At 41.7% G+C, this 57,671-nt stretch carries 61 protein-coding genes, 2 pseudogenes and 1 riboswitch (1 of these 64 running past the window's edge); of the genes and pseudogenes, 51 read left to right on the top strand and 12 right to left on the bottom strand.

What is annotated here, in order from left to right:
- The 19 genes from MKX52_RS14850 to sufB all read left to right on the top strand — a co-directional run.
- Positions 1-4 carry the 3' end of a 3-hydroxyacyl-CoA dehydrogenase NAD-binding domain-containing protein gene (locus MKX52_RS14850; RefSeq protein ID WP_342490942.1) on the top strand. Its footprint begins 2,384 nt before the window's first position, so the window shows 4 of its 2,388 coding nt (coding positions 2,385-2,388); its start codon lies off the left edge, out of view; it ends in the stop codon at positions 2-4.
- Positions 5-16: 12 nt separating this feature from the next.
- Positions 17-1,192, top strand: a complete 1,176-nt coding sequence (locus MKX52_RS14845; protein ID WP_342490941.1) for an acetyl-CoA C-acetyltransferase — start codon at positions 17-19, stop codon at positions 1,190-1,192.
- A gap of 14 nt (positions 1,193-1,206) precedes the next feature.
- On the top strand, positions 1,207-2,988 hold the full coding sequence (locus tag MKX52_RS14840; protein WP_342490940.1) for an acyl-CoA dehydrogenase family protein: 1,782 nt from the start codon (positions 1,207-1,209) through the stop codon (positions 2,986-2,988).
- A 171-nt stretch (positions 2,989-3,159) separates the two neighbouring features.
- Positions 3,160-3,516, top strand: a complete 357-nt coding sequence (locus MKX52_RS14835) for an arsenate reductase family protein (RefSeq protein ID WP_144457141.1) — start codon at positions 3,160-3,162, stop codon at positions 3,514-3,516.
- 66 nt (positions 3,517-3,582) lie between these two features.
- Complete coding sequence (gene gcvH, locus MKX52_RS14830; RefSeq protein ID WP_012011193.1) at positions 3,583-3,966, top strand: glycine cleavage system protein GcvH; 384 nt, start codon at positions 3,583-3,585, stop codon at positions 3,964-3,966.
- A gap of 44 nt (positions 3,967-4,010) precedes the next feature.
- Positions 4,011-4,247: a YusG family protein gene (locus MKX52_RS14825; RefSeq protein WP_034659913.1), complete on the top strand. Its 237-nt coding sequence runs from the start codon at positions 4,011-4,013 to the stop codon at positions 4,245-4,247.
- Positions 4,248-4,375: 128 nt separating this feature from the next.
- On the top strand, positions 4,376-4,720 hold the full coding sequence (locus MKX52_RS14820; protein WP_034660691.1) for a toprim domain-containing protein: 345 nt from the start codon (positions 4,376-4,378) through the stop codon (positions 4,718-4,720).
- A gap of 12 nt (positions 4,721-4,732) precedes the next feature.
- Positions 4,733-5,035: a thioredoxin family protein gene (locus tag MKX52_RS14815; RefSeq protein ID WP_012011190.1), complete on the top strand. Its 303-nt coding sequence runs from the start codon at positions 4,733-4,735 to the stop codon at positions 5,033-5,035.
- A gap of 120 nt (positions 5,036-5,155) precedes the next feature.
- On the top strand, positions 5,156-5,497 hold the full coding sequence (locus MKX52_RS14810) for an SCP2 sterol-binding domain-containing protein (RefSeq protein ID WP_012011189.1): 342 nt from the start codon (positions 5,156-5,158) through the stop codon (positions 5,495-5,497).
- A gap of 102 nt (positions 5,498-5,599) precedes the next feature.
- Positions 5,600-5,708, top strand: a riboswitch (SAM riboswitch).
- 154 nt (positions 5,709-5,862) lie between these two features.
- The gene (locus MKX52_RS14805; protein WP_342491896.1) at positions 5,863-6,888 is read left to right on the top strand and encodes a methionine ABC transporter ATP-binding protein; all 1,026 of its coding nucleotides are present in this window, start codon (positions 5,863-5,865) and stop codon (positions 6,886-6,888) included.
- A complete protein-coding gene (locus MKX52_RS14800) occupies positions 6,881-7,549 on the top strand; it encodes a methionine ABC transporter permease (protein WP_342490939.1) in 669 nt (222 codons plus the stop codon). The genes MKX52_RS14805 and MKX52_RS14800 overlap by 8 nt, the downstream gene beginning before the upstream one ends.
- Positions 7,550-7,563: 14 nt before the next feature.
- Positions 7,564-8,385, top strand: coding sequence for a methionine ABC transporter substrate-binding lipoprotein MetQ (gene metQ, locus MKX52_RS14795; RefSeq protein ID WP_012011185.1), 822 nt, complete (start codon positions 7,564-7,566; stop codon positions 8,383-8,385).
- Positions 8,386-8,692: 307 nt separating this feature from the next.
- The gene (locus MKX52_RS14790) at positions 8,693-9,061 is read left to right on the top strand and encodes a carboxymuconolactone decarboxylase family protein (RefSeq protein ID WP_342490938.1); all 369 of its coding nucleotides are present in this window, start codon (positions 8,693-8,695) and stop codon (positions 9,059-9,061) included.
- 215 nt (positions 9,062-9,276) lie between these two features.
- Positions 9,277-9,414, top strand: a complete 138-nt coding sequence (locus tag MKX52_RS14785) for a hypothetical protein (protein ID WP_162835676.1) — start codon at positions 9,277-9,279, stop codon at positions 9,412-9,414.
- Positions 9,415-9,625: 211 nt separating this feature from the next.
- Positions 9,626-10,411 carry a Fe-S cluster assembly ATPase SufC gene (gene sufC, locus MKX52_RS14780; RefSeq protein ID WP_003213654.1) on the top strand — a complete coding sequence of 262 codons (786 nt, stop codon included), beginning with the start codon at positions 9,626-9,628 and terminating at the stop codon, positions 10,409-10,411.
- Between the two features lie 18 nt (positions 10,412-10,429).
- Positions 10,430-11,743, top strand: coding sequence for a Fe-S cluster assembly protein SufD (gene sufD / locus MKX52_RS14775; protein ID WP_342490937.1), 1,314 nt, complete (start codon positions 10,430-10,432; stop codon positions 11,741-11,743).
- Positions 11,743-12,963, top strand: coding sequence for a cysteine desulfurase (locus MKX52_RS14770; protein WP_342490936.1), 1,221 nt, complete (start codon positions 11,743-11,745; stop codon positions 12,961-12,963). The genes sufD and MKX52_RS14770 overlap by 1 nt, the downstream gene beginning before the upstream one ends.
- On the top strand, positions 12,953-13,399 hold the full coding sequence (gene sufU / locus MKX52_RS14765) for a Fe-S cluster assembly sulfur transfer protein SufU (RefSeq protein WP_012011181.1): 447 nt from the start codon (positions 12,953-12,955) through the stop codon (positions 13,397-13,399). The genes MKX52_RS14770 and sufU overlap by 11 nt, the downstream gene beginning before the upstream one ends.
- 17 nt (positions 13,400-13,416) lie before the next feature.
- The gene (gene sufB, locus MKX52_RS14760) at positions 13,417-14,814 is read left to right on the top strand and encodes a Fe-S cluster assembly protein SufB (protein WP_007500362.1); all 1,398 of its coding nucleotides are present in this window, start codon (positions 13,417-13,419) and stop codon (positions 14,812-14,814) included.
- A gap of 65 nt (positions 14,815-14,879) precedes the next feature.
- Here the strand turns inward: sufB and MKX52_RS14755 are convergent, their stop codons facing one another.
- Positions 14,880-15,530 (bottom strand): NAD(P)H-dependent oxidoreductase, encoded by a 651-nt coding sequence (locus MKX52_RS14755; protein ID WP_342490935.1) that lies wholly within the window; start codon positions 15,528-15,530, stop codon positions 14,880-14,882.
- Between the two features lie 84 nt (positions 15,531-15,614).
- On the opposite strand from MKX52_RS14755, the gene MKX52_RS14750 reads away from it, so the two are divergent.
- Positions 15,615-16,547, top strand: coding sequence for a WYL domain-containing protein (locus MKX52_RS14750; RefSeq protein WP_342490934.1), 933 nt, complete (start codon positions 15,615-15,617; stop codon positions 16,545-16,547).
- A 78-nt stretch (positions 16,548-16,625) separates the two neighbouring features.
- Here the strand turns inward: MKX52_RS14750 and MKX52_RS14745 are convergent.
- A pseudogene (locus MKX52_RS14745) lies at positions 16,626-17,252 on the bottom strand (DUF418 domain-containing protein); the annotation flags it as partial.
- Positions 17,253-17,599: 347 nt separating this feature from the next.
- Here MKX52_RS14745 and MKX52_RS14740 point away from each other — a divergent pair.
- Positions 17,600-19,603 carry a DUF6270 domain-containing protein gene (locus MKX52_RS14740; protein WP_342490933.1) on the top strand — a complete coding sequence of 668 codons (2,004 nt, stop codon included), beginning with the start codon at positions 17,600-17,602 and terminating at the stop codon, positions 19,601-19,603.
- Positions 19,604-19,712: 109 nt separating this feature from the next.
- Here the strand turns inward: MKX52_RS14740 and MKX52_RS14735 are convergent, their stop codons facing one another.
- Positions 19,713-20,921, bottom strand: a complete 1,209-nt coding sequence (locus MKX52_RS14735) for a DUF418 domain-containing protein (RefSeq protein WP_342490932.1) — start codon at positions 20,919-20,921, stop codon at positions 19,713-19,715.
- Positions 20,922-21,173: 252 nt separating this feature from the next.
- Between MKX52_RS14735 and MKX52_RS14730 the strand changes: the two genes are divergently transcribed.
- From MKX52_RS14730 to MKX52_RS14690, 9 genes are all read left to right on the top strand, one after another.
- Entirely contained in the window at positions 21,174-21,869 is a 696-nt protein-coding gene (locus MKX52_RS14730; protein ID WP_144470533.1) for a response regulator transcription factor, read from the top strand.
- Positions 21,856-23,163 carry a HAMP domain-containing sensor histidine kinase gene (locus MKX52_RS14725; RefSeq protein ID WP_342490931.1) on the top strand — a complete coding sequence of 436 codons (1,308 nt, stop codon included), beginning with the start codon at positions 21,856-21,858 and terminating at the stop codon, positions 23,161-23,163. The genes MKX52_RS14730 and MKX52_RS14725 overlap by 14 nt, the downstream gene beginning before the upstream one ends.
- Before the next feature lie 37 nt (positions 23,164-23,200).
- A complete protein-coding gene (gene psiE / locus MKX52_RS14720) occupies positions 23,201-23,629 on the top strand; it encodes a phosphate-starvation-inducible protein PsiE (RefSeq protein WP_012011173.1) in 429 nt (142 codons plus the stop codon).
- A gap of 312 nt (positions 23,630-23,941) precedes the next feature.
- Positions 23,942-24,853, top strand: a complete 912-nt coding sequence (locus MKX52_RS14715) for an alpha/beta hydrolase (RefSeq protein WP_342490930.1) — start codon at positions 23,942-23,944, stop codon at positions 24,851-24,853.
- Between the two features lie 66 nt (positions 24,854-24,919).
- Complete coding sequence (locus MKX52_RS14710) at positions 24,920-25,828, top strand: alpha/beta fold hydrolase (protein ID WP_342490929.1); 909 nt, start codon at positions 24,920-24,922, stop codon at positions 25,826-25,828.
- 138 nt (positions 25,829-25,966) lie between these two features.
- Complete coding sequence (locus MKX52_RS14705) at positions 25,967-26,920, top strand: iron-siderophore ABC transporter substrate-binding protein (RefSeq protein WP_342490928.1); 954 nt, start codon at positions 25,967-25,969, stop codon at positions 26,918-26,920.
- 70 nt (positions 26,921-26,990) lie between these two features.
- Positions 26,991-28,007: an iron ABC transporter permease gene (locus tag MKX52_RS14700; protein ID WP_060597251.1), complete on the top strand. Its 1,017-nt coding sequence runs from the start codon at positions 26,991-26,993 to the stop codon at positions 28,005-28,007.
- Entirely contained in the window at positions 28,000-29,037 is a 1,038-nt protein-coding gene (locus tag MKX52_RS14695) for an iron ABC transporter permease (protein WP_119125324.1), read from the top strand. The genes MKX52_RS14700 and MKX52_RS14695 overlap by 8 nt, the downstream gene beginning before the upstream one ends.
- Before the next feature lie 21 nt (positions 29,038-29,058).
- Positions 29,059-29,802, top strand: coding sequence for an IucA/IucC family C-terminal-domain containing protein (locus tag MKX52_RS14690; RefSeq protein ID WP_342490927.1), 744 nt, complete (start codon positions 29,059-29,061; stop codon positions 29,800-29,802).
- A gap of 14 nt (positions 29,803-29,816) precedes the next feature.
- Here MKX52_RS14690 and MKX52_RS14685 read toward each other — a convergent pair whose 3' ends face one another.
- A complete protein-coding gene (locus tag MKX52_RS14685) occupies positions 29,817-30,695 on the bottom strand; it encodes an endonuclease (protein WP_342490926.1) in 879 nt (292 codons plus the stop codon).
- Positions 30,696-30,864: 169 nt separating this feature from the next.
- Between MKX52_RS14685 and MKX52_RS14680 the strand changes: the two genes are divergently transcribed.
- Both MKX52_RS14680 and MKX52_RS14675 read left to right on the top strand, forming a co-directional pair.
- The gene (locus tag MKX52_RS14680) at positions 30,865-32,100 is read left to right on the top strand and encodes an alanine--glyoxylate aminotransferase family protein (RefSeq protein WP_041816324.1); all 1,236 of its coding nucleotides are present in this window, start codon (positions 30,865-30,867) and stop codon (positions 32,098-32,100) included.
- Positions 32,101-32,260: 160 nt separating this feature from the next.
- The gene (locus tag MKX52_RS14675) at positions 32,261-33,451 is read left to right on the top strand and encodes an MFS transporter (protein ID WP_342490925.1); all 1,191 of its coding nucleotides are present in this window, start codon (positions 32,261-32,263) and stop codon (positions 33,449-33,451) included.
- Positions 33,452-33,502: 51 nt separating this feature from the next.
- Here MKX52_RS14675 and MKX52_RS14670 read toward each other — a convergent pair whose 3' ends face one another.
- Entirely contained in the window at positions 33,503-34,663 is a 1,161-nt protein-coding gene (locus MKX52_RS14670) for an oxalate decarboxylase family bicupin (RefSeq protein WP_144468380.1), read from the bottom strand.
- A gap of 64 nt (positions 34,664-34,727) precedes the next feature.
- The gene (locus MKX52_RS14665; RefSeq protein WP_342490924.1) at positions 34,728-35,888 is read right to left on the bottom strand and encodes a helix-turn-helix domain-containing protein; all 1,161 of its coding nucleotides are present in this window, start codon (positions 35,886-35,888) and stop codon (positions 34,728-34,730) included.
- 318 nt (positions 35,889-36,206) lie between these two features.
- Between MKX52_RS14665 and MKX52_RS14660 the strand changes: the two genes are divergently transcribed.
- From MKX52_RS14660 to yunB, 4 genes are all read left to right on the top strand, one after another.
- Positions 36,207-37,058, top strand: a complete 852-nt coding sequence (locus MKX52_RS14660; RefSeq protein ID WP_342490923.1) for a DUF72 domain-containing protein — start codon at positions 36,207-36,209, stop codon at positions 37,056-37,058.
- A 63-nt stretch (positions 37,059-37,121) separates the two neighbouring features.
- Positions 37,122-38,495, top strand: a complete 1,374-nt coding sequence (locus MKX52_RS14655) for a bifunctional UDP-sugar hydrolase/5'-nucleotidase (protein WP_342490922.1) — start codon at positions 37,122-37,124, stop codon at positions 38,493-38,495.
- A 67-nt stretch (positions 38,496-38,562) separates the two neighbouring features.
- The gene (locus MKX52_RS14650; protein ID WP_012011159.1) at positions 38,563-38,868 is read left to right on the top strand and encodes a DUF1805 domain-containing protein; all 306 of its coding nucleotides are present in this window, start codon (positions 38,563-38,565) and stop codon (positions 38,866-38,868) included.
- Positions 38,869-38,937: 69 nt separating this feature from the next.
- Entirely contained in the window at positions 38,938-39,708 is a 771-nt protein-coding gene (gene yunB / locus MKX52_RS14645) for a sporulation protein YunB (RefSeq protein ID WP_088001745.1), read from the top strand.
- Between the two features lie 27 nt (positions 39,709-39,735).
- On the opposite strand, the gene MKX52_RS14640 is transcribed toward yunB, so the two are convergent.
- On the bottom strand, positions 39,736-40,680 hold the full coding sequence (locus tag MKX52_RS14640) for a M23 family metallopeptidase (protein WP_240389071.1): 945 nt from the start codon (positions 40,678-40,680) through the stop codon (positions 39,736-39,738).
- 327 nt (positions 40,681-41,007) lie between these two features.
- On the opposite strand from MKX52_RS14640, the gene lipA reads away from it, so the two are divergent.
- Positions 41,008-41,904, top strand: a complete 897-nt coding sequence (gene lipA / locus MKX52_RS14635) for a lipoyl synthase (RefSeq protein WP_012011155.1) — start codon at positions 41,008-41,010, stop codon at positions 41,902-41,904.
- A 39-nt stretch (positions 41,905-41,943) separates the two neighbouring features.
- Here the strand turns inward: lipA and MKX52_RS14630 are convergent, their stop codons facing one another.
- Positions 41,944-42,579, bottom strand: coding sequence for a YhcN/YlaJ family sporulation lipoprotein (locus MKX52_RS14630; RefSeq protein WP_034659879.1), 636 nt, complete (start codon positions 42,577-42,579; stop codon positions 41,944-41,946).
- A 120-nt stretch (positions 42,580-42,699) separates the two neighbouring features.
- Here MKX52_RS14630 and MKX52_RS14625 point away from each other — a divergent pair, with 120 nt between their 5' ends.
- Genes MKX52_RS14625 through MKX52_RS14615 form a run of 3 tightly spaced genes read left to right on the top strand, consistent with a single transcriptional unit; the run spans position 42,700 to position 44,221 of the window.
- Complete coding sequence (locus MKX52_RS14625) at positions 42,700-42,975, top strand: YutD family protein (RefSeq protein WP_003213192.1); 276 nt, start codon at positions 42,700-42,702, stop codon at positions 42,973-42,975.
- Between the two features lie 19 nt (positions 42,976-42,994).
- Complete coding sequence (locus tag MKX52_RS14620) at positions 42,995-43,429, top strand: DUF86 domain-containing protein (RefSeq protein ID WP_012011153.1); 435 nt, start codon at positions 42,995-42,997, stop codon at positions 43,427-43,429.
- Positions 43,430-43,447: 18 nt separating this feature from the next.
- On the top strand, positions 43,448-44,221 hold the full coding sequence (locus MKX52_RS14615; protein WP_088001779.1) for a TIGR01457 family HAD-type hydrolase: 774 nt from the start codon (positions 43,448-43,450) through the stop codon (positions 44,219-44,221).
- Between the two features lie 41 nt (positions 44,222-44,262).
- Here the strand turns inward: MKX52_RS14615 and MKX52_RS14610 are convergent, their stop codons facing one another.
- Entirely contained in the window at positions 44,263-44,763 is a 501-nt protein-coding gene (locus tag MKX52_RS14610) for a phosphatidylglycerophosphatase A (RefSeq protein WP_088001737.1), read from the bottom strand.
- Positions 44,764-44,877: 114 nt separating this feature from the next.
- Between MKX52_RS14610 and yutH the strand changes: the two genes are divergently transcribed.
- From yutH to MKX52_RS14580, 6 genes are all read left to right on the top strand, one after another.
- Positions 44,878-45,906: a spore coat putative kinase YutH gene (gene yutH, locus MKX52_RS14605; protein WP_342490921.1), complete on the top strand. Its 1,029-nt coding sequence runs from the start codon at positions 44,878-44,880 to the stop codon at positions 45,904-45,906.
- An 85-nt stretch (positions 45,907-45,991) separates the two neighbouring features.
- Positions 45,992-46,975: a D-glycerate dehydrogenase gene (locus MKX52_RS14600; protein WP_342490920.1), complete on the top strand. Its 984-nt coding sequence runs from the start codon at positions 45,992-45,994 to the stop codon at positions 46,973-46,975.
- A 208-nt stretch (positions 46,976-47,183) separates the two neighbouring features.
- A complete protein-coding gene (locus MKX52_RS14595; RefSeq protein ID WP_342490919.1) occupies positions 47,184-48,485 on the top strand; it encodes a homoserine dehydrogenase in 1,302 nt (433 codons plus the stop codon).
- On the top strand, positions 48,485-49,546 hold the full coding sequence (gene thrC / locus MKX52_RS14590) for a threonine synthase (RefSeq protein WP_144468376.1): 1,062 nt from the start codon (positions 48,485-48,487) through the stop codon (positions 49,544-49,546). Before MKX52_RS14595 ends, thrC begins: the two co-directional genes overlap by 1 nt.
- Entirely contained in the window at positions 49,543-50,475 is a 933-nt protein-coding gene (gene thrB / locus MKX52_RS14585) for a homoserine kinase (RefSeq protein WP_342490918.1), read from the top strand. The genes thrC and thrB overlap by 4 nt, the downstream gene beginning before the upstream one ends.
- Before the next feature lie 303 nt (positions 50,476-50,778).
- A complete protein-coding gene (locus MKX52_RS14580) occupies positions 50,779-52,749 on the top strand; it encodes a S9 family peptidase (protein WP_342490917.1) in 1,971 nt (656 codons plus the stop codon).
- Between the two features lie 43 nt (positions 52,750-52,792).
- Here the strand turns inward: MKX52_RS14580 and MKX52_RS14575 are convergent.
- A pseudogene (locus MKX52_RS14575) lies at positions 52,793-53,092 on the bottom strand (NifU family protein).
- A 121-nt stretch (positions 53,093-53,213) separates the two neighbouring features.
- Here MKX52_RS14575 and MKX52_RS14570 point away from each other — a divergent pair.
- Positions 53,214-53,543, top strand: coding sequence for a YuzD family protein (locus MKX52_RS14570; protein ID WP_012011144.1), 330 nt, complete (start codon positions 53,214-53,216; stop codon positions 53,541-53,543).
- Between the two features lie 100 nt (positions 53,544-53,643).
- A complete protein-coding gene (locus MKX52_RS14565) occupies positions 53,644-53,874 on the top strand; it encodes a hypothetical protein (RefSeq protein ID WP_012011143.1) in 231 nt (76 codons plus the stop codon).
- Positions 53,875-53,924: 50 nt separating this feature from the next.
- Here MKX52_RS14565 and MKX52_RS14560 read toward each other — a convergent pair whose 3' ends face one another.
- Positions 53,925-54,992, bottom strand: a complete 1,068-nt coding sequence (locus MKX52_RS14560) for an NAD(P)/FAD-dependent oxidoreductase (RefSeq protein WP_012011142.1) — start codon at positions 54,990-54,992, stop codon at positions 53,925-53,927.
- 255 nt (positions 54,993-55,247) lie between these two features.
- Between MKX52_RS14560 and MKX52_RS14555 the strand changes: the two genes are divergently transcribed.
- From MKX52_RS14555 to erpA, 3 genes are all read left to right on the top strand, one after another.
- Positions 55,248-55,484, top strand: coding sequence for a YuzB family protein (locus tag MKX52_RS14555; protein WP_003213414.1), 237 nt, complete (start codon positions 55,248-55,250; stop codon positions 55,482-55,484).
- A 270-nt stretch (positions 55,485-55,754) separates the two neighbouring features.
- Positions 55,755-56,609 (top strand): diaminopimelate epimerase, encoded by an 855-nt coding sequence (gene dapF / locus MKX52_RS14550; protein WP_342490916.1) that lies wholly within the window; start codon positions 55,755-55,757, stop codon positions 56,607-56,609.
- Between the two features lie 73 nt (positions 56,610-56,682).
- Entirely contained in the window at positions 56,683-57,045 is a 363-nt protein-coding gene (gene erpA, locus MKX52_RS14545; protein ID WP_012011138.1) for an iron-sulfur cluster insertion protein ErpA, read from the top strand.
- A gap of 120 nt (positions 57,046-57,165) precedes the next feature.
- Here the strand turns inward: erpA and MKX52_RS14540 are convergent, their stop codons facing one another.
- Positions 57,166-57,582: a hypothetical protein gene (locus MKX52_RS14540; RefSeq protein ID WP_342490915.1), complete on the bottom strand. Its 417-nt coding sequence runs from the start codon at positions 57,580-57,582 to the stop codon at positions 57,166-57,168.
- Positions 57,583-57,671: the final 89 nt, after the last annotated feature.

Raw genomic sequence — 57,671 nt, 5'->3', positions numbered from 1 at the left:
CTAAGGGGGAGTCAAAATGAGAGAAGCAGTCATTGTCGCTGGCGCAAGAACACCAGTAGGGAAGGCGAAAAAAGGATCGTTAAAACATTTTCGGCCTGATGATATGGGCGCATTGTGTGTAAAAGAAACATTAAAGCGTGCTGGTGATTACGACGGACAGATAGATGATTTGATCATCGGATGTGCGACACCAGAAGCGGAGCAGGGGTTAAATGTGGCTCGGAATATTGGAGCGTTAGCAGGACTTCCGTATACAGTCCCTGCCATCACCATTAACCGCTACTGTTCATCTGGTCTTCAGTCCATCGCTTATGCGGGTGAACGAATCATGCTCGGTCAGGCAGAAACAATCTTAGCCGGTGGAGTCGAATCAATGTCACAAGTACCAATGATGGGTCATTCCATTCGTCCGAATGCTCATTTGGCAGAGCAAGCACCTGAATACTATATGAGCATGGGCCACACGGCAGAGCAGGTGGCGCAAAAGTATCAGGTCACTCGTCAAGATCAGGACGCCTTTGCGGTAAGAAGTCATCAAAAGGCAGCCAAAGCATTACAGGAAGGAAAGTTTTCAGATGAAATTGTATCCGTTGATGTAACAGAGCGGCGGGTAGGGGAGCAATTTCAATTAGAAGAACATCAATTCACGTTCTCACAGGATGAAGGCGTAAGAGCGGGGACAACGGAAGAGATTCTTTCCACTTTGCGTCCGGCTTTTTCAACAAAAGGCACGGTGACCGCAGGGAACTCTTCACAAACAAGTGACGGAGCTGCGTGTGTGATGATGATGGATCGTGAGAAAGCATCCTCACTTTCCCTTCAGCCGCTCGCCAAGTTCAGAGCGTTTGCTGTTGGTGGTGTACCGCCTGAAGTGATGGGGATCGGTCCAATTGAAGCCATTCCACGTGCGCTGAAAATCGCTGGACTTGAGCTGAAGGATATCGGACTGTTTGAATTAAACGAAGCGTTTGCCTCTCAGGCCATTCAAGTCATTCGTCATTTAGGAATTGATGAAGAGAAAGTGAATGTCAATGGCGGGGCAATCGCACTAGGACATCCGCTCGGCTGTACAGGAACGAAATTGACACTGTCACTCATTCATGAAATGAAACGGCGAAACGAGCAATTTGGCATCGTCACAATGTGTATCGGCGGGGGCATGGGAGCAGCAGGAATTTTTGAATTGATCTAAAGGGGGAAAACAGAATGAAAGCAATGGAAGAGGTAAAAAAGGGTGGAAGCTTCTTAATTGATGAGACGAATTATGAGCATATCTTTACACCAGAGGATTTCTCTGATGAGCATCAAATGATTGGAAAGACAACAGAGGATTATATTTTACAAGACGTTGTTCCATATATAGATCAAATTGAAAAGCATGAATTTGAGCATTCCGTCAGGCTTCTTAAAAAGGCTGGAGAGCTTGGGCTGCTAGGAGCCGACGTGCCTGAAGAATTCGGAGGGCTTGGATTAGATAAAATCAGTTCAGCTATTATTACCGAGAAATTCTCCAGAGCAGGGAGCTTCTCGCTTTCCTATGGCGCCCATGTCGGCATTGGATCTCTGCCAATCGTACTGTTCGGAAACCAAGCGCAAAAGGAAACGTATCTGCCAGGACTTGCTTCTGGAGAAACGATAGCGGCGTATGCCCTAACTGAACCAGGATCAGGCTCTGACGCTCTTGGAGCAAAGACAACTGCGGTGTTAAATGAAGCCGGAACCCATTATGTGTTGAATGGGGAAAAACAGTGGATCACAAACTCCGCATTTGCCGACGTCTTTGTCGTATATGCGAAAATTGATGGTGAACACTTCTCTGCTTTTATCGTAGAAAAGGATTTCCCTGGTGTCAAAACGGGACCTGAAGAGAAAAAGATGGGCATTAAAGGGTCCTCAACGAGAACGTTAATCCTTGAGGATGCTCAAGTGCCAAAAGAGAATTTACTAGGTGAGGCTGGCAGAGGTCATGTCATTGCCTTTAACATTTTAAATATCGGACGCTACAAGCTGGCTGTCGGGACAGTTGGCGCGTCAAAACGTGTCATTCAATTATCGGCAGAATACGCAAACCAGCGTAAGCAATTCCAAACGCCCATTTCTCGATTTAGCTTAATTGGTGAAAAAGTAGCCAACATGTCGGCAAAGCTCTATGCGATGGAAAGTGCTGTTTACCGCACAGTCGGATTATTTGAACAGCGTATGGGTCTATTAAGTGAAGAAGACCAAAAGGACGGCAAACAAATTGCCCAGTCCATTGCAGAATATGCCATTGAATGCTCTCTTTGTAAAGTGCTTGGCTCTGAAACTTTAGACTATATTGCGGATGAGGGTGTGCAGATTCACGGCGGATATGGATTCATGCAAGAATACGAGGTCGAAAGAGCCTATCGTGACTCCCGGATTAACCGTATTTTTGAAGGGACAAACGAAATCAACCGTCTGCTAGTCCCAGGCACATTCCTGAAGAAAGCGATGAAGGGAGAGCTTCCGCTTCTTCAAAAGGCGCAAACCTTACAGGAAGAGCTCATGATGATGATGCCGGAAGAGCCGGGTGATCAGCCGCTCGATCAAGAAAAATATTTGCTTGCCCATGCGAAAAAGATCGCCTTAATGGTATCTGGAATGGCGGCGATGAAGTATGGAAAAGCGTTAGACAAAGAGCAAGAGATTCTTGTGAACATAGCGGATATCGTCAATGAAATTTTTGCTGCTGAATCGGCGATTCTGCGTACTGAAAAGGCAATCGCTGCATCAGGGCTAGATAAGAATAATCAAAAGCTTGCTTACACACAAATATTCACGCAGGAGGCCTTCTTAAAAATTGAAGCCCATGCAAAAGAATCCTTAATCGCGATGGAAGAAGGAGATGCACTCCGCATGAGTCTTTCAGCTCTTCGCAAACTGACAAGATTCACCCCGATCAATGTCATCGCCAAAAAGCGCGAAGTGGCGAAACGAATCTTTGAAGTAGAGAAATATATCGTATAAGACGGCTGAAATTTGCGGATATCATTCCGCACCTCAGATTGTTGACAAAGGGCTAAAATGATCTTTATTTTAGCCCTTTGTCTTCTTTCTGCACCTTTTTGTAAGCATACATTTAGGTTTTTAAAATATTTTGTGATAAAATGTTGTCACTATTTGCAGGAGGTGAAAATGGTGGCTTTAGATTTTTATGAATACCCATCTTGCGGTACATGCCGAAAAGCAAAAAAATGGCTGGAAGAACACAATAAAGACATCAACAGCATACATATCGTCGAAGAGACGCCTAATAAAGAAACATTAAAAGCCCTTTACGAAAAAAGCGGCTTAGAGTTGAAGAAGTTCTTTAATACAAGTGGACAGAAATACCGAGAGCTACAGCTGAAAGATCAACTTCCTGCAATGTCAGAGGACGAGCAGCTAGAATTACTCGCATCTAATGGAATGCTGATCAAGCGTCCGATTACAACAGACGGTAAACGAGTCACGATTGGATTTAATGAAGATACATTTAAAAGCGTCTGGAAATGATGTAACTTTCATTCAGATTGTGGTATCTTCAATATAGATTGAAAGAAAAGACTGGAGGGGTATTGAATGAGCACACCAAAAGATTTACGTTATTCAGAAGAACATGAATGGGTCAAAGTAGAAGGGGAAAAGGTGCGTATCGGTATTACGCATTTTGCTCAATCTGAGCTAGGCGATATCGTGTTCGTTGAGCTTCCTGAAGTAGGAGACAAAATTACAGCGGACGAGCCTTTCGGAAGTGTAGAATCAGTGAAAACAGTTTCTGAGCTTTACGCACCGATCAACGGTACAATTGTTGAAGTGAACGATGAGCTGGATGACAGCCCTGAATTCGTCAACGACTCTCCATACGAAAAAGCATGGATGATCGTGGTAGAGCCAGCTGATACATCTGAAATTGAGAACTTGATGACTGCTGAGCAATATGAAGAAATGACAAAAGAAGACTAATTCACGTGAAATTGGACACTCTACCTTTATGGGGGGTGTCCAATTTGTCTTTTCAAAAAGAACAGGTGGATATAACAGATCATGTCACAGGGCGATTCAAAGAAAGCGGCATGGTGCTGTATCATCAAAATGAAGAGATTGGCACGATGATTAGTGAAAACCAATATGAGTTAAAATCAGGTTATTCCTATGATCAAAATCGTTTTTATCGTCTGACGGATACATTGACCCACGGGACAGAAAAATATGTAGACTGTGATGATGAAAATGGCTGGTGCTAATCACAGATGAGGCTGCAGTGAGCATAAGCTGCAGTCTTTTTAGTGCAAGTGCCCAATCTTTACAACCTCGATGAAAGATTGTAATCTAAGGGAGAACTGAACAATGTCAAAAGGGCCGGGTGATCGTGATGAATGTAGAGGTAGAAAAGGTCATCATAGTAGAAGGTAAAACAGACAAACAAAAGCTAAAAGAAGTCATAAGTGAACCTGTTACCATCATTTGCACCAATGGCACGATCAGTACATCGAAGCTGGATCAGCTCGTAGACGAATTATTGGGGAAAGACGTTTACATATTAGCAGACAGTGACGATGCAGGCGACAAACTGCGGAAGCAATTTCGAAAAGAATTCCCTGAAGCGCTTCATCTTTTTGTCGACAGAACGTACCGCGAAGTGGCCGCTTCACCGTCAGCCCACATTGCATCTATCCTATTAGCTGCAAACATTGATGTTCATTCGAAATATTTATGAGGGTGGACGTATATGAAAGAGATTGAAGAACATGATTTCAAGGAAATAAAGGACGATTTATTTCTTTTATACTTATATACACCGTTTTGCGGAACATGCCAGCTGGCAAAGAAAATGCTTGCGGTCGTAGACACCATGCAGCCGGATGTACCTTTTTACGAAAATAACTTAAACTACTCACCAGGCTTTGCGAAGGCTTTTGAGATCGAAAGCGTTCCTTGCTTTCTACTGTTTAAAAAAGGCGAACTGGTGCAAAAAGGCTATGCCTTTCACTCTGTTCCATATCTTCATGAAATGATTGAAACCGCTAAATAAAGCGGTTTTTTGTCATATTTCAAGCAATTCATCTGAAAATTTGTCGAGTTATTTATAAAGGACAAGGGAATGTTTGTAGAGAAATGTTATGTATAACCAAATGACAGGGAGGTTATACATGTGGAAAAAGTGAAAACCCATGGTAACAAAGGGCAGCGCTTATTGCTAAAACCGCTGCTCTCATCATCATCCTTGAAGATTACATTTGAGGCGGAAACTGACTCTTGTACATTGATTGTGGATGAGCGTGGTGAAGTGAAGAAACTACCTGCAATTGAGTTATCGGATCTCATCTTTTATGGTGAGAGAAAAGAAATACTACAATTATTAGATGGAGATATGTCCTTACAGCAGTTAATTAGCAGGGGACAAGTGAAAGTAAAAGGGTCATTCCGCGCGCTCCTAAGACTAGAGGCGGTGCTCTGGCTGACGAACGGTTTTTTTCGAAAAATGATAACGTAGTCGTTTACTAGGAAATTAGCGATTTACAGCGTTGACATATCTCGGGTAGCATGATATTCTACGTTAGTAAAAACATGAACATCACATAAAACAACATATTTTCTCTTATTAAGAGAGGTGGAGGGACGTGCCCTATGAAACCCGGCAACCGTCAGCATAGCTGAAATTGGTGCCAATTCACTCAAAGCCGCAATGCTTTGAAAGATGAGAGAAAGGCGTATTGAACATAAAAGGCCTTTCTGCTTGCATTGCAGTTGGGTCTTTTTTACTGACCTCAAGCCAGGCGCGGAGCATGGCATCAGGAAGAATAAATAATGTATGTGATGGCAACCTATAGATTCAGCAAGAAAGCAGGTGAACAGACTGTGATCCATTTACAGAATGTATCAAAAACGTATCATTCAAAAAGCGGAAATGTTGATGCTGTGAAAGACGTCAACTTGGATATTGGTAAAGGTGAAATATTCGGAATTATTGGGTATAGCGGTGCCGGAAAAAGCTCGCTGATTCGCCTATTAAACGGTCTGGAGCTGCCAACAGAAGGAATTGTCGAAGTGGCAGGCAACCGGATCAATGAAGTATCGAATGCGAAACTTCGGAAAGCAAGACAAGAAATCAGCATGATTTTCCAGCACTTTAACCTACTTTGGTCAAGAACAGTGAGACAAAATATTATGTTCCCACTTGAGATCGCAGGTGTACCGACATCGAAACGGAGAGAGCGTGCGAATGAACTGATTAAATTAGTCGGTTTAGAAGGAAAAGAAAATGCGTATCCGTCTCAGCTTAGCGGCGGACAAAAACAGCGTGTGGGGATTGCGAGAGCATTAGCAAATGATCCAAAGGTTCTTCTTTGTGACGAAGCAACGTCAGCACTTGATCCGCAAACAACGGATTCTATCCTTGATCTTTTGGCAAATATCAATAAACGACTTGGACTGACGATTGTGCTGATTACACACGAAATGCATGTCATTCGCAAAATTTGTCATCGCGTGGCGGTGATGGAGAATGGACGCATTGTCGAAGAAGGCGAGGTATTACGCGTTTTCAGACAGCCGAAGGAAGAAATGACGAAGCGATTCGTCCAGCAGCTTGCTGAACCAGAGGAAGCGAAAGAAACAATCGAACACGTCTTAGAGCGCGTAAAAGAAGGTCAGGTCGTACGGTTGTCCTTTATTGGCGATTCTGCCGAGCAACCGCTCATCACTGAAATCATTCGATCCTTCAAGGTCGATGTAAATATCCTTCAAGGAAAGATTTCTCAAACGCAGGAAGGCGCGTTTGGAACACTCTTTATCCATATTAATGGAGAAGAGACTGAGGTAGAAAAAGCCATCGCCTATATCCAAAGCAAACAGGTTGAAATTGAGGTGATGACACATGTTTGAGAAATGGTTTCCGAACGTTGATTTAGAAGTCATTTGGAATGCAACGGGCGAAACGGTCTATATGACACTCATTTCATTGGCGTTTGCCTTTGTGATCGGAATTATTCTTGGACTCCTGCTTTTCCTTACAGGAAAAGGTGGTCTTTGGGAAAATAAACCGATCAATGCTGTCATCGGTGGAGTCGTCAACATTTTCAGATCGATTCCTTTTATCATTTTAATTATTCTTTTATTAGGGTTCACGAAATTCTTAATGCATACAATTCTAGGTCCAAATGCAGCACTGCCTGCCCTTGTCATTGGGTCAGCTCCATTCTATGCACGTCTTGTCGAAATTGCACTGCGTGAGGTAGACAAAGGAGTCATTGAAGCAGCACGCTCAATGGGAGCGAAAACATCGACCATCATATTCAAAGTATTGCTGCCAGAATCATTGCCAGCCCTCATTTCAGGTATTACCGTAACAGCGATTGCTTTAATTGGCTCAACTGCGATTGCAGGTGCAATTGGAGCAGGCGGACTTGGTGACCTTGCTTATGTGGAAGGATACCAATCTGGTAATACAGATGTCACACTTTTTGCCACTGTGTTTATTCTCATCATCGTCTTTATTATTCAAATAATCGGTGATTTGATTACAAATAAAATTGATAAACGATAAGGGAGGATTTATTCATGAAGAAATTGATTTTAAGTGCACTATTTCTAGCATTTGCAGGCATTTTAGCTGCATGCGGTTCATCTAATAACGCAAGTGATAGCAAAACCATTACGGTTGCGGCTTCAAAAACACCACATGCCGAAATTCTTGAAGAAGCAAAACCACTTCTAAAAGAAAAAGGCTACGATCTCAAAGTGAAAGTACTTAGTGATTATAAAATGTACAACAAAGCGTTAGCTGAAAAAGAAGTGGATGCAAACTTTTTCCAACATATCCCTTACTTAAATGAAGAAAATAAATCAAACAAAGATTACGACCTAGTGAGTGCAGGTGCGGTTCACCTTGAGCCATTCGGCATCTACTCTAAGAAATACAAATCAGTAAAAGATATTCCAAACGGTGGCACGATCATCATGACAAACAACGTAGCTGAGCAAGGACGTATGCTTGCCCTGCTTCAACATGCTGGTGTCATCAAACTCGACCCAAAGGTTGATACAATCAACGCTACTGTAAAGAACATCAAAGAAAACCCAAAGAACCTAAAGTTCAAAAAAATCGCTCCTGAACTAACAGCGAAAGCTTATGAAAACAGTGAAGGCGATGCTGTGTTTATCAACGTCAACTATGCGATCCAAAATAAATTGAATCCGAAAAACGATTCAATCGAACTTGAGCAAACAAAGAACAACCCATATGCAAACATCGTGGCGGTTCGCAAAGGTGAAGAAAAATCAGATAAGATCAAGACTTTAATGGAAGTTCTTCACTCTGATAAAATCAAAGAATTCATCGACAAAAAATATGACGGTGCTGTACTACCGGTATCTGAATAACGATGTGTTAACCTCGCTTTCGTCAAAGCGAGGTTTCAGCGTGTAGACAAACCCTCGCATTCGGTGTCAGTCCTGCGTGCTGGTGCTCACGAATGTCGGATTCGCTCCGCTCCAGTACTCGTCCTTCCTACACTGCAAAGGTTTTCTATCACGCTGAAAGGAAGACAAAGGTCTAAAATTAAGTTCATTTTAGACCTTTGTCAACAATCTGTAACCTCGCTTTCGTCAAAGCGAGGTTTTTTTGTGTATTTTTTCAAATCTCGCTCATAATAAAAATGTACAAATGACCTGAAGGGATGGAATAAAGATGAATGAACAGCATATGAGCGGATTCATGCAGCAGTCGCTGACTGATTATAAAACCGCAATGGGTGAATTTCAGAAGAAAATGCCGGTGTTTGGGAAAAAATTCAATGAATTCACGGAGCAATGTTTTCAGAGCGATTCATTAACGCAAAAGGAAAAACAAATGATTGCCCTTGGCATCAGTATTCATGCACAGGACGAATACTGCATGATTTATCATACAAAGGGAGCGCTCGACCAAGGCGCCACAGAAGAAAATTTGCTAGAGGTTGTCAGCGTGGCAGCAGCATTTGGCGGCGGGGCAGCATTGAGCCAAGGGATTACTGTCGTTCAGCAATGTATTGACGAATTTGGAGGACAGACGCATTAAGGGAAGGAAAGGGCGGTATATTTCCATATCAGGGAGTTGAGTTCTTCTCAGCCGATTGTGTGAGAAAATATGCCAGCATAGCGCACTATATCCCTTTTGAGTGAAGCCGCATGACTTTGATACAATGAAGCTACACTCAAAGAAGGGAATGGTTTATTATTTGTTCGGACCATAGTACATTAGGATTGGATTATACCGCCGAGATGGAAAAGGCCATGCATAAGGCTCATGGCATGAGCTATGCAGAGTACGAAAGAGACCATGACTTACGGATGAAAGTGGAATATAAACGAGAGCAGTCCTATCGAGATGAGAAAAGGCAGCTCGCAAAAATGAATATACAAGGCTATTAAATAGCTAAGGGACGGGGAGAACAGTTTCCCGTCCTTTCTTTATGAAAACAGTCTTTTCGACATAAATCCTTTTATCTACCGGCTTTTTTTGTTAGAATTTTGAGAGCATCCTCTCACGCTTATCGTGAATGTGTTGTATTCACTTTTAATTTGTTATAAAATTAGAATGAGAATAAATTGAGAATAATGATTATTTTGGAGGTATCGATATATGACTGCTTCGACATTAACAATTAAGGACTTGCACGTTGAGATTGAAGGGAAAGAAATCTTAAAGGGTGTAAACCTCGAGATAAAAGGTGGAGAATTCCACGCAGTAATGGGACCAAACGGTACAGGTAAATCAACTTTATCTGCTGCAATTATGGGCCACCCTAAATATGAAGTAACAAAAGGCAGCATTTTGCTTGATGGCGAAGATGTACTTGAAATGGAAGTAGATGAGCGCGCTCAAGCAGGTCTTTTCCTTGCGATGCAATACCCATCTGAAATTAGTGGTGTGACAAATGCGGACTTCCTTCGTTCTGCTATTAACGCTCGCAGAGAAGAAGGCGATGAAATCTCTCTCATGAAATTCATCCGCAAAATGGACGAAAACATGGAGTTCCTTGAAATGGACCCAGACATGGCGCAACGCTACCTAAACGAAGGTTTCTCAGGCGGGGAGAAAAAACGCAATGAAATTCTTCAATTAATGATGATTGAACCAAAAATTGCGATCCTTGACGAAATCGATTCTGGTCTTGATATCGATGCGTTGAAAGTGGTTTCTAAAGGAATTAACAGAATGCGCGGCGAAAGCTTCGGCTGCTTAATGATCACTCACTATCAGCGTCTACTGAACTACATCACACCAGATCACGTTCATGTCATGATGCAAGGACGTATCGTGAAATCTGGCGGACCAGAACTTGCACAACGTCTAGAAGCAGAAGGCTATGACTGGATTAAAAAAGAGTTAGGAATTGAAGACGAAACTGTTGGTCAAGAAGCGTAAGCGTTAGGAGGATTATTGATGACATTAGAAACGAAATTATCAGTAGATCAAGATTATGTCAAAAGCTTCTCCGAGAAGCATCAGGAACCGGCATGGATGAGTTCCCTTCGCTTACAGGCTCTTGAAAAAGCAGAAGACCTTCCAATGCCAAAGCCTGACAAAACGAATATTTCTAAATGGAATTTAACCAATTTCAAACAGCATACAGTCGAAAGTGCACCATTTGGATCATTAGAAGAGCTTCCTGAAGAAGTGAAATCTCTTATTGATTTAGAGGACACGGATAAGACAGTTTACATTCAGCGTGATCAAACGCCAGCCTACTTGTCTCTTTCAACAGAAGCGAAAGACAAAGGCGTGATCTTCACTGATCTTCATACAGCGCTTCGTGAACATGGCAATCTAGTGAAGAAATACTTCATGACTGATGCAGTGAAAGTAGATGAGCATAAACTAACAGCTTTACATGCTGCTTTAGTGAATGGTGGAGCTTTCCTCTATGTACCGAAAAATGTAGAACTTGAAGCGCCAATTCAAGCCGTCTACCTACATGAAAACGACGACACGACTTTGTTCAACCATGTCATCGTTGTAGCAGATGATCATAGTTCAGTGACTTATGTAGAAAACTACATCAGTACAGCAAAACCTGAAGAAGCCATCTTCAATATCGTGTCCGAAGTGTTCACGGGTGCTAATGCTCGCGTCACTTACGGTGCAGTAGATAACCTTTCAGAAGGTGTCACAGTTTATGTGAATAGACGCGGTATGGCAAGTGGCCGTGACAGTAAAATCGAATGGGCGCTTGGCTTAATGAATGATGGAGACGTCGTGTCTGAAAACATCACAAAGCTTATGGGCGACGGGACATTCGGTGATACAAAATCAGTTGTTGTCGGCCGCGGGAATCAAACGGAAAACTTTACAACAAGCATCATCCACTTCGGTAAAAACTCTGAAGGGTATATCTTGAAGCATGGTGTCATGAAGGATCAAGCATCCTCTATCTTTAACGGAATCGGTAAAATCGAGCATGGCGCAACGAAGTCAAATGCTGAACAGGAATCACGTGTTCTCATGCTGAGTGAGAAAGCACGCGGTGACGCAAACCCAATTCTATTAATTGATGAGGATGATGTAACAGCAGGGCATGCTGCTTCTGTTGGACGTGTCGATCCAATTCAACTGTATTACCTCATGAGCCGCGGGATTTCCAAAGAAGATGCAGAAAGACTTGTGATTTATGGCTTCTTAAATCCAGTCGTCAAAGAACTGCCGATTGAAGGAGTTAAAAAGCAGCTCGTTTCTGTGATTGAAAGGAAAGTAAAATAATGAATATCAAAGACGTTCGTGAGCAATTTCCAATCCTTCATCAGCAAGTGAACGGACATGATTTGGTGTATTTGGACAGTGCAGCGACTTCTCAAAAACCAAGAGTGGTCATTGATGCAATGAATGAGTATTACCGGTCTTACAACTCGAACGTCCACAGGGGTGTTCATACCCTTGGCACAAGAGCAACGGACGCATACGAGGGTGCGAGAGAGAAAGTTCGTGCATTCATCCGTGCTTCATCTGTCCAGGAGATTATTTTTACTAGAGGTACAACAACTGCACTAAACACAGTGGCGATCAGCTATGCTAGAGCAAACCTCAAAGAAGGCGATGAGATTGTCATTACGCACATGGAGCACCATGCGAATATCATCCCTTGGCAGCAAGCAGCAAAAGCAACTGGCGCCACATTGAAATACATTCCGTTACAGGAAGACGGCACGCTATCGCTTGAAGATGTGAAGCAAACGATCACACATCAAACGAAAATCGTCGCTGTCACACATGTTTCAAACGTATTAGGAACCATCAACCCGATTAAAGACATCGCAAAAATTGCCCACGATCACGGTGCTATTATCGTTGTCGATGGTGCGCAGAGCATCCCGCACATGCAAATTGATGTTCAGGATCTAGATTGTGACTTTTTCGCATTCTCTGGGCATAAAATGTGTGGACCGACTGGCATCGGTGTACTTTACGGGAAGAAGGACCTTTTGAATAATATGGAGCCTGCTGAGTTTGGCGGTGAAATGATCGACTTTGTGGATCTGTATGATTCTACTTGGAAAGAGCTTCCGTGGAAATTTGAAGCTGGAACACCGATTATTGCCGGAGCAGTTGGACTCGGAAAAGCGATTGATTTCTTAAATGACATTGGTATGGAGGAAGTCAGCCGTTACGAGCATCAGCTTGCCACTTATGCGCTTGAACGCTTTAAGGAGCTTGATGGTGCGACTGTTTATGGACCGCAGCACCGAGCTGGGCTTGTGACGTTTAATTTAGATGACGTCCATCCGCATGATGCGTCTACTGTTCTGGATACGGAAGGTGTCGCCATTCGTGCTGGACACCATTGTGCACAGCCGCTCATGAAATGGCTTGGTGTATCAGCGACTGCAAGAGCAAGCTTCTATCTGTATAATACAGAAGAAGAGATTGACAAACTGATTGCAGCGCTCCGTAAGACAAAGGAGTATTTTACGAATGTCTTTTAATGTAAACTTAGACACACTGTACAGACAAGTGATTATGGATCATTATAAAAATCCGAGAAACAAAGGTGTGTTAAACGACAGCATTGTCGTCGATATGAACAACCCAACGTGTGGTGACCGCATTCGTCTCACGATGAAAATCGAAGACGAAAAAGTCACCGATGCGAAATTTGAAGGAGAAGGATGCTCGATTTCGATGGCATCTGCCTCTATGATGACGCAGGCGATTAAAGGGAAAGATATTGAAACAGCTTTGAAAATGTCTCAGATTTTCTCCGATATGATGCTAGGAAAAGAATACGACGATTCCATTGATCTTGGTGACATTGAGGCGCTGCAAGGAGTGGCAAAATTCCCTGCCCGCATTAAATGTGCAACATTATCATGGAAGGCGCTTGAAAAAGGCGCATCTGCCGAAGATAACGGCAAATCATAAGATTGGAGTGAAAATGGATGGCTAAAAAAATGCCAGATGTTGGTGAATATAAATACGGCTTTTCTGATAAAGACGTTTCCATTTTCCGTTCAGAGCGCGGACTAACAAAAGAGATCGTTGAAGAAATTTCTCGTATGAAAGAAGAGCCTCAGTGGATGCTCGATTTCCGTTTGAAATCTCTTGAGCACTTTTACAACATGCCGATGCCACAATGGGGCGGAGATTTAAATGCATTAAACTTTGATGAAATTACGTATTACGTAAAGCCATCAGAGCGTTCTGAGCGTTCTTGGGATGAAGTACCAGAAGAAATCAAACAAACCTTTGATAAGCTTGGGATCCCAGAAGCAGAGCAAAAGTACTTAGCAGGTGTATCTGCTCAGTATGAATCTGAAGTTGTGTATCATAACATGAAGCAAGACCTTGAAGATCTAGGCATTGTGTTTAAAGATACAGACAGCGCATTAAAAGAAAACGAAGACATCTTCCGTGAGCACTGGGCAAAAGTCATTCCTCCGACTGACAACAAATTTGCTGCGCTTAACTCGGCTGTATGGTCTGGTGGTTCATTTATCTACGTACCAAAAGGGGTAAAAGTAGATACTCCACTTCAAGCATACTTCCGTATCAACTCTGAGAACATGGGTCAGTTCGAGCGTACACTGATCATTGTTGATGAAGGCGCACATGTGCATTACGTAGAAGGATGTACAGCTCCAGTTTACACAACAAACTCACTTCACAGTGCGGTTGTTGAAATCATCGTGAAAAAAGGCGGCTACTGCCGTTATACAACGATTCAAAACTGGGCAAATAACGTCTTCAACCTTGTAACGAAACGTACAGTATGTGAAGAAAATGCAACGATGGAATGGATTGATGGAAACATCGGTTCTAAGCTGACAATGAAATACCCAGCGGTCATCCTAAAAGGTGAAGGCGCACGTGGTATGACATTAAGTATTGCCCTAGCAGGTAAAGGTCAGCACCAAGATGCAGGTGCAAAAATGATTCACCTTGCACCAAACACATCTTCAACGATCGTATCGAAATCGATTTCCAAACAAGGTGGTAAAGTCACATACCGCGGAATCGTTCACTTCGGACGCAAAGCAGAGGGTGCACGCTCAAACATCGAGTGTGACACACTCATCATGGATAACAAATCAACATCTGATACGATCCCTTACAATGAAATCTTAAACGACAACATTTCATTAGAGCACGAAGCGAAGGTATCAAAAGTATCAGAAGAGCAGCTATTCTACTTGATGAGCCGCGGAATTTCTGAAGAAGAAGCAACAGAAATGATCGTCATGGGTTTCATCGAGCCATTCACAAAAGAACTACCAATGGAATACGCCGTTGAAATGAACCGTTTGATTAAGTTCGAAATGGAAGGTTCAATCGGCTAATAATAAAAGACCCAAAAACGTGATATCAAACGTTTTTGGTCTTTTTATTTTTGAAAAAATACAACTTACATCCCGCTAGGTGAGTAAAACGCATCTAAGGCTTTAGACAAATCGTCAGCTGCAGTTGTCAAGATCGTTTCTTCTTCTAAAATCGCTGTTCCTTGTGCTCGGACAATATGAAATTGTTGAAAGCCCATCAAGTTTTGGAATATTTCTTTTAGGTAGTAATGTGAAAATTCCAGAGGTGTGTAGCGATCGTTATTTGTGAAAATTGAGCCACTTGCTTGAAGCAAAAGTACACGATAATCATCAGTCATCAGACCAACTGAACCATTTTCTGTATATTTGAATGTTTCTCTAGCAATTAAGATATTATCTATATAATCTTTCATACGTGACGTCACATTAAAATTATGAACAGGTGAAACAATCACGATTCGATGATGTGCTTTGAATTGAGCCAATAAAGCAGAGGAAGCAGCAGCGATTTTTTCTTCGGTAGCTGTTAATGTTTGTTCAGATGCTTGCTTATCCCAAATACGTAGCAGCTGGTCTTTTTCGATACGAGGAATTTCAGTTTCATGTAAATGTAAAATTGTCGGTTCTTCATGAGGGAATCTTTCTTTAAACTGTTCTAAAAACAATGTTTGCAGTTTGTTTGAATAACTTTCTCGATGTGTGAAATCAGGGTGCGCGTTAATGATTAATGTTTGCATATACATGCTCCTTTTCTTTTGATAAACTGAGTATAAAATATAAAGGTGACAAAACATGTCACCTATTTTAGAAGGAAAATCAAAATGAAAAAATCAGAACGTTTAAATCAAGAACTTATTTTTTTAAGCGATAAGCACTCTTTTCAGTTAAAGGATTTACAATCCGAATTTGGCATATCGAAACGTACGGCTTTGCGAGATATGGAAGAGCTAGAGTCCATGGGTTTAGCTTTTTATGTTGAACCTGGCAGACATGGAGGATATCGATTGGTGAATCAATCTCCATTAGTGCCTATTTATTTCAATACCGATGAAGTTCAAGCTATTTTTTTCGCGCTTAAAGCGCTAGACCTACTGTCAGCCACTCCATTTAAAAAGTCCTACTCACAAATTCGGCAAAAACTGTTTGCCACAATGTCTGATGAGAGAAAACAAATGATTACAGAGACTTTGGAAGTGATTCATTACTATAATGTCGCACCAGTTAGTGAACAGAATCATTTGGAATTAATTTTACAGGCGATGATGGAAGATCAAATCGTGAAGATGACGTACACTCAATATGAAAATAAAAGGATCAGGCTGCAATTTCTTGAGTTGTTTTATCGAAATGGGATTTGGTTCACCAAAGCATATGATGTTCAAAGTAAAAAGTGGGGCATCTATAGATGTGACTTTATGAAGGTCTTGATCATAGAAGAAGAAGTCAGAGACACCTATACGAAGGAAGAATTAAAAGCAATGCAGATGGAGTACGAAAAAACTTATCATGATATCTCATTTAAATGTCGATTAACGGAACAAGGAAAAGAAAAGTTTTTGAAGAATCATTATCCAAATATGAGATTGGAGATCGTTGATGATACTCCTTATATTATGGGTGGGTACAACCAAGAAGAATTATCGTATATGACTCATTATTTGATCACATTTGGGAAACATGTGAAAATTGAATACCCAGATGAATTAAAAGAGAGTTATTTGACTCAATTGCAAGAAATGATGGATCAGTATTGAAAGAGAACGGATTGTCTCTGAATCACAAAAAACTCATCATATTAAAAAAGGCGAATTGTAGCCATTCGCCTTTTTTCTTTACTTCGCCTCATGAAATGTATTGGTTTTCGATCTGTCAATGACCTTCCCATACGTCAGCTGACGCCAAATAAATTCCATCGGTCCATACTTAAACCGTTTTAACCAAAACGTACTGAAAAGCACAAGGAAGACATACACGCCAATAGCCATGAAGAACGTACTAGCCGGCTGAAGATGATCGACAAGCCCCGCTCCATACTTTAGAAATAGGACATTTCCAATGATCGAGTGAAGCAAATAACAGGTCAGGGACATCCGTCCTACTTTTGTAAAGACCATCAAAGCACCTCGCAGCTGAGGAACGTGCAGAAACAGCATCGCAAGTGTACTCATATAAAACATACTGCCAGTTAATCCTCCATTTTGTTCCAGAGCAGTGGCAATGCTCACCCAGAGTGTATTTTCAAAAGGATTGATTGCTACAATGATCGTACTGCTTTGAGTAATGAAAAAAGCAATTGTACAGATGATCAAAATGCGATTCCAAATCGCTTTTTTCGCCTCCATGTGTTTGAAAAACGACATTCGATCACCAATCTATGCTAAATAAGTCCGACTGTTGTGGCTGATTAATTCAAAATCAGCAAAGTCCGGTTTGCCTGATGATCCTGAACTGACGATATTGAGCAGCATCGTGAAAAAGGGCATGAGCAATTGAACCACAAAGAGTGCGATCAACTAGTTTAGGCTTCATCAAGCCATTCACAAAAGAACTGCCAATGGAATATACCGTCGTTGATTAAGTTCGAGAAGAAAGGCGTTATTTTATGGTTAAAGCACTATTGAAAAAGATGAACTATTATAGTTCGCCTTATCTCTACTAGTAAAAGAATATAATTTTAATGTAAAATTATTGTTTATCATGTAAAATAAAACTAGTCAGGGAGAAATTCATATGCTTAAAGGACTGGTTTTATATTTTTTCATCAGTCTGGGTCATATAATAACCATTTATGAGGGGACTTTTCATTATGCATGCGAGTATAGCATCTTACATATTTAATAAACAAACAGGCGATATGGAAATGAGAATTAAATGTGATACAACAAGTAACAGCATGACTTTGTTGTGGCAGAAAAGACAAAGTAGTAGAAATCTGAACTTGTACGGTGGGGTGTATTTTCAAAGTGCTATAAACAATGGAATTGCAGAATTTAAAATGAACGTAAATGAAATACTAGACATCTCTACTTTGAATGATAAAGAAATTATTTGGGACTGTTTTTATGTAAATGGAAATGAAAAAGTGGGTATAAGTTTTCCAGAGGTTAATTCTTCATTTGAATATCATTTTTTCGAAAAAAGCCATTTATATAAAATAATACCATTTGTAACAAGAGGTGCTAAAACTCTGGCCTTATTTATGAAAACTGCAGAAATTCAAAGTAGTATTAGTTTTTTAGAAATTCAAAATAATAGAATTAATGGAATCTTAGAAATAGAATCAAATGAAATAGATATTCAACATTTACAAGCATATTTATGCTTGCGTAAAAGAAATCATAACTCTTTGACAGAATATACACAAGAAGTCTCTACAAAGCTTATTTATAAAGAAAATAAATATCAAATTAAGGGCGAATTTAAAGAATTTTTTAATAATTTATCAAACCATACATTATGGGATATATTTGTTAAGTTAGAAAATTCCAATAATTCAGTTTATGTGTCAACAATTTGCGAACAAAGCAGTCATATAAAAGTAGATTTTAATGATTTCTTTTATTCTATAAATGTTTTATCAACTCTTTCTCACAATAGAGTGACATTAAGAATTAGCCAAAAAGAAATGGTTTCCTTGGTAGATTCTGTTTTAGAGAGTCAAGATCATTTTTATATTAAGGGGAAATTACCTAAATTAGGAAGTGGGATGACGTACAGTTTAGTTAGTAAACTCCGTGGGGAGGTAGCGGACAGCTTCGAATACTTCAATGAAAATGAAAAGGCAATATCAACGACTGATAATTTAACTTTTGATATTAAAGTTTCAATAGCTGAATTGATTTCAAATTTTAAAGACAGAGATATATGGGATTTGTTTATTAGATATAGACAAGATAATGAGTTATTTTATGATATACCTTTATCATCTAATAATAACCAAAAGCTAAGTTCATCTAATAAAAGAGTTACTTTATTTGTGAATGGTTCACAATCTTATTCAATTTGGGTAAATGTTGATAGAGCGCCGGGAGATAATTTAACAAACGTTGCGGTATTAGGTACTTGTTATAGTCGAAACGCTTTTAATACATCAGATTATTTTAACCCATACTATAAAAAGCTATATAAATGTTCTTATACTCAGTTTCATTCAAATATTATGAGTTTAGTATCTGACCCAGTGGAGTTCAATGAAAGTGAATTCCTTGATTGTGGATTAAAACCTTCTGATATTAAATATATCAGATCAGATTTTGAAAAGGATTTTTTTGAAAATTTAATAGAAAGTAAAGCTGAGTATTTAATAATAGATTTTTATGTTGATGCTTGTAGAGAGGTTATTCAAATTAAGGAGAATGCAAATATCACATTGAATTATTTACTCCCTCGGACGAAATACTTTAAACAAATTAAAAGTAAGCATGTAATTTCTCATACAAATAATGAGGAGTATTTTGATTTATGGAAAGAAAATATTAAATTATTTGTAGAAAGACTTCTAGGTATAATGCCTGCAAATAAAATAATTTTGAATAGAGGTCGTCTAACAACAAAATATCTAGATTCAAACAATAAAATCAATTATTTTCCCGATCAAGATATTATAAAAAGGAATAATATATTATGGGATAGAATGGAGCATTATTTACTAAATTTAATACCAAAAATAAAAATAATTGATATGCGTGATACGTCTTTTGTTGGTCATTATAATCATCCATTCGGCAAAAGTTATGCACACTATGAAAGTGGGTATTACAAAGAATTTCTGTCAAAGCTAAATGAGATAGTCTTAATGGATAAAAAATAAACGATTATAACAAAGCAATATTTATCTTTAATATCAACATCAAACAATATTGAAATTTACAACAAAAAACCGATTTCCCTAGGAATGATCGGTTTTTTTCATGAAGTTATTACGTAATAGATTTTGACGTTTTTACTTTATTTTCTTTAGGAATTTGGTTTACCTTCCCATACGTCAGCTGACGCCAAATAAATTCCATCGGTCCATACTTAAACCGTTTTAACCAAAACGTACTGAAAAGCACAAGGAAGACATACACGCCAATAGCCATGAGAAACGTTCCAGCCGGCTGTAGATGATCGACAAGCCCCGCTCCATACTTTAGAAATAGCAGAGTTCCAATGATCGAGTGAAGCAAATAACAGGTCAGGGACATCCGTCCGACTTTTGTAAAGACCATCAAAGCACCTCGCAGTTGAGGAACGTGCAGAAACAGCATCGCAAGTGTACTCATATAAAACATACTGCCAGTTAATCCTCCGTTTTGTTCCAGAGCAGTAGCAATGCTCACCCAGAGTGTATTTTCAAAAGGATGGATTGCTACAATGATCGTACTGCTTTGGGTGATGAGAAAAGCGATTGTACAAATGATCCAAATGCGATTCCAAATCGCTTTTTTCGCCTCCATGTGTTTGAAAAACGCCATTTTCACAAAATACACACCTAGTAAAAACATGAAGAACATAGAATAGACAGTAGAAAAAGAACCGGAAGCCATTGTCACCATATCTGTCCACCGATCACCAATAGATGCTAAATAAGTCAGACTGTTGTGGCTGATTAATTCAAAATCAGCAAAGTCCGGCTTGCCTGATGATCCTGTATTGACGGTATTGAGCAGTAACGTGAAAAAGGGCGTGAGCAATTGAACCACAAAGAGTGCGATCAACCAGTATCCGATGGTTTTGGCTGTGCGTTTGTAAAAGAAAAGCAATAAAAAGCCAGCAACTGCATAATACGCTAAAATATCACCAATCCAAACAAAAGTTAAATGCAGAATGCCAAATCCTAAAAGAATGGTTAGTCTGCGGGCAAACAGCTTGTTCGGACTGTCCACCTTCTGAGCAGCTCGATCCATAAAAATCATAAAACCAACGCCGAATAGAAAGGAGAACAACGTAATGAATTTCCCTGAGGCGAACCAATTCACCAAGTTGTGAAAGACATCATTTGCTCCCAGATCAAACCCTTTCGCCGAATCCACAATCAAAAAGTAATTCACCAAAATAATACCCATTAAGGCAAATCCCCGTACGATGTCTAAGAAATGAACCCGATCTTTCAAACTCATCGCGTGTGCTACTTTGTTTTCATTCATATCCATGCTCCTTTTCTTATTATGATAAAAGTCATTCGGATCAATCCATCGATCCTTACAATGATTCAATATACATCCCAATTCTTAACAATTTATGAAGATCCATTTCTTTGAAAATAAATGTGACAAATTGATGGAGAACGGTCAATTTCATAAACTGTTAAGATTTAAGCTGTATCTTTTCACATAGCTAGATGATATATAGTAAAGACATAAAAGAAAGTACATCACGTATCATGAGGTGAGAGAGACATGACGCATCGAATATTAGTCGTAGAAGATGATCAGGATATTGGAGACCTTTTGCAAGAATCCCTTACACGTGCTGGATATGAGGTGCTGAGAGCGATGAATGGCGAGCAAGCATTGAAGTTTGTGGACGATTCGCTCGATTTGGTGATTTTGGATGTGATGATGCCGGGGCTATCAGGCATCGAAACGTGCCAGCAGATGAGAGCCTCTTCAAATGTCCCAATTCTATTTCTAACAGCCAAATCAAGTACATTCGATAAAACCGAAGGCTTACTTGCCGGCGGGGATGATTATATGACAAAACCTTTTTCACAAGAGGAGCTTCATGCTAGAGTGATTGCACAATTACGCAGGTACACCGTCTATCAGGAAAAGAAGGAACAGGAAGAAACTTTTCTTGTTGGGGGCAAGCTAAGGGTGAGCGAAGAATTTAATGAAGTGTGGAAAGGAAATCAACAAATCAAGCTGTCTGATTTAGAATATCGTATGTTGAAACTGCTGATGAGCAGGCGAAACAAAATCTTTTCAGCCCAAAATATTTATGAGAGCGTGTGGGGACAGCCTTATTTCTATTGTTCCAACAATACGGTGATGGTGCATATTCGAAAGTTGCGTGCCAAAATTGAGGATGATCCGGCACGTCCTTTCTATATCAAAACCGAATGGGGAAGAGGATACCGATTTGGCACATCGTAAATATACGCTAGCTAAGAAGCTGGCATTGCTGATTTTGGCGGCTGCCATTGTGAGCGGTCTTGTTTTTATGACGCTGCAAAAGATCACCAATGAGCTCATTGACGGATACTTGAGTTCGGACGAGTATTATGAGGAGGAGTCAGCTAAATATATTCAAAAATTCAGTCGTTATGTGTCTGAGAATAAGCTGTCTTCAACAGATCGACAAGCGTTTGGTGAGTGGGTGAAAAAAGAGAATTACATTAATTTGACCATCTTCAAGGATGAAGTGCTACAATATGACTCCATCTATTCGGCTGCGGATGAATCGGCGTACGGAAAAGAAAAGGTGACCCAGTACGCCGAGCATCATTCTTATCCGGTTCAGTTTAGCGACGGTGAAGGTCGGGTCATGGTGGATGGTTTCTATTCGTCTCGTTACCACGATCTTGCCTTTACACTCGAGCTGCTCGGAGCAACGCTTATTTTTCTCCTCATTGTTCTTATCGGTATTCGCAAAAGTTTACGCTACTTGCAAACGATTCATCAAGACATTCATATTCTTGAAGGCGGCGAGCTGGACTATGAGATGACAGTGAAAGGGCATGACGAATTAGCGATGATTGCCAAAAGTATTGAGGACCTTCGTAAAGCTTTTTTGGACAAGCTTCAAGCGATCGATGAGCTGCAAGAAGAGAGCCGCAGCTTGGTTACTGAAATGTCACACGATATGAGAACACCGCTGACGTCGCTAATGATGAATTTGGAGTTTGCGAAAAAAGAGGAGGCTGGAGCGGATACCCGTAAAGATCAATATATAGCAAGTGCTTATGAAAAAGCACTGCAATTGAAAAATCTATCTGATAACCTGTTCGCCTATTTTCTACTTGATAAAGAACATGAACCTGAGCTTGAGACAGTTGCAGTCAAAGAGCTCATTTACGATCTCTTATCAGATCAGGTGGCGATTTTGCAGCAAGAGACATTTAAGGTTCATCTTTTAGGAGAGCTGCCAGACAGCTATATCAACGTGAATGTCGAGGAGCTTGGCCGAGTGTTTGATAATCTGATGTCGAACATACTGAAATACGCTGACCCGAAAAAGGACATCAATCTCACATTTTTATCCGACCAAGAAATCTTTGAGATCCATATCAGCAATGCGATAAACGAGACAAATGACACGCAGGAAAGCACTGGACTTGGTGAACGAAGCATAAAACGAATGATGTCCCGCATGCACGGGCAGTTTGAAAGGATGGAAAAGAACGGCGTTTACTACATTGTGCTGCGTTTCTGGCACATTAAAATATAGGTGACAAATGAATAACATGGAATGGAGAGACAATCTAATGAAACGATTCAACAACTTCCAAAAGGTACCCGATCTCTTGCAAGGTCTTCTGAATATTTGTCTATTCTTTCTGGCAATTGCTTTAAGTGTCCTCTTAATTAGTGAGACTTGGTATATTGTCCAATTCGTCTACAAGAATGTTGTCAACAAAGGAGAAAGCTATTATGAAATGCTTGGTGAGCTGCTGATCTTCTTTATGTACTTTGAGTTTATTGCCTTAATTATTAAGTACTTTAAATCAAACTTTCATTTTCCACTTCGCTATTTTATTTATATTGGCATCACAGCCGTCATCCGTTTGATTATCATCGATCATAAAGAGGCTGTATCGACCTTCTGGTGGGCGCTGACCATTTTAGCCATGACCGTTGCTCTCTTTATCGCTAGTAAACGACATGCGGTTCAGGAGCATGAAGAAGTGAAGTGAGGGAAGAAGACGAACGATGGACGTTCGTCTTTTTTCATGTCTGGACATTGACGAGATGAACACTCAGTCGTTATCTGTCTATTAATGAACGGTTAGGGTCAGAATGACAATTGATTGACATGCATCTAAAAAGTAGAATATGAGTAACAGTAAACAAACAGTTGTTCATTAATGAATAACTGTTTGTTATGGTGAATGATCAGTTGGATAAAAAGGTTTTTTCCTGATGTACATCTTCATATGGTATGCTTTAGAAGCCTTATCTTTCCATCGACATTGGTCATCATGATTCTATGAACAGGGGTCGATCATATGCGAAGCATTCAAAGTTTTTTAGTAGAAAAGCTGCTTGTTTTGACGAAAAAGAAACTCAATGTAAATGATTATCTAGAAGAAAGAAGAAGGGCAAATGAATTACCTTATGAATTGCCTGAAAAAATTAAGAATAAGTACAAAATCACTAAAAATCACTCGTTTCCAGTCGATACGTATATGTTGAAATCAAATGTCCAGCCGGATGACCATCAGGTGTTGTTTATACACGGTGGTGGCTATATTGAACAGCCTTTGACTTGGCATTGGCGTTTTTTAGATCGATTAACGAAGCAATTAAATAGTACGGTGTATGTGCCGGTTTATCCAAAAGCACCGAACTATCAGTATATGGATGCGATCGAGAGTGTCCTTCCTGTGTACCAAGCTCTTTTAGAGAAAGGAACACCTGAAAATATCGTCATCATGGGTGATTCTGCTGGTGGAGGTTTATCGTTAGCTTTTGCTCAATACTTGGCAAAAAAGGGCTTGCCGCAGCCATGGAATATCATTCTTTTATCACCATGGCTAGATGTTACATTAAGCAACCCAGATATCGCTGCTATGGTTCCAAAAGAACCAATGCTCAATCTAGCCTTATTAATTGAAGCAGGAAAAAGATATGCTGGTGACATGGATGAAACACACCACTTAGTCAGTCCAATCTACGGGGAGATCAAAGCACTGGGACGAATTTCTGTTTTTATAGGCACTCACGAATTCTTCCTTCCAGATGCCCGTAAATTCAAAGAGATAGCAGATAAGCAGGGGGTTCCAATAAACTATATAGAATATCCTAAAATGAATCATGTGTTTCCTGTTTTCCCTATACCAGAAGCAAAAAAAGCGTTAAACCAAATTGTCGCGATTATTGAAAGTAATACCTTCCCTTTGAAAGAATGCAATGAATAAGATATAGGAATGAGAATGACTAGCACAGCTGGCCATTCTCATTTCTGTTAGAAGGAGCGAAAACAATTGAAAGACACCAAGACCGAACCATTCTCATTTGCAAGTATGCAGCAGGCAGCCCCTGTACATATTCCAGAAAGACAATTCATTTCATCACATGATGGTACAAGCCTTGCGTATTATCCATTTTTATCAGAAGAGAAAACGCAGGCCAATGTCATCTTGATTCATGGCGGTGGTGCTCATAGTTTAGCTGGTTACGAGCATATCGCCTATACGCTTCAGCATGATTTTGAAGTGAATACGTTTTTAATCGATTTAAGAGGTCACGGCCATTCGGAAGGAAAAAAGGGTGATACACCTAGTGTCACAGATGTGTGGCAAGATATTTCGCAGTTTGTGGATACGGTCAAACAGCAGCGTCAAGGAGCTGTTTATCTTTGCGGGCATTCTTCTGGAGCGGGATTACTGCTAAACTACTTATCTTGGCCGAAAAAAAGAGAGGTAGACGGTTACTTTTTTATTGCACCTGAATTTGGTTATCAATCAGACACTGCAAGGCCCGATCAAATTCCTTTTGCGACCGTTCAAGTATGGAAATTCGTTTTGTCTGCCATGACAAAAGGAAGGCTGATGGGTCATTCTGAAGCCGTTCGTTTTCATTATCCAACATGGGTAGTTGAGCAGGATCCGCTTTTATTGACGGCCATCACTGTCAATCTATCCCTTGCTTTAACCCCGTCCGCACCTAAAAAGCAATTTGCGATGATTGATCAGCCCTATGCGATGTTAGTAGGCAGCGAGGATGAGCTGTATGATATAGAAAAAATTTCTGCCTATCATGAACTGCCACATGAAGAGATCAAGCAACAATCAGTCTATGAAGTGCTGGATGGACATACCCATTTGTCGGTGTTACTCGAAGCGGGAAAACAAATCGGCAAGACGGTCCAAATGTGGAGTCGTTCTATTTAGTATGACAACTAGTCAACTCTCTCCCTTTTTCTTAAAAATTTACATTGACACCATCCTTTTCTATGATAAAATCATAGTGTGATAATGAGAATCGTTATCAAATGATATGACTACATATAGAATGGATAGGTGAGGTACATGTTCAAAAAATCTTTTTGGTCGCTATTAGTTGTGCTCTCCATCGTTTTACTTGCAGCTTGTGGCAGCAATAGCAGTGAAGGCAAGTCAGATAGTAAAGAAAAAACAAGAACCGTTGAAAGCGCTATCGGTTCAACTGAAATTAAAGGATCGCCTAAACGTGTGGTGACGCTGTACCAAGGAGCAACCGATGCAGCAGTCGCGATGGGCATTAAACCAGTGGGTGTTGTTGAATCATGGCTAGAAGCACCTACGTATAAATATTTAAGAGATGACTTAAAGGATGTCAAAATTGTTGGGCAAGAAACACAGCCAAACTTAGAGGAAATTGAAAAACTGAACCCAGATTTGATCATTGCATCAAAAATCCGCCACGAGCAAATTTTTGATCAGCTGAAAGAAATCGCTCCAACGGTTGCAACAGAAACCGTATTCACATTTAAAGATACAGTGAAATTAATGGGTGATGCTTTAAATCAGCAAGATAAATCAAAAGAATTGCTAACGAAGTGGGATGACCGTGTCGCTGACTTCAAAGAAAAAGCGAAAAAAGATATCAAAAACTGGCCAATGAGTGTGTCTGTGGTGAACTTCCGTGCAGATCATGCTAGAATCTATCAAACTGGATTCGCAGGGTCCATTTTAACAGAGCTAGGCTTTGAAGGACCTAAGAATGTCAAAGATAAAAAGCAAGACATCATTACACTGACAGACAAAGAAAGCATTCCGCAAATGGATGCAGATGTGATCTATTACTTCATGGATGATCAGGATAAAGCGGTTGAAAAAGCATATAAAGAGTGGACGAGTCATCCTTTATGGAAGCAGCTTGACGCAGTGAAAGCGAAACAAGTGCATAAAGTGGATGAAATCACTTGGAACATGGGTGGCGGTATTATCGCTGCAAACATGATGCTTGATGATATTTATGATCGTCTCGGAATTGATAAATAAGGATAACAGAGGAGAAAATGTGAAAAACCATTTTCTCCTTTTTCCATAACAGATTGAAAGCGGGAATCAGATGAGAAGTTTATTAAAAAAAGATTCGAGCAAGGCGCTGCTTTTTGCTGGATTCGTCGTATTGATGTTGGTCTTTTTTATGCTCAGCATTTCTCTTGGGCAAACCTCGATTTCCCTCAAAGCCACCATCCATGCGTTTCTTCATTTTGATGAATCGGATCCAAACAGTGTCATTGTCATGACATCCAGATTATCAAGAGCTTTAATTGCAACGGTTGTTGGATCAAGTCTAGCCATCTCAGGTGCATTGATGCAGGCATTAACGAGAAATCCGCTTGCGGCGCCAGATTTGTTAGGAATTAATGCAGGTGGACTATTTTTTATCGTCATTTCAATTGTCTTCTTTTCAACAGAGTCATTAACAGGCTATATGTGGACAGCCTTTTTAGGTGCGGCAATTGCAGGGATGCTTGTTTTTCTTTTGGGCTCCATTGGAAGAGATGGATTGACACCGGTCAAAATTGTCCTTGCAGGTGCGGCGATATCTGCACTGTTTGCGTCCTTTACACAAGGTCTTTTGATTGTAAATGAACAATCAATTCAAAGCATTCTGTTCTGGATGGCGGGTTCAGTGTCTGGAAGAAGCATTGATATGCTGCTCCCTGTTTTGCCTTATATTTTAGGTGCGACAGTTGTGGCGCTGCTTCTTGGACGCTCCATCAATGTCCTTTTGTCAGGAGATGATATTGCGAAGGGACTTGGTCAACGTACGCTGGTGCTGAAAATCACGATGGGAGTTCTCGTCGTCTTTTTAGCGGGTGGCTCCGTCGCTGTCGCAGGATCGATTGGATTTGTTGGTTTTCTAGTGCCGCATATTGTGAAAAAGCTTGTCGGACCTGACCACCGCTGGGTACTGCCTTATTGTGCCGTAGTGGGGGCGTCTCTTTTACTTGTCGCAGACCTTGCGGCTCGTTTTCTGATCATGCCGCAGGAAGTACCGATTGGTGTCATGACGGCGGTAGCAGGAGCGCCTCTATTTGTTTATCTCGTGCGCAAGGGGTTGAAGACAGGTGGCTAAAACATATACAGTGCGTTCAAAGGGTGGGCGCATTTCATTTCAATTTTCAAAGCGGACGTTTTTGATTTTACTTTTATTGACGGCCATTGCTTTTGGATTATTTATTCTCAGTCTCTGTATGGGTAGCCGGTTTATTTCGCCTATGGATGTGCTTCTTCATTTAATCGGTCAAGGAGAGGGAAATACCTTCGTGCTCAATACACTGAGAATCCCAAGAACATTGCTGGCTGTCTTAGTGGGGGCCGCGCTTGCGGTATCAGGGCTTATTTTGCAAGGATTAATCCGCAATCCGCTTGCATCGCCTGACATCATTGGGATTACGAGTGGTGCTTCGTTCGGTGCGATTATGTTTATTGTTTTTTGGATGGGCACTGTACCTATTGCGTATCAATCGCTATGGGCGATTGCAGGGGCTTTTGCTGTCTCGTGTCTGATTTATTTGCTTTCATGGAAAAAAGGGGTGAAGCCGATCACACTTGTCCTCATGGGCATCGGGATTTCTGCCATCATGAAGGCGTGTGTGACGTTTACTCTAGTTCTTAGTGATACGATGACGACGACAAAATCATATATTTGGCTGACAGGCAGTTTATATGGTTCTACGATGAAGGACGTCATGTCGATGCTTCCTTGGATCATGATCATTTTACCGATTGTCATGGTGTTAGCAAGAACGATGAATGTGAAGGAGCTTGGGGATGATCTTGCCACAGGGCTTGGGGTGAAAGTGCAGGCAAAAAGGCTATTCTTTCTACTGATGAGTGTGACATTGGCGGGGATTGCCGTTGCCTTTGCTGGCGGTATTGAATTTGTTGGACTGATGGCGCCGCATGTTGCACGGATGATCATCGGCCGTTCCTTCATTGCGCTGGTCCCGGCATCTGCGCTTGTTGGGAGTATTCTCGTGATGCTCGCAGATTTAGTCGCTAGAACGGCTTTTCTACCATTAGATGTACCAGCAGGTGTATTCACCGCTGCAATTGGGGCACCGTTCTTTATTTATTTGTTATACCAGCAGAGAAATCGATAAACAAAAGATGGAGGTTTTGATATGAGGCCAGAGTGGGTGGAGAGAGAATTACTTGATTTCGGCGTACACATCACAAATGGACCAATGACATCTGATCGCACACTTGCTGCGCTTTTTTCAGAAGCATCTGTCCTGCGTTTATTAGAGGCTGAAAAAGAAGCGATGCATGCACCGAATGTAGCTGTAGCAGCGTCGATGTTTTCAAAGCGTTATGCCTACTTAGCGGTCAGTTCCTCTTTGTACATGATGACGCTGTATGACGGTGTCTATCAGTTTCCACCAGAAGCATGTGTCTTTAGAGAGGATCGGAAAATCGAAATTGACGAGTCATTTTGTTCGTTTGTTCCATTAGAAGGAGATCGGAATGAATGGAGAGAGCAGGTTGTACATGCGCTGTTTACGGAGTGTGTTACACCTCTTTTAGATGTACTGAAGCGCACGTCAAGACTTCCATACACCATTTTGTGGGAGAATGTAGCAGTTCGTATCAATTCTCTTTATCGTAGCATGATGCGGGAGGCTGAAGACCTTGCGGTGAAGCAGCGCGTGCGAGAGGACTATCTGTATCTGAAGCAAGCAGCGGGTGATGTATTCGGAGCAAAACAAAATCCATTTCATCACAGCTTAAACTTAGATGACAGTTTACTAGAAACATCCAATCGAAAGACTTGCTGTATGTATTATAAGCTCGAGAAAAAATCGGAGAGTCTCGATTATTGTCTTGTCTGTCCGCTTGATAAAAAGAAAGGCACTGCCTGTTCATAGCAGTGCCTTTCTTTTTATTCCCAAATCTCACTTGCCCATTCTGGGTGATCGATAAAGGGATTGCGGTTGTTCTGGTAGTTTTGATAAATGATCTCGTTGCGGTTCCGTTCGATTTGATCGACAGGGTCTTGTTTGTGCCACTTGAGAAGTACGGACATTTTACCGTGAAGAGGGGCGCTGCCGTTATTCACTTTGTCGTTTAATTCTAAATCAGGAAAGCGGTCATCGCCTTCGTATCGTACCGCCATATAAAAGAGCATTCTTGCCACATCCCCTTTCACTCGGCTATGAGGTTCGAATGAGTCGCTATCGTAGAAATTGCCTGGTGCTCCCTTGTATTCATTTCCGCCCATATCAAAATCTAAATTTCCACGAGTGCTATTCGTTTGTACGTCTGTTGCCCGCAGATGATGGAGATCTGTACCTGGGCCTTGGCTTGTCCCGAAATTGCCGTGTGACTTAGCCCACACATGCTCCCGGTTCCACTGGCCAACATTACCGCCATTTGATTGCTTTGAGCGAGAGACGCCGCTATAGAGTAAGAGCACGTTGTTTGGATTTTTTGGGTCTTCATCCGTTTTCTTTAAGGCATCCCAAACTTGGCTGTAGGATAGCTGCTTATGATCATCAATAATATCGTGTAAAGCTTTCTTTAGAGCGGGTCCTGATTTGCCATTAGCAGATTGATAATAGGAATCGATTTGACTTGAAGCGGTAGTTTTCGCTTGTTGTGCAGATGTTTCGTTTTGAAGCTGTAACGGGGAAAATGAGATCGTTTGGCTCGGTTCATTCAGAGTAAAGCTTTGAGCATTCGCAGCTTGCGGTAGCGGAGCGGCTAACGTACCGAATATCATGATACCGGCAGCCACAGTTCCAAATACGGTTCTCTTCATTCGATTTCCTCCTTGATAGGGAATGTATTCTCTTTATTTCTATCATATTGTTAGAAAGAAATAAATGGATTTATCGTAAATTTTATGTAATGAATTCGTAGGAAAAGAGATTGCTATTTTACCAGCATTACGGTATAAGTGGGCATATAGGATGACAGCAAGGGAAAGGATGGATAACGTGAAAGAACTGCAAATACCTTCAAGAACAATTATGACACCAGGACCTGTTGAAGTAGATCCAAGGGTGCTCCGTGTAATGAGTACGCCTATTCTCGGTCAATTTGATCCAGCATTTACACAGATCATGAATGAGACGATGACCTTATTGCGATCCCTTTTCCAAACAGAAAATGAATGGGCTTTTCCGATTGACGGCACATCTCGTTCAGGGCTAGAAGCTGTGCTAGCTAGTGTCATTGAGCCGGGTGATTCGATGCTTGTGCCTGTCTTTGGCCGGTTCGGTCATCTTCTCATTGAAATAGGACAGCGTTATGGGGCTGATGTACATACAATGGAATGTGAATGGGGAACGGTTTTTGACCCTAGTGATATCATTCAGGAAATGAAACAGGTGAGGCCTAAAATCGTTGCGATGGTCCATGGTGAAACATCTACCGGACGATTGCAGCCGCTTGAGCAAATTGGTGAAGCGTGCCGAGAACTGGATGCGTTGTTCATTGTAGACGCTGTAGCAACCATTGGCGGGACTCAGGTAAAAGTGGACGAATGGAAGATTGATGCAGCGATTGGCGGTACGCAGAAGTGCTTGTCGGTTCCATCAGGTATGTCCCCTATCACGTATAATGACCGAGTGGCAGCAGTCGTTGAATCGAGAAAGAAAGTGGAAAAGGGAATTGCGACACAGGATGAATTGCAGGAGCAAATGGATATTTCTCCAATTAAAAGCAATTACTTTGACCTTAGCCAACTTCAGGATTATTGGAGCCCTAGGCGATTAAATCATCATACAGAAGCGACAACGATGCTCTATGCACTTCGTGAAGGGGTTCGTGTTGTGCTGGAAGAAGGTCTGTCTGAGCGTTTCAAAAGGCATGCATATCACGAGAAAGCCTTGATGAAAGGCCTTGAAGCGATGGGACTTGAATTGTTCGGTGATCCACATTGTAAAATGCCAGTTGTGACATGTATTGAGATTCCAAGTGGTATAGATGGAGAGGCGGTACGTTCCGATCTGCTTAAGCATTTTGGCATTGAAATTGCCAGCTCCTTTGGACCGCTAGCTGGACGTATATGGAGAATTGGCACAATGGGCTATAGTTGCAGAAAAGAAAATGTGCTCTTTGTGTTAGCAGGGCTAGAAGCAATTCTAATCAAACACGGTGCATCCATCCATTGCGGCGCAGGGCTTCAGGCGGCTCTTTCTATCTATGAACAAGGTGAATAATGTCATAAGAATACTCGCTATTTGCGGGTATTTTTTTATTTGGAAAAGAAAACTAAATTTTGAAAAACTAGACTTATAGATAGTGATATCGCTATACTGAAGAAGTTCTGATCATTTTTGTCATCATTTTCATTTATTTAGCAGAAAGAGGTTTTTTGATATGAAGAAAATGGGCAGATTATATATTTTAATGCTCAATATTTTTATTGCCATGCTTGGCTTTGGCCTTATTGTCCCTGTCATGCCAAGTTACATTGAAGCTTTTGGCGCAACAGGAAAAACACTCGGTTTTCTTGTCGCTGCAACAGGTCTTACGCAATTTGCTTTATCACCGGTCGCAGGCGCACTGACCGATCGATTTGGACGTAGAAAATTGATCATTGCTGGGATCGCAGGCTTTACAATTGCCCAGTTTATTTTTGCATTTGCTGATCAGCTTTGGATGCTGTTTGTGTCTCGATTTTTAGGCGGTGCTGCCGGAGCTTTACTCATGCCAGCCATGTTTGCATACATCGCTGATATCACAAGTGAGAAGGATCGAGGGAAAGGAATGGGGCTATTTAGTGCTGCGATGACGTTAGGCTTTGTCATTGGACCTGGCGTAGGCGGCTATTTGGTGGAGTATGGGATTGCTTTTCCTTTTCTCATCGCAGGTTCCTTTGCCGCTCTTTCTACCCTATTGTCCATCCTGTTCTTACCTGAAACATTAACAAAAGAAAAGCAGGAAGAAGCGCGGCTAAACAAAGACATTCGTTTCAACCCGTTTGTACAAATGATGCAAGCTTTAAAGACATCCTACGGTTTTTTGTTTATATTGGCGTTTGTCCTCAATTTTGGCATCATTCACTTTGAATCGATTTTCGGCTTATATGTAGACCAAAAACATGGATTTACACCGAAAGATATTGCGTTTGTGATTACGGTTGCGGGCCTTGCTGGCGTGCTTGTCCAAGGTGCGTTGGTGAATGCTTTTGTGAAACGATTTGGTGAAATGTCCGTCGTACGTTATGCACTGCTTGGAGCGGCTTTGATGCTCATCGTCTGCCGGGGTGCGCCATCCTTTTGGCTGATTTTCGCAGGCTCTATTTTATTTTTGTCGGCGACATCATTTGTTCGTCCAGCCCTCAACACATTGCTGTCGAAAATGGCAGGTAATCAGCAAGGAGTAGCAGGCGGTCTCAATACATCTTTTATGAGCCTTGCCAATATTGTTGGACCGAGTCTTGCGGGGATTTTATTTGATGTGAATATCGAGTTTCCTTTTATGTTCGGTACATTCGTGCTGTGCATAAGCTTCATTGCATCCATCCTGTGGGGGAAAAAAGTGCAGCAGCGTTCTGCGATTTCCTAAAATTCAATTATCAAAAAACCGATCAGCACAGATGGATCGGTTTTTTTATGTTCATGACCTTTTATATGTCACGACAGGTGATTTTTCTTTATGAAGCGCACGAATCATGGCATCATCTACATGCAAATGCTCTTTCACTAATTGATGAGGAGTTAAGGCCATCCACTGATTCAACGAAATATCTGCAAAGCGATCACTTTTAAACATTTCTAAAAACCAAAGGCTCGTTTGACCGGTATTTTGGATGTAATGTCCCATACCAAAGGGAACATATCCAACATCACCTGCTCTGTAATTAAAGGTGCGGGCAGTGCCCCCGGCTCCAAAGACCGTCATTTTGGCTGTACCGGTTAAATAGTATTGCCACTCATCATTATTAGGGTGCCAATGCATTTCTCTCATGCCGCCAGGCTTTACTTCAACAAGCGCAGCTGCAATGGTTTTTGAAACAGGGAAGTTTCGTGAATCGACAATACGGACAGTTCCCCCAGAGGTCGTCAGCGGTTTTTGGCGAAGCAGCTGGTACGTAAATGGCGGCTCGATGCTTCCGTATGGATCAGATACCGCTTGGCTTTCTAATGATGCTGGCGAAGAGCCTTGAAACATGTAGCGCTGTTTATTCGGAATATGGTCAAACAGCTTCTCAGGAACGCCAAAATTTTCGGAGAGAATGTGTTTCGGTGTATGGGCAAACCAGTCTGTGATGGTGAACGTATCAAATTCAGAAAAAGCACCATCATCAAAGACTAAAAGAAATTCACACCCGTTCTCAAGTCCTTGAATGGAGTGCGGAATACCTGGGGGGAAATACCATAAATCTCCTTCTGCTACATCAGCGATCATATTTCGCCCTTCTGCATCTACAGAGGTGATGCGGGCTTTCCCTAAAATCATATACGCCCATTCAGCCTGCTTGTGCCAATGAAGCTCTCGCACTCCGCCCCGAGTCAGCCGCATGTTGACACCTGCAATCGTTGTGGAAACAGGTAGCTCTCGCTTCGTAATTTCTCTTGACCAGCCGCCATGATTCAAATGCATATGTGTATCGGAATATGAAAATTTTAAGTTGGGAATGGTTCCGGCATCTGTTTTAGGTGGAACAAGCATATCCGGGTTCTCGATATCTCGAAGGACGTCCCGCGGGCCTATATCGGTTGCACCTGCACCATCCTCTCGAATTGGCTGCGGGATGTGACGCAGCTCATCATCCATTGATTATCCCTCCTCTTGTATCACTTTTCTCCTCCAAACTATATGAAGCTTCGGAAGAAAACATTCAATCAGGATGGGGGGAAAGAAGCATTTGAATACGTAATGCTAAACGCAGCCTTAATGTGGCTTCAGGGTCTTTTAAGCTGATTCGAAGCAGCTCTTCACACTTTTCCAATCGATAAATGACCGTGTTGCGATGAATAGACAAACGTTTCGCTGTTTCTGAAATGTGGCAATGCGTTTCTAAATAGACAGATATGGTGTGGAGGAGGTTTTGACCAGCTTCATATAACGGGTGAAGGTGCATCTGGTGAAACGTGACTAAATCCTTTCTTGGAATAAGCTTTAATAAATCTGGCACATCCTTTGCTTGGTAGAACTGAATATATTCGGACTGTGCCGAGAGATGCCCGGCTTGAAGCGCTTCTAATGCTTCACTGTAGCCCTCAGACAGATGGGTAATGCGACAACTAGTCAAGCTCGCGCCAAAGGAAATGGTGTGATTCACTTGTATGCTAACGAGTATCTGCATTTGTTTCAAAAAAGAAAGAAGTTTTTCACTCATCTCTGACCAATTGCCCGTCTCTTCCATTAATACAATGACCATATCCCCTTTGACGAATAAAAAGGAAGGGAAAGGAGAGTGTGGAAGTGCGCTGTCGAGCAGATCAACGACTTGTTCTATCATCAGTTGCTGCTCTAAAAAATGAGTGTTCTCATGATACGGATCAAGCTGACAGATCATACATAGATAGCTGCTATCTACATTTAATCCAAATGATTTCGCAATGTGTGCATCGTCTCGCTGAGAAGACGATGCACCCTCTATCCATCTGCGAAACCCTTCGTTTCTGGCACGCTTGGCCGTTTGCTGGGCAGTATATTGCCTCATTCGCGCAATCGAAATACCGTGTACTGCTTGTTCAATGATGACTTGCAGTGTTTCATCAAGCGGAAGAAAGAACGATGGGATGACCACATACTCACATGTTTGTGCGTTTAGATCGATCGAAAAAACAGAATAGGTTTGCTTCGTATCTATTATCGAAAAATAATGGGGTGTCCTGCTTTGGAAAAAGGGGAGAATGCGATTCCAATCTGGGCTCGTGCTGGTGATGTGCGAGTTGCAGAGAAGACGCCCATGCTGGTTACACAAATAGACAGGGTGGCGAATCCTTTCAGCGATTTTTTGCAATGTTTCAAATTGGTTATCGTCTAAGTTCATATCCACTAAGTCTCCTTTATTGAAAACTAAAGCTCTTGGTGAAGATGAATCAATAAATGGACAATCACTGTTTATTTCTCTGATATATAGTATGTTATCAGTTCACATCATTTTAGATAGAATATTGTCAACTAACATGACAAACAAACAGAACTCATGATAAAATCACGCACCATTAGTCATCTTCATTCAGAATTACCGGCAAATATGATATGTTGTAGACAGAAGAATTTCTTTTAGAAAGATGGGTATGACAAGAGAAAAAGGCTTTCATGTGAGGAAGCCGTCTATATATGAAAGTGGCAAGAGGTGAGAAACATGATTTATATCGGATTAACTGGCTGGGGTGACCATGACAGTCTTTATCCGCCGAAAATCGGCAGCGCGCAAAAGCTGTTTCACTATTCGTCTACGTTTCCCATTGTGGAACTGGATGCCAGCTTTTATGCCGTTCAGCCTGAACGTAATCATGAAAAGTGGATCAAGGATACGCCAGATACCTTTCAATTTGTTGTAAAGGCATATCAAGGGATGACCGGTCATCAGAGAGGCGAAATTCCGTTTGCTTCAAAGGAAGAGATGTTTGACGCATTTATTCTTTCATTGACTCCGCTGATTCGTGAAGGGAAACTAGCCATGGTTCTGTTTCAATTTCCACCATGGTTTGATTGCAAAAAAGAGCACGTCCTTTATTTAAGATGGTGCAAAGAGAAGATGGGTGACATTCCATGTGCCCTCGAGTTCCGTAACCGCACATGGTTCTCAGATGAATTTTATGAGCAGACCTTGTCCTTTATGGAAAAAGAAGGATGGATTCATTCTGTTTGTGATGAGCCGCAAGTGGGAGAAGGCTCCATTCCGCCCGTCATACAAGCTACGCACCGTGATAAAACATTGGTTCGTTTTCACGGGAGAAATAAACAGGGCTGGCTTCAGCCAGCAGATCATGAAAATTGGCGAGAAGTGCGATACTTATATTTATATAATGAAGCTGAATTAAAAGAGTGGAAAAAGAAACTCGACATTCTACATCAGCAATCAAAAGATGTCTATGTCGTGTTTAATAATAACTCCGGCGGAGATGCAGCGGCGAATGGTCAGCAGATGATTGATTTGCTGGATATTACGTATTCGAGCCTTTCTCCGAAGCAGTTAGATTTATTTAGTTAAATGAGAGCTGCGGCTTTCAACCTGAATGAGACGGTTCAGTGACAACTTGAGGGAGAGATCAACATGCTGCAGAAGCTATGGATATATCATACAAACGACTTGCACAGTCACTTTGAGAACTGGCCAAAAATCGCAGCTTATATTAAGGAAAAGCGTCAAATTCACGATCAGATGCTCTTGTTTGATATTGGCGACCATATGGACAGGGTGAACCTTGTGTCAGAAGCTGATTATGGAAAGGTAAACGTCAAGCTTCTCAATCAACTTGGCTATGATGGGGTCACGATTGGGAATAATGAAGGCATTACGCTGCCTCATGATCAGCTCGATCAATTGTACGAGCATGCACAATTTCCAGTGGTCCTGTCTAATTTATTTGAGAAAGGCAAAAGGCCATCGTGGGCAAAGCCTTATCATATGATCCAAATGGAAAATGGACTGAAAATATGTCTCTTAGGTGTGACCATTGCGTATACACCTGTCTATGAAAAGCTAGGCTGGGAGATTACAGATCCGTTTGACAGCATAAGGGACATGTTGCAGGAAGTGAAGGGACAAGCGGATGTCATTGTGCTCTTATCCCATCTAGGTATTCTCCATGATCGGGAGGTTGCCCGTGATTTTCCTGACATCGATATGATTCTAGGTTCACATACGCATCACTTGTTAGAACAGGGTGAAATGGACAATGGAGTGCTGCTTGCATGCGCTGAAAAGTATGGGCATTATATTGGCTGTGTCGAGCTGACCATTGATACAGCAAGCAAAGAGTTAATCGAGAAAAAAGCAACGGTGCAGTCAGTGGATCAGCTGATCAGTGAATCAGATGAAGCGATCACTACCTTACAACAAGCAGAGAGAAGAGCGAAAGCCCTCATGCAGGAAAAAGTAACAGAGATTGAGTCAAAATTAGAAACGAAGTGGTTTGATGCATCTCCGCTTCCGCAGCTCTTAACAGATGCCATTAAAGATTGGTGCGGAGCAGATATTGGCATGATGAATGCAGGAATGGTGCTGGATTCATTAGAAGCAGGAATTGTGACAAGAGAAGAAGTCCACCGAATCTGCCCACATCCCATTAACCCTATTCGTGTGACGCTTACCGGTCAACAGCTCATCGAAACCGTTCGGCGTGCATGTGAAGAAAAAATGGAACAGCTGCGCATCAAGGGCTTTGGCTTTAGAGGGGAACTGATGGGGAAAATGCTGTATAGCGGCCTTACTTATACAGTAGAAGAAGGCGAAACCAAACGGGTGAAGGATGTTTTTGTGCATGATCAATTGATCAATAAAGACGCTTTCTATACGATTGGCACAGTCGATATGTATACATTAGGCTCTCTATTTCCTCATATCCGTGACCATGAACACATTGAATATTTCATGCCGGAATTTTTACGTGATGTCCTTGCTTGGCGTCTGAAGGAAGCCACATGAAATCCGCTTTAGCCTAACAACACTCGCCCTCTTGTCACATAGATTGTGATGAGAGGAGTGAAGGGATTTGGTGAATTTAACACCTATTACTATTGATGGACATTCCTTTACAGCCGTCACCGTCAAACTGCCGAAGACGAATTTTATGGCAGTGACAAATGAACATGGGTATATTATGTGCGGTGCACTGGATGTCGGGCTCTTAAATGAAAAGCTTGCAGATAGAGGCATTATCGCAGGGAGAGCAGTTGGTGTGAGAACGATAGAGCAATTGCTTGATGCCCCTTTAGAATCTGTGACATACGCTGCAGAAGCATTAGGCATTACAGCTGGAACCATTGGAAGAGACGCCTTGTTAAAAATGGTGAAATAAAATGGAGAGATGATTCCTATCCCCCCGCCTGTCTGCATACACTTGTAATGGAGAAGGGGGGATTTTTTATTGAGAATGAACCGCCGCTATCGCCCCTATAAAAAGGGCCCTTTGCCATTTCGATACGTCATGCTGCTTGCGATCTTATTCTTTGTGCTCTCAACCGTCATCAGTCTATTTTTTATTAACCGTTCCATTAAACCAACCCTTATTCATATTGCTGAATTAGAAACAGAGCGTATCGCCAATCATCTGATTCAATATTCCGTCCAAGACTTTGCAGAAGATCAGGAGAATATGAAGGATATGGTGGTCATGAATACAAGTGAGAACGGAAAAGTAACGACCATCGATTTTAATGCGCAAGCAACATCGAAAGCAATGGCTGACCTGTCACGTCATCTTCAAAAAAATTTAGAGGACATTGAAAAGGGGAACTTTCAAAAAGAGGCAAAAGAAGCATTAAAGGATCAAACAGATGGACATGACGGCATTATATATAACATTCCGCTTGGGCAAGCATCCGGAAATGCACTTATCGCTAATCTAGGACCAAAAGTGCCTGTCCGCTTCAGTGTCATTGGTGACCCGCATACGGACGTTGAAAAAAATATTAAGCCTTATGGTATCAACAATGCCTTGATTGATATTAGTGTTCTAATTGAGGTCAAGGTGAGGGTTATCATCCCGTTTGCATCTGAAACAATCGTGGTCAAAAATTCAGTTCCCGTCTCTATCCAAGCCGTTCAAGGAGACGTACCAGATTATTACAATGGGAGCGGAACGAACTCAGGCGCTCCACCGATTGTTCTCCCAGAGAAAAAGGAGAAGAAAGAATAACAGCCCAAGGAATGATTGGGCTGTTTTCTATTTGCGTTTCCGCTCAGCTCTCTCCCATGCCCTTAAATGAGGGTACGGATCAAAAGACCATTCAGTTCTGCCGTTGTCTTTATACATCCCATAGTGAAGATGCGGCGGAAATTTTCCTGCTGTGCCTGGGGGGCCATAACCGGAGCTACCGACAGATCCAATGACCTGTCCAGGTTCAACAATTTGACCTGTTTTGAGTCCTTTTGCAAAGCCATTTAAATGAGCGAAGTAATGATAATGGTTATGAATATCTCGAATACCAATCCGCCAGCCGCCAAAGCGGTTCCAGCCTTTCATTTCAATCACACCATACGATGTCGCACGAACGGGAAGTCCATAATGGGCAAATAAATCCGTACCCTCATGAATTCGCCTGCCTCCAAATCCTCTTGCATCTCCCCATGTACTCCGGTAGCTGTAGTCAGCTCCAACCGGAAGAGGGAAAGCGTGCTTTCCGAGGTCAAGATGGCCATAGTGCTGATATAGCTTCATAAAAGATGAAATGATTCCAACGGTTTGATCTCGTCCATAATAGTCCCATAAAGCAATTTTTAATTGATCAATGCTGTTGCCGTAATGAAGCAAGTATTGAGCAAACGTGAATAATACATCCTCATCGTCATCGCTGCTTGCTTTTCCATCCCCGTTTCCATCAAGTCCAATTCCATCAAACACTTTAATGCTTAAAGGAGAGGTATCCTGCTTATTCGGGTTTTCAGGACCGATCCACATTTCCCGGGGAATGTAGATGCCAATGACGCCTTTTTGTTTCGGTAAATCTCTTCTGCTTTTTCGAATATTGTGCTCATACTGATCAACCGCAGCAAGTACATACCATGGAACTTGTGTCGTGATGGCGACTTTTTCGTATAGTGCCATTCGCTGCTTTAGTACATCTGGCTGCTTGCCTTCCCCTTGTGCATGAACAGGTAAAGGAAGCATTGAAAGAGCGATTATGATGGCTAAAACCACTTTCACAAACGTCCATCTCCTTTCATTAAGCATCGTCTTCTACCGTTTAGTGTGGTTAGATCACCCTATTTCATAAGAAGAAAATGTTAGTAATTTTCTTCTGATTTTTTTAGGAGGCTTTTGGGTATTTTTGCAGCTCATTCCCTTGTTGTTCAATCTGTACTATGTTAAAGTGTCTAAAGAAAAGGCTTTAGGCCGAAGATTCAATTTTTTGCAGCTTCTTAGCTGCATCCATCGTATATAGCAGGAAGATTTTTGTAGATGCACCTTTAACGAATTCATATGGAGATGATGGAATTGGCAAAGAAGGAAGAGCACGTAAGAAAACCGGACTGGCTTAAAATTAAGCTGAATACGAATGAAAACTATACCGGTTTGAAAAAAATGATGCGGGAAAACAACCTGAATACCGTTTGTGAGGAAGCAAAATGTCCGAATATTCACGAATGCTGGGCAGTGAGAAGAACCGCAACATTTATGATTCTTGGATCTGTTTGTACGCGCGCATGCCGTTTCTGTGCGGTGAAAACTGGACTTCCAACTGAGCTTGACCTGCAAGAGCCAGAACGTGTGGCAGATTCAGTCGCGTTAATGAACTTAAAACATGCTGTGATAACAGCGGTTGCAAGGGATGACCAAAAGGATGGCGGAGCAGGTGTGTTTGCTGAAACTGTTCGTGCCATTAGAAGAAAAAGCCCATTTACGACAATTGAAGTTCTCCCTTCAGATATGGGCGGCAATTACGATAACTTGAAGACGTTAATGGACACACGTCCTGACATTTTAAATCACAATATTGAAACCGTTCGTAGATTAACGCCAAGGGTTCGTGCGCGTGCTACATATGATCGTTCATTAGAATTCTTGCGCCGTGCAAAAGAAATGCAGCCTGACATTCCAACGAAATCAAGCATTATGATTGGACTCGGTGAAACGAAGGAAGAAATCATTGAAGTGATGGATGATCTTCTTGCTAACAACGTCGATATTATGGCGATTGGTCAGTATTTACAGCCTTCGAAAAAACATCTAAAAGTGCAAAAATACTATCATCCGGATGAGTTTGCAGAGCTGAAAGAAATTGCGATGGCAAAAGGCTTTAGCCATTGTGAAGCGGGACCGCTTGTGCGCTCTTCCTACCATGCAGATGAACAAGTAAACGAAGCGTCTAAAAAGCGTCAGGCGCAAGCATAACAAAGAAAACGCCAGAGATCTCTGGCGTTTTTTCTCGTATTAATTTTGGCCGTAAGGGGCGTTTCTTCTCATGGTACGGTCGGAATTCGTCATCCCATTTGCATCTTCTTTCGTAGAAATATCTCCACCTTGAGGGGAATATTTCATTTGTTGAATGGTTTTCGTTAAGATTTGATCAAAATCACGTGAATTGGTTTGAAGACGTGAAAAATTGGCAATGGATTGAAAGTGCTCTGGATTATCAGAGACGTATACATGATAATAACGAGGGAGAACAGAAACCGCCGTTTTCTTTACTTGATCGGCAGATTCATCCCGGTTTTTGTTTCCTGTTCGATACACAATCAGTGCATCCTCATCTGTCACAAGTGTGGCTGCATCTTTGATGTTTGGCAGTTGCACAGTTAAACTTGTAATGACATGGGCAAGATGCTCGCGATTTAAAGCAGGTGTTCTTTCTTTCTGATCCGTTACTTGCTGGCGCTGATAACGAACATACCCTGCTCTGTTTGTGTCTGCTTCTGGCATGTTGGAATTATTTCCTTCATGACGATCCGACAGTCGGATGGTTTTACTTGAAGAATCTTCATCCACTTGCCGGTTCATACCTGATTGAAAGCCGCACCCGCCTAAAAGCATGCTGAGGAGAATCGCGGCTGTCAGTTGTTTCTTCATAAATGTGACCTCCTTTTTTCTTTAGCTTCGGCTAAATCGGAAAAAACATGCTTTAGCAATTGATGGAGTTCTTCCAATGAATTATCATTAAAGATGGATCGTTTAAAAAGAGGTGAGAAGATGATCGTCATTCAGAATGCTACTTTTGATCTTGTAAGAGACATTAAAGACGGTTTTGATGAAGAAGCGTTTAAAGCAAGGTACTCAGATATCTTAAATAAGTATGATTATATTGTGGGGGACTGGGGCTACAATCAGCTGAGATTGAAAGGGTTCTTTGATGACCAAAACCAAAAGGCCACATTTGATACAAAAATCAGCACACTCGATGAATACATTTATGAATACTGTAATTTTGGCTGTGCCTATTTTGTCTTAAAACGAATCAGAAAATAACGCAAAGGGGAGCGTCATGATGTATTTCGTAGACAGAAAAAAAATTGAAGAGACATTACGTTTTTTCGAGGAGCAATATGAGTTGATGCAGAGCCATCAAACATGGACAAGTCCACTAGAGAAAAAAGCGCTGGAACGAATTGTTCATTTGCTCGTCGAATGTATTCTTGATACGGGAAATGACATGATTGATGGCTTTATTATGCGTGATCCAGGAAGCTATGATGACATCATGGATATTCTTGTCGATGAAAAGGTTGTACCCGAAGAGGAAGGCAGTCAGCTGAAAAAGCTTGTCTCGTGCCGCAAAACACTTGTACAGCAATACCAAGAAGTGGTTCATCACGACTTGCTGCAGGTGATCAGCGAGGTTGAGCATGCACTACAGGTTTTCCCAAACCGCATCCGTACCTACTTAGAGCAGGAGCTTGGCCCAGTATCAGCGTTTAAATAATCCATTGGAGTTGTGAGCATCATGAAATACAAAGGCTACTTAATTGATTTAGACGGAACAATGTATAAAGGAACAGAAAAGATCGAAGAAGCTGGTCAATTTGTTCAAAAGTTAAATGAACTAAATATTCCCTACTTGTTTGTCACGAATAACTCGTCACGCACGCCAAAGCAGGTAGCGGAAAAACTTGTTTCATTCGATATCCCAGCAACTGAAGAACAAGTCTTTACAACAAGTATGGCAACAGCCAATTATATTGCTGAACAAAAGAAAGACGCGTCTGTTTACGTCATCGGTGAAGAAGGAATCAAGCAGGCCATTGAAGAAAAAGGGCTTACATTTGGTCAGGAGGATGCTGATTTCGTTGTGGTTGGAATTGATCGCAGCATGACATATGAAAAATTCGCAGTAGGTGCGATTGCTATCCGTCAAGGCGCACAATTTGTCTCAACAAATGGAGACATTGCCATTCCAACAGAAAGAGGGCTTCTGCCAGGTAACGGCTCATTAACATCTGTATTGACCGTCACCACGACAGTCCAGCCAACATTTATCGGAAAGCCAGAATCCATCATCATGGAACAAGCCATGCGGGTGCTCGGGACCGATGTGTCTGAGACGCTCATGGTAGGTGATAACTATGATACGGATATTATGGCAGGAATGAATGCAGGAATGGACACATTGCTTGTTCATACAGGCGTGACAACAAAAGAGCTGCTTCAGAACTATGATAAACAGCCAACCTATGTCATTGATTCATTATCTGAGTGGATTGAACGATTATCATAAAAAAAGAGGACAAGCGTTACGCGCGCGTCCTCTTTTTTGCTTTATTCCACATTTCTCACACTATGTGCCAACCTGCTTGATGCTGCTGCCGCAATGGCGCCGACAATGTCATCTAAAAAGGTGTGGCATTCTCCTGTGGATTTATCGTTGAGTCTCCCGAGAATTCCTGGTTTTTCTTTATCGATATATCCGTAATTCGTAAAGCCGATCGAACCATAAATATTAACGATAGCAAACGATAAAATTTCATCAACACCGTACAGGCTTTCGTCTGTTTCTAGAATAGACTGAAGCGGCTCGGTCAGTTTTTTTTGCTCGGCTAGTACGTCTAGTTCAATGCCTGTTAATATCGCATTTTGGACTTCTCGTTTTGCGATGACACGCTCCACATTGTGGATGCATTCTGTCATGTCTAAGCCAGGATGATATTTTTCCTGTAAAAAGTAGACAAGGTCTGCTATATCTTGAATGGATACGCCTCGTTCTTGTAAACGGCGTCTTGCTGTTTTTTCTACTTCGTTCATCTCGTGATGATGCGGCATATATTCCTCACCCAATCCTCGTAATTTGTCCACAACGTGTAGAAAGCTTCGGATAGTAAATAGTATTCATAAATCCCTCAACCTGCGACTACGATATGATAAGAGATTGATCTTATGAACGCAGGTGAAAACATGAAAGAAACCATTTATCACACATTTGGTATTGATGTGCGTCAACTTATGCCATACGGCAGTTATCAGAGCTTTCAAACGTCGGAGGCTCTCTTTATCATTGTTCCTGTGTCTCATTTGCGAGAAGAAGAACTCACAGAGCTGTTTCATATCAGTCAGTATTTACTGAATGCCGGAGACCCATACGTCGCTGTGTTTGAATTAACAAATGAAGAGAAACCCACCTTTACTCATGGAAAGGAGCTGTATGCTTTATTAAAGGCAGCCCCGCCGATATCAAGCCGCTCGTTTCAACAGGCATCAGAGCTGGCGGCCTTTCATGTCAGGGGAAGAGGATTTCCATATGAGGTGTCTGAAACAAAACGTGTGGGAGCCTGGAAGGAATTATGGGCAAAACGGTTAGATCAGATTGAAGGCTTTTGGATGCAGCAAATGCACCAAAAACCACTAGAACGGTTTGAAAAAAAATTCATCGAATCCTTTCCGTATTATCTTGGATTAACGGAAAACGCCATTCAATATTTAGTGGATACTGAGCTGGATGATGAACCGAAAGAATGTGACTCAGGCACTGTCTGCCACCAGCGTTTTTCGCGGAGAACATGGCCGCTTGAGCAGCCGCTGCGTTTACCTGTAGATTGGGTCTTTGATCATCCAACCCGGGATATCGCCGAATACTTAAGAGAAACCTTTGTCCAGCATAAGGAAGATTTAATTGAAGAGGGCTTTTCCTTTCTTCAGCAATATGAGCAGGTGACACCACTATCTTCTTTTTCTAAGCGTTTGTTATACAGTCGCTTGTTGTTTCCGCTTCATTATTTTGAAATTGTGGAAGGTTACTATATGTCAGGAGAAACTGAAAAATCATATTATGAAGAACGGCTAGATTACGTCTTAAATGATGCGAATCGCTATGAATACTTTCTAAAGGTCTTTCAAGAAATGAGTGCCATGCGAAGCGGCGGGAGCCTTATTCCACCTGTTGGCTGGATCACAGGTCCACTGATTTGAAGTTTTCGTGAACAGATGAAACGTCTCTTTTCTCTTGAGGCGTTTTTCGTTATGCTTAAAGAAATTAATCAAAGGAGTGTTCTTCTTGACGAAACCTTATGTCTATATCACAAGAAAGCTGGATGAAGCATCACTTACACCACTAAAAGAAGTCGCTCATATCGAGATGTGGCCGAGCGAGGATGAGTCATGTCCACGGGAAGAATTAGAGAAAGAAGCAGCGAAAGCGGATGCGCTTCTCACCATGCTGTCAGATCAAGTAGATGAAGCCCTTTTATCAAAGGCTCCACATGTTAAGGTGATCGCAAACCTTGCTGTGGGTTATGACAATATTGATGTTGAAGCGGCTAAAAAGCGCAATATCACCATTTGTCATACGCCTGATGTACTAACAGAATCCACGGCTGATTTAGCCTTTGCTCTTCTGATGGCATCAGCGAGACGGATTGTCGAGGCGAGTGATTGGGTGAAGGACGGAAATTGGACAGGCTGGGGACCGCTTCTTCTTGCAGGAGCTGATGTTCACCACAAAACTCTCGGAATTGTCGGCATGGGCAGCATCGGAACAGCGCTTGCCAAGAGGGCAGCAGGCTTTGACATGAAGGTGCTGTATCATAACCGGTCAAGAAAGCCAGAGGCAGAAGCACAGCTCGGCGTGACCTATGCGGCTTTTGAGGACTTGCTCACGCAGTCTGATTTCATCGTCTGCCTGACGCCGTTAACCCCGGAAACGAAAGACATGTTTAATGAAAAGGCATTTGATCTGATGAAGAACTCTGCTTATTTTATAAACGTATCAAGAGGACAAACTGTGGATGAGGATGCTTTATATGAGGCAGTCACGACAGGAAAAATTGCCGGCGCTGGTCTGGATGTATTTAGGGAGGAGCCTGTCAGCCCATCTCATCCGTTAACAACATTACCTAACGTCACGGTTCTCCCTCATATTGGAAGTGCGAGTGTCGAAACGAGAAAAACGATGATGCGTTTATGTGCTGATAATATTGCGCTTGTCCTACAAGGTCAGCAAGCCAAAACACCGGTTCGCTCATCATATCAGGCTCCCTGAGTTTCGGGAGCTTTTCTGACAAAAATATTTTGAAAATATAGAATCTTGATATAAATAGCTGTTAAGCGGTTTCATTCTAACAATCTCTTATTTTATTACCTTGTCAAAAAGAAGATACCCCTTTATAATGTGTGTACATTGAATGTCTGTGTTAGGTTAACAAATGTCTTTTTAGAGAGGACATTTACGGAGAAAGGTGGAATTTCAGGTGAAGGCAATTCGAGTTGGACTATTAGGATTAGGAACAGTGGGAAGTGGTGTCGTCAAGATTATCCAAGATCATCAGGATAAATTAATGCACCAAATCGGCTGTCCGGTATTAATACAAAAAGTGCTTGTGAGCAATCCCGATAAAAAGAGAGATGTGGATGTGGCAAGAGAGGTCTTCACAACTGAAGTATACGAAGTGATTAGAGATCCAGAAGTCGACGTCATTATTGAAGTGATGGGCGGCATTGAAGAGACAAAACAATATTTAATAGATGCATTAAATGAGAAAAAGCATGTCATTACCGCCAATAAAGATTTAATGGCACTTTATGGAACAGAGCTTTTACATGTGGCGAAAGAAAATGGCTGTGATCTTTATTATGAAGCAAGTGTCGCCGGAGGAATTCCGATTCTGCGTACGTTGGAGGAAGGATTAGCCTCTGACCGAATTACGAAGATGATGGGAATTGTGAACGGCACAACGAATTTTATTTTAACAAAAATGAACGTCGATAAAAGCGCATATGAAGATGTCTTAAAAGAAGCACAGGATCTTGGCTTTGCAGAATCAGATCCAACAGCTGATGTAGAAGGACTAGATGCAGCAAGAAAAATGGCGATTCTTGCAAGACTCGGATTTTCTATGAATGTGGAATTAGAGGATGTAAAGGTGAGAGGCATCTCTGACGTTTCTGATGAAGATATTAATTTCAGTAAACGATTCGGCTACACAATGAAGCTAATCGGAATTGCCCAGCGAGACGGAGAAAAAGTAGAAGTCAGTGTCCAGCCAACTCTACTTCCTGATCACCATCCGCTTTCATCGGTCAACAATGAATTCAATGCGGTGTATGTCTATGGAAGTGCTGTGGGAGAAACGATGTTTTACGGACCTGGAGCTGGAAGTCTGCCAACGGCAACCGCTGTTGTATCAGACTTAGTCGCAGTCATGAAAAACATGCGCCTTGGTGTGAACGGAAGCGGATTTATTGCACCGCAGTTTGAGAAAAAGATCAAATCACCATCGGAAGTATTTGCTCAGCAATTTTTAAGAATTCATGTGAGAGATCAAGTTGGAGCATTTTCCCGCATTACATCTATTTTTTCTGAAAGAGGTATCAGCTTTGAAAAGATCCTTCAGCTTCCTGTGAAAGGGCATGATGAGCTGGCTGAAATTGTGATTATTACGCACCGGACCTCAGAAGAAGATTTTTCAAATATCCTGCAAAAATTAAACGATCTCGACGTGGTGGTTCAAGTGAAGAGCACGTACCGAGTAGAAGGGAACGGTTTAAGCTGATGAAGTGGAATGGACTTATTGAAGAATTTCAAGAATTCTTACCAGTAAACGAATCAACACCAAAACTAACATTAAATGAAGGGAATACACCGCTGATCCACCTCTCCAAGCTTTCGGAAAAGCTAGGGATTGAGCTTCATGTGAAAACAGAAGGCGTCAATCCAACAGGCTCTTTTAAGGACCGCGGGATGGTCATGGCTGTTGCAAAGGCAAAAGAAGAGGGCAATGATACGGTCATGTGTGCTTCGACAGGGAATACTTCTGCAGCGGCAGCCGCTTATGCAGCCCGTGCTGATATGAAATGTATCGTCATCATTCCAGACGGAAAAATTGCCTTTGGTAAGCTCGCGCAGGCGGTGATGTATGGAGCAGAGATCATTGCGATTGACGGAAACTTTGATGATGCACTGAAAATCGTTCGCAGCATCTGTGAAAAATCGCCGATTGCCCTTGTGAACTCTGTCAATCCATACCGAATTGAAGGACAAAAGACGGCGGCATTTGAAATCTGTGAGCAGCTAGGCTCGGCTCCTGACGTACTGGCGATTCCTGTTGGAAATGCAGGGAATATCACTGCCTACTGGAAAGGCTTCAAGGAATATCATGAGAAAAAAGGAACGGGACTGCCTGTTATGCGCGGCTTTGAAGCAGAAGGCGCAGCAGCGATCGTACGAAATGAAGTGATTGACCAGCCAGAAACAGTGGCAACTGCCATCCGTATCGGAAATCCTGCAAGCTGGAAACAAGCTGTGGCAGCGGCAGATGAATCAAACGGAAAGATTGATGAAGTGACAGACGAAGAAATTCTTCATGCATATCAATTGATTGCTCGTGAAGAAGGCGTGTTTGCAGAGCCAGGCTCATGTGCGTCTATCGCAGGTGTGCTCAAGCAAGTGAAATCCGGAGAGATCAAGCCAGGCAGTAAAGTTGTTGCGGTATTAACAGGCAATGGATTGAAAGATCCAAATACAGCCATTGATATTTCACAAATCAAGCCGGTTACACTCGATGCAGATGAAGATCAAATTCTTGAACACTTGGAAAAGGCTGCGCGCGTATGAGTAAAGCCTCCATGCTTTTTTCAATCACAGTACCGGGAAGCACTGCCAATTTAGGACCAGGCTTTGATTCAGTTGGAATGGCGCTCAGCCGTTATTTAAAGCTATCGGTCTTTGACCATGATAGTTGGCTGTTTGAAGCAGAATCAGATGTCGTGTCTGGGATTCCGCCCGGCACCGACAACCTCATTTATCAAACAGCCAAAAAGGTCGCAGATCACTTTGGAAAAACACTCCCGCCTGTTTATGTCAAAGTGTGGAGTGATATTCCATTGGCACGGGGGCTGGGCAGCAGTGCTGCTGCCATTGTGGCAGCCATTGAGCTAGCCAATCAGCTTCTAGAATTAAATATGACGGATGATCAAAAGCTCTTTTTTGCAAGTGAGTTAGAAGGTCATCCAGATAATGCGGGTGCTTCTTTATTCGGCGGTTTACTGATTGGTCTTCATGAAGAAGACAAGACACATGCCGTCAAAGTGCAGCATGTGGATATAGATGTTGTTGTCGTGATTCCTTTTTATGAAGTGCTGACAAAGGATGCCCGTGATGTGCTGCCAGAGGATTTTTCCCATAAACATGCTGTCAGTGCGAGTGCTGTGAGCAACGTGCTTGTTGCCGCCTTAATGACGCAAAACTGGCCGCTTGTTGGAGAAATGATGAATAAGGATTTATTTCATCAGCCTTATCGTACAATGCTCGTTCCAGAGCTGTCGAAGGTAGAGCATGTCGCTTCGCTAAAAGGAGCGTATGGAACAGCATTAAGCGGTGCTGGTCCGACAATCTTAACTTTAATTGAAAAAGGGAAGGGAGAAGGCCTGAAAAAGCAGCTTGCCCAAAACTTCCCACATTGCGAAGTAGATTTGTTGACGGTACCAGTAGAAGGTGTTGTCGTGGAGCATGATCCTGTCAATCAAGTAAAGAACGTGCTGTAAAAATGCACGTTCTCAGCGTGTAGACAAACCCTCGCATTCTGTGTCAGATCTGTGCTTCGGTGCTCACGAATGTTCAATTCGCTCCGCTCCGATGCTCGTCCTTCCTAGACTTCAAAGGTTTTCTATTACGCTGAAAAGAAGACAAAGGGCTAAAATCAAGATCATTTTAGCCCTTTGTCAACAATCTGAGAACGTGCTATAAAATGCACGTTCTTTTTTTATTTTTGTTTTTATAAAATGAAGCAGGGATTATTATTTAGAGGATCGAACTATTTTTTATGCATAAAAGGAGGAGATACATTCATGAAGAAATTGATGACAGCAGAAGATTTAACGAAAATTGTTTCTGTTTCTCATCCGGTTTATTCACCAGATGGAAAAAAGGCGGTGTTTACAAAGGTCACGGTGAATGACAAAAAGGACGATTACAATATCCATTTATGGGTTCGAGATGAAGAGACAGAGGAGCTGTCACAATGGACATTTGAGGATGGAAAGCATTATCAGCCGATGTGGTCAAAAGACAGCAGACAGCTTGCGTTTATTTTGCAAAAGCCAAAGGAAGCTCCTCAGCTTGCACTGATTCAGTGCGAGGGAGGCGGTGTACGCACCTTAACGGCGATTCCTTACGGGGTATCTCATCCTGTCTTTTCATTAGATGGAGCTTTCATTTATGCAGCTGTGTCACTGAAACCATCAGAATCTGTTCATGATGAAAAGAAGGAAGAGCGGGATGAGTTCGCTCCTGCGGTATATGATGATTTGACCTATAAAGCAGATGGCAGAGGCTTTTTAGATGGGCGTTTTACGCAGATTATTCAAGTGAATGTTCATTCAGGAGAGATCGAGGCAGTGACGAGCGGACAGCATCATCATGTGAATCACACGCTCTCTCCATGCGGGAAATGGCTTGCCTATATTCAATCAAATCCTCAGAAACCTTACATAAGTGACGTGTGCCTCCAATCATTAGAGGATGGTACGACTAAGAAAATCACACAATCATCAGGCGCTTATTCTACCGTATCTTTTGCTCCTAATGGAGAGAGCCTCGTGTATATCGGACATGAGCGCGAATTTCAAAATGCTACCTTCCCAGCATTATGGCTGTATGATCTGAAGGAGGGAAATGTCGTTCAGTTGTCAGAAATGCTCGATATGTATGTGGGCAACTGTATGGCAGGGGATAGCTTTATGGGAGAAGCCAATCAGCTTCCGCAGTGGACAAAGGATAGCCAGGGGTTTTATGCGCTTGTTTCCGATCAAGGCAGTACAGGGATTTATTATTTCTCCGTTGAAGGCTTAGCCTATCCTGTTCGATTAGAGGCAGAACATATCACAAACTTCAGCCTTCATCCAGATGAATCCAAATTGCTGCTGAGCCGGCTGTCACCCGTTTCTCCAAGTGAGCTATATGAGATGACATTAGGGGAGGCAGATCTAAAGCAAATCACGTTCGAGCATGATGAATTCCTCAAAGAGCATGTCCTATCGGTACCAGAGCCATTTTCGTTTCAGTCAAAAGAAGGTGTCGAGGTGCATGGCTGGTTTATGAAGCCTTCCGAGATGGAAGAGGGGAAGACTTATCCACTTATTTTAGAAATTCATGGCGGACCGCATGCCATGTATGGTTATACGTATTTTCATGAATTTCAAATGCTCGCTACTGAAGGCTATGCCATCGTGTATATCAATCCTCATGGCAGTCATGGATACGGACAAATGTTTACCGACCGTGTGAGAGGGAGCTATGGTGACGTTGATTATGAGGATGTCATGCAGGCTGTTGATCATGTGCTCAAAGCCTATGATTTCCTTGATGAAACAAGACTTGGGGTGACAGGCGGCAGCTATGGCGGTTTTATGACCAACTGGATTGTCGGACAGACTGACCGTTTTCGCGCAGCCGTCACACAGCGGTCCATTTCAAACTGGATTAGCTTTTATGGCATCAGTGATATCGGTTATTACTTCACAAGGTGGCAAATCGATGGCGATATCTATGATTCAGCCGATAAGCTATGGGGTCGTTCGCCGCTAAAGTATGTGAAACAGGTAAATACGCCGCTTCTCATCCTGCACAGTGACGAAGACTATCGTTGCCCAGTCGACCAAGCAGAACAGCTATTTGTAGCACTGAAGGAGCTTGGGAAAGACACAAGGCTCGTCAAATTCCCGAAGGCATCTCATGATTTATCAAGAAGTGGCCATCCAGGGCAGCGTATTCAAAGACTGACCTTTATCAAGGATTGGTTTAGAGAGAAGTTAAAATAAAAAAAACGACCCAAATTCGGGTCGTTTTTATCTCATATATGAATTAGAAAACCTGTTCAACTTCTACAACGCCAGGCACTTCTTCTAATAATGCACGCTCAATACCGGCTTTCAATGTAATGGTTGAACTTGGGCAGCTGCCGCATGCACCAAGAAGACGTAATTTCACAATGCCATCTTCAATGTCTACAAGCTCACAGTCTCCACCATCACGTAATAGAAATGGACGAAGTTTGTCCAGTACTTCCTGTACTTGGTCTTTCATTTCGACTTCAGTCATTGGATATAATCGCTCCTTTCACAACATATCACCATTATATTCATCTGGACGATAAAAATCTATTGATTGGTTTCAAAGTTTCCTTCTCATTATAGCACAATCTCATCTTGAAACAAAAAGTGATTTTGACTTTTTTCATACAGAAAATTCAGCTAAAATAAAGAAAGAATAGGGGGCTTGCCAAATGAATCAAACCGTCGATCTTTATGTATATGGAAGAGATGTACTTTGCGCTAGCTGCGTGAATCTGCCTTCTTCAAAAGACACATTTGAGTGGTTAGATGCAGCGTTAAAACGAAAATATCCGAATCAGCCGTTTCGCATCACATATATTGATATTGAGCACCCACCAGAAAACGAACACCAAAAGGAATTGTCTGAACGAATTCTTGATGATGAATTCTTTTATCCGCTTGTCTTAGTGGAAGATCAAATTGTTGGAGAAGGTAATCCAAAATTAAAAGACATTTATCAAGAAATGGAGAAATACGGTTACACGGAGAGCAGTGATTAAACTGTTCTTTTTTTGAGAAAATAAACAGAACAAACGTTCCTTTTTGGGTTGAAAAAGAACGTTTGTTCGATTATAATGAAATGAAAGGAGCGTGAGCATCATGAATTATTTACTGAAACAATCTCTTCAACAGCAAATACCAATTGAGATGATTTATATGAAGAAAAACGGAGAGTGCACGAAGCGAAAAATCATTGTCCAACGTCAAACGGACCAGCTCATCCAAGCGTATTGTTTATCGAAAAAGACGATGAGAACGTTTCGTAAAGACTGCATCCTTGCCCTTGCTCCGATCAAATTGACCCGGTCATCGGCACATGCCGTTTCATAAAAAAAAGCTCCCTCGACGAGAAGGAGCTTTGAGATCAAATTCACATGATGTTAGCCATTGTGATGCTTATACATCCAAAGAAGTCCGGATTTTAGTAGTCTAGGTACACGACCAACAAGTGGACGATCTGCTACTAAGCCAAAGCCAGCTTTTTTCCCTAAAGATCCTAAGACACCTTTTAGCTTAAACTGAGGATAAGCCTCAGGAAGCGGCTCGTTTTTCCAGCGTTTTTGCAGAGATTGGACAATTTGTTCTGCCTGCGCCTCGGCAAGCTGGGCACTTGGAGCATGCGGAAGACTTGCACAATCACCCACGACATAGACGTGCTCATCTCCAGGGAGATTGTGATGAGGTGTTAATACGACGCGGCCTTGTGCGTCCTTTTCAACATCCATCTCTCGTATCACTTTACTTGGCTGAATGCCTGCTGTCCATACGATGACCTCTGCTTCAATGGCATCATCATGGTTATAAACAACACCTTCTTCAACCTTCGTAATATTCGCACAGTTAATGATCTTTACGTCATTTTCTTCAAACCACTTTTGCACATATAAACTTAATCTTTTTGGGAAGCTTGATAGAATCAGCTCTCCACGGTCGAAAAGAATAATGTTTAAATCAGCACGGCTCTCTCTTAATTCACTGGCTAGCTCTACCCCGCTAAGTCCAGCACCGACGATGCCAACCGTTGCACCTGCACTTAAATTGTTTAATTTGTTATATGTATGTCTTGACTGATCAATGGTTTGAATGCTGTATGTATGCTCTTTCGCACCAGGGACATTATGATACTTGTCCTCACAGCCGAGTCCAATCACCGTGTCGTCATAAGGAATGGGTTCACGGTCGCTGAATAAGATCTGTTTGTTTTCAATATCAATTTTTTCTACTTCCCCATATTGAATATCAAGCTTCGGATGCTCTGGAAATGATACTCGAATGTGATGATCAGAGATCGTTCCAGCAGCGAGTGCATAATATTCTGTTTTTAAACAGTGGTAAGGATTTCGATCAATTAATGTGATAGTAACATCATCAGGTAATTGATTTGGCAATAAGCGGTGGAGAACCCGCATATTCCCGTAACCTCCGCCGATCAAGACTAAATTTTTCATGACGATTCTCCTTTTCCCCGTAGACATTGAAAAACACTTATACTAAAAAACTTTAAGTTAAAATACCAAATAAAATTATATCGAATTTACTGTGAAACCACAATAATTGTTTCAAAATAACCTACATATTCATTAGTTAGTCCTAAATAGTAAAACATTTTACGAGGAATAGGCGTAACGATACAGGTGAAGCTCATGTTTTGACTAATAGAAGGAATTTCGGTAGGATGGTAAAGCAATGTGAGGTGAAGCAAAGTGTTCCCACTGATCGAATTTTGTGTAAGTAATCTTGCGCAAGGGTCTCAAGAAGCAAAAGAGAAGCTTGATAAAGACCCAAATCTAGACGTTATGGAATACGGCTGTTTAAGCTACTGCGGCAAATGTATGGACTCCCCATTTGCACTCGTGAATGGAGAATTTGTTTCCGGAGAAAATGCAGAGCAGCTAGTCGAGCGTATTTATGCTTTTATAGAGGAAAATGAGATGTTTTAAATGCACCACATGGGTCATGAGGTGCATTTTTTTCATATTTTTATTTTCCATTTTTAAGGAGAATGAATAGAAAGCGCATCCAATATGTTATGCTAATAAAATATCACCAAAATGAAGCATCACACGAGAGAAAATGAGGCATATGCATAATAAAAGCCCCTTGCCATGGCAGCAAAGAGCTTTTATGTATGAAAAACGGGGGATGATAAGATTGTCTCCTGAATCGACTCCTTTTATACTATAAAGAAACAACATTTTTGGAGGAAGCTCATGACATCATTTCAATTCACGAAAATGCACGGATTAGGAAATAATTATATATACGTCAATCAGATGAAGGAACAGCTTCCAGAAGAGCAGCTATCAGAGATAGCAATCCAGGTTTCTTCTATTTACACAGGAATCGGTTCAGACGGAATGATCCTTATTTGTCCATCAGATGTTGCACCTGTGAAAATGCGCATTTTCAACAATGATGGATCAGAGGGCAAAAACTGCGGTAACGGGCTGCGCTGCGTTGCAAAGTATGTGTATGAGCATCAAATTGTGACGAACACAACGTTCCAGATTGAGACATTGTCAGGACTCGTTGAAGCGACCGTTCATGTGCAGGATGACCACGTTCATTTAGTAACAGTAGATATGGGGAAGCCTCGTTTTGAAAAAGAAGCGATGCCGATGCTTGGTGAACCAGCAAGCACAACGATTAATGAATCGCTTGATTTTGGCACGACGATCTTAAATGGAACAGCCGTTTCAATGGGAAATCCCCACATCGTGTTTTATTTAGACGACATTGAAAAGGCACCGCTTGATACAATTGGGCCAATCATCGAAAAACACGACATGTTCCCAGAAGGCGTCAATGTGGAATTTGTAGAAGTGGTCAGTGAAACAGAACTTCATTTTCGTGTGTGGGAAAGAGGTTCAGGGATTACACAGGCTTGCGGAACAGGGGCATGTGCTGCGGCCGTATCCACAATTGTGAATGGACAGGCGAAAAAGGAAACAGACATGACGGTTCACTTAGCAGGCGGAGATCTCATCATTCGCTGGAAAGACAATGAGCATGTGCTGATGACTGGACCTGCTGAAACGATTTGTGACGGCACATTTTATCTGTAAACCATTTATTTGAGAAAAGGCACTATCACGTTTATAATTGAAAAGAAACATCCAGTCAAAAGGAGGGATGATCATGAGTACACCAGTAACCATTACAGAAGCTGCTGCACTGCAGATTAAAGATATGATGAAAGAACATGAAGAAGAAAATGCGTTTCTGCGAGTAGGCGTAAAAGGCGGCGGATGCAGCGGTCTTTCATACGGCATGGGCTTTGACCATGAAGTTTCAGAGAAAGACACGCAGTTCGAACAGCAAGGCATTCAGGTCCTTGTCGACTCCGAAAGCCTTGATATCATGAACGGCACCATCATTGACTTCAAACAATCACTAATGGGCGGCGGTTTCACCATCGACAATCCGAATGCAATTGCTTCATGCGGATGCGGTTCTTCTTTCAGAACAGCGACGAATACCGGTACGCCGGAAGAGTGTTAACAACTGATCGTGAATGAAGATAAGCCTTCTTGTTCGTTTGTTTTTTGTAAACAACACGATTGAGGAGGCTTTTTTGATGAAGAAAGCCATAAAAAAAGACACTCATTCAGTGTCTCTTTCTCATATTGCTTCTTCTATTTTCAACAGCTCTTTATCCAAGACATCCACAAGCTCCTGGGTGCTAAACATATAGATCACCACTTCTTTATTGCCATCTTCCACATGAACTTCAATCACCATTTTAATCTTTGCTGGTTTTTCATGGTACACCACTTCAAAAGTGCCCATTTTTTTCGTTTCATTGTTTTTATTCATTTTTTGAACTTTGGAGAGTATCAGATTGATTTCTTGAACACTCAAACCAGAATCTAAAATTGAAGTGGACACACGCTTTAAAAAAGGTTCTAGTTGATCAACATCCATATTCAATCCTGCTGCGAACTGCGCATAATGTTTGTTATAGTCTTTTGCAAACAGTTCAACTGAGCCACCAATCATCAGTAACAAGATCAAACTGATTATGAAACGTTTTAGCATCTTTCCACCTATCCTTCATTAAGATCTTCTTCCTTTCCTATATCGGTTGATCAGATGAAACCTTCATTCTCACTTCAACTATTTATAAA

Source organism: Bacillus sp. FSL R5-0422, from assembly GCF_038610765.1.
Classification (GTDB): Bacteria; Bacillota; Bacilli; order Bacillales; family Bacillaceae; genus Bacillus; species Bacillus pumilus_O.
The sequence above is the reverse complement of the archived record's forward strand: the minus strand, read 5'-3'. Positions and strand labels throughout refer to the sequence as shown.

What these genes read in the sequence shown, in the direction of transcription:
- MKX52_RS14845 (WP_342490941.1), top strand. Translation starts at nt 17, where the DNA reads ATGAGAGAAGCAGTCATTGTCGCTGGCGCAAGAACACCAGTAGGGAAG.
- MKX52_RS14840 (WP_342490940.1), top strand. Translation starts at nt 1,207, where the DNA reads ATGAAAGCAATGGAAGAGGTAAAAAAGGGTGGAAGCTTCTTAATTGAT.
- gcvH (WP_012011193.1), top strand. Translation starts at nt 3,583, where the DNA reads ATGAGCACACCAAAAGATTTACGTTATTCAGAAGAACATGAATGGGTC.
- MKX52_RS14820 (WP_034660691.1), top strand. Translation starts at nt 4,376, where the DNA reads ATGAATGTAGAGGTAGAAAAGGTCATCATAGTAGAAGGTAAAACAGAC.
- MKX52_RS14815 (WP_012011190.1), top strand. Translation starts at nt 4,733, where the DNA reads ATGAAAGAGATTGAAGAACATGATTTCAAGGAAATAAAGGACGATTTA.
- MKX52_RS14800 (WP_342490939.1), top strand. Translation starts at nt 6,881, where the DNA reads ATGTTTGAGAAATGGTTTCCGAACGTTGATTTAGAAGTCATTTGGAAT.
- metQ (WP_012011185.1), top strand. Translation starts at nt 7,564, where the DNA reads ATGAAGAAATTGATTTTAAGTGCACTATTTCTAGCATTTGCAGGCATT.
- MKX52_RS14790 (WP_342490938.1), top strand. Translation starts at nt 8,693, where the DNA reads ATGAATGAACAGCATATGAGCGGATTCATGCAGCAGTCGCTGACTGAT.
- MKX52_RS14785 (WP_162835676.1), top strand. Translation starts at nt 9,277, where the DNA reads ATGCATAAGGCTCATGGCATGAGCTATGCAGAGTACGAAAGAGACCAT.
- sufC (WP_003213654.1), top strand. Translation starts at nt 9,626, where the DNA reads ATGACTGCTTCGACATTAACAATTAAGGACTTGCACGTTGAGATTGAA.
- sufD (WP_342490937.1), top strand. Translation starts at nt 10,430, where the DNA reads ATGACATTAGAAACGAAATTATCAGTAGATCAAGATTATGTCAAAAGC.
- MKX52_RS14770 (WP_342490936.1), top strand. Translation starts at nt 11,743, where the DNA reads ATGAATATCAAAGACGTTCGTGAGCAATTTCCAATCCTTCATCAGCAA.
- sufU (WP_012011181.1), top strand. Translation starts at nt 12,953, where the DNA reads ATGTCTTTTAATGTAAACTTAGACACACTGTACAGACAAGTGATTATG.
- sufB (WP_007500362.1), top strand. Translation starts at nt 13,417, where the DNA reads ATGGCTAAAAAAATGCCAGATGTTGGTGAATATAAATACGGCTTTTCT.
- MKX52_RS14755 (WP_342490935.1), bottom strand. Translation starts at nt 15,530, where the DNA reads ATGCAAACATTAATCATTAACGCGCACCCTGATTTCACACATCGAGAA.
- MKX52_RS14750 (WP_342490934.1), top strand. Translation starts at nt 15,615, where the DNA reads ATGAAAAAATCAGAACGTTTAAATCAAGAACTTATTTTTTTAAGCGAT.
- MKX52_RS14740 (WP_342490933.1), top strand. Translation starts at nt 17,600, where the DNA reads ATGCATGCGAGTATAGCATCTTACATATTTAATAAACAAACAGGCGAT.
- MKX52_RS14735 (WP_342490932.1), bottom strand. Translation starts at nt 20,921, where the DNA reads ATGAATGAAAACAAAGTAGCACACGCGATGAGTTTGAAAGATCGGGTT.
- MKX52_RS14730 (WP_144470533.1), top strand. Translation starts at nt 21,174, where the DNA reads ATGACGCATCGAATATTAGTCGTAGAAGATGATCAGGATATTGGAGAC.
- psiE (WP_012011173.1), top strand. Translation starts at nt 23,201, where the DNA reads ATGAAACGATTCAACAACTTCCAAAAGGTACCCGATCTCTTGCAAGGT.
- MKX52_RS14715 (WP_342490930.1), top strand. Translation starts at nt 23,942, where the DNA reads ATGCGAAGCATTCAAAGTTTTTTAGTAGAAAAGCTGCTTGTTTTGACG.
- MKX52_RS14705 (WP_342490928.1), top strand. Translation starts at nt 25,967, where the DNA reads ATGTTCAAAAAATCTTTTTGGTCGCTATTAGTTGTGCTCTCCATCGTT.
- MKX52_RS14700 (WP_060597251.1), top strand. Translation starts at nt 26,991, where the DNA reads ATGAGAAGTTTATTAAAAAAAGATTCGAGCAAGGCGCTGCTTTTTGCT.
- MKX52_RS14690 (WP_342490927.1), top strand. Translation starts at nt 29,059, where the DNA reads ATGAGGCCAGAGTGGGTGGAGAGAGAATTACTTGATTTCGGCGTACAC.
- MKX52_RS14685 (WP_342490926.1), bottom strand. Translation starts at nt 30,695, where the DNA reads ATGAAGAGAACCGTATTTGGAACTGTGGCTGCCGGTATCATGATATTC.
- MKX52_RS14680 (WP_041816324.1), top strand. Translation starts at nt 30,865, where the DNA reads ATGGATAACGTGAAAGAACTGCAAATACCTTCAAGAACAATTATGACA.
- MKX52_RS14675 (WP_342490925.1), top strand. Translation starts at nt 32,261, where the DNA reads ATGAAGAAAATGGGCAGATTATATATTTTAATGCTCAATATTTTTATT.
- MKX52_RS14670 (WP_144468380.1), bottom strand. Translation starts at nt 34,663, where the DNA reads ATGGATGATGAGCTGCGTCACATCCCGCAGCCAATTCGAGAGGATGGT.
- MKX52_RS14665 (WP_342490924.1), bottom strand. Translation starts at nt 35,888, where the DNA reads ATGAACTTAGACGATAACCAATTTGAAACATTGCAAAAAATCGCTGAA.
- MKX52_RS14660 (WP_342490923.1), top strand. Translation starts at nt 36,207, where the DNA reads ATGATTTATATCGGATTAACTGGCTGGGGTGACCATGACAGTCTTTAT.
- MKX52_RS14655 (WP_342490922.1), top strand. Translation starts at nt 37,122, where the DNA reads ATGCTGCAGAAGCTATGGATATATCATACAAACGACTTGCACAGTCAC.
- MKX52_RS14640 (WP_240389071.1), bottom strand. Translation starts at nt 40,680, where the DNA reads ATGCTTCCTTTACCTGTTCATGCACAAGGGGAAGGCAAGCAGCCAGAT.
- MKX52_RS14630 (WP_034659879.1), bottom strand. Translation starts at nt 42,579, where the DNA reads ATGAAGAAACAACTGACAGCCGCGATTCTCCTCAGCATGCTTTTAGGC.
- MKX52_RS14625 (WP_003213192.1), top strand. Translation starts at nt 42,700, where the DNA reads ATGATCGTCATTCAGAATGCTACTTTTGATCTTGTAAGAGACATTAAA.
- MKX52_RS14620 (WP_012011153.1), top strand. Translation starts at nt 42,995, where the DNA reads ATGTATTTCGTAGACAGAAAAAAAATTGAAGAGACATTACGTTTTTTC.
- MKX52_RS14610 (WP_088001737.1), bottom strand. Translation starts at nt 44,763, where the DNA reads ATGCCGCATCATCACGAGATGAACGAAGTAGAAAAAACAGCAAGACGC.
- yutH (WP_342490921.1), top strand. Translation starts at nt 44,878, where the DNA reads ATGAACGCAGGTGAAAACATGAAAGAAACCATTTATCACACATTTGGT.
- thrC (WP_144468376.1), top strand. Translation starts at nt 48,485, where the DNA reads ATGAAGTGGAATGGACTTATTGAAGAATTTCAAGAATTCTTACCAGTA.
- thrB (WP_342490918.1), top strand. Translation starts at nt 49,543, where the DNA reads ATGAGTAAAGCCTCCATGCTTTTTTCAATCACAGTACCGGGAAGCACT.
- MKX52_RS14580 (WP_342490917.1), top strand. Translation starts at nt 50,779, where the DNA reads ATGAAGAAATTGATGACAGCAGAAGATTTAACGAAAATTGTTTCTGTT.
- MKX52_RS14570 (WP_012011144.1), top strand. Translation starts at nt 53,214, where the DNA reads ATGAATCAAACCGTCGATCTTTATGTATATGGAAGAGATGTACTTTGC.
- MKX52_RS14565 (WP_012011143.1), top strand. Translation starts at nt 53,644, where the DNA reads ATGAATTATTTACTGAAACAATCTCTTCAACAGCAAATACCAATTGAG.
- MKX52_RS14560 (WP_012011142.1), bottom strand. Translation starts at nt 54,992, where the DNA reads ATGAAAAATTTAGTCTTGATCGGCGGAGGTTACGGGAATATGCGGGTT.
- dapF (WP_342490916.1), top strand. Translation starts at nt 55,755, where the DNA reads ATGACATCATTTCAATTCACGAAAATGCACGGATTAGGAAATAATTAT.
- erpA (WP_012011138.1), top strand. Translation starts at nt 56,683, where the DNA reads ATGAGTACACCAGTAACCATTACAGAAGCTGCTGCACTGCAGATTAAA.
- MKX52_RS14540 (WP_342490915.1), bottom strand. Translation starts at nt 57,582, where the DNA reads ATGCTAAAACGTTTCATAATCAGTTTGATCTTGTTACTGATGATTGGT.